Source organism: Ruminococcus flavefaciens MA2007, assembly GCF_000621845.1.
GTDB lineage: Bacteria > Bacillota > Clostridia > Oscillospirales > Ruminococcaceae > Ruminococcus > Ruminococcus flavefaciens_E.
Genome location: NZ_JHXF01000006.1, coordinates 173,015 through 230,685, shown reverse-complemented (window position 1 = coordinate 230,685; position 57,671 = coordinate 173,015). Strand labels below are relative to the sequence as shown.

Annotated in this window: 60 protein-coding genes, 3 tRNA genes and 1 pseudogene (2 of these 64 running past the window's edge); 10 read left to right on the top strand and 54 right to left on the bottom strand. The window is 46.6% G+C overall.

All coding sequences use genetic code 11. From position 1 onward, the window contains the following. The 37 genes from rpsM to T497_RS0102730 form a co-directional block, all read right to left on the bottom strand. Positions 1-198, bottom strand: partial view of a 30S ribosomal protein S13 gene (rpsM, locus tag T497_RS0102910; RefSeq protein ID WP_028514320.1) — the 5' portion only. 171 nt of this gene lie to the left of the window's left edge; 198 of the gene's 369 nt are visible here — the first part of the coding sequence; the start codon lies at positions 196-198; the stop codon falls past the left edge of the window. 32 nt (positions 199-230) lie between these two features. Continuing rightward, entirely contained in the window at positions 231-344 is a 114-nt protein-coding gene (gene rpmJ, locus T497_RS0102905) for a 50S ribosomal protein L36 (RefSeq protein ID WP_009984964.1), read from the bottom strand. A gap of 52 nt (positions 345-396) precedes the next feature. Beyond that, entirely contained in the window at positions 397-615 is a 219-nt protein-coding gene (gene infA / locus T497_RS0102900) for a translation initiation factor IF-1 (protein WP_009984966.1), read from the bottom strand. 15 nt (positions 616-630) lie between these two features. Beyond that, positions 631-873 carry a KOW domain-containing RNA-binding protein gene (locus T497_RS0102895; protein WP_028514319.1) on the bottom strand — a complete coding sequence of 81 codons (243 nt, stop codon included), beginning with the start codon at positions 871-873 and terminating at the stop codon, positions 631-633. 14 nt (positions 874-887) lie between these two features. Next, positions 888-1,640, bottom strand: coding sequence for a type I methionyl aminopeptidase (gene map / locus T497_RS0102890; RefSeq protein ID WP_028514318.1), 753 nt, complete (start codon positions 1,638-1,640; stop codon positions 888-890). After that, complete coding sequence (locus T497_RS0102885; RefSeq protein ID WP_024860935.1) at positions 1,640-2,278, bottom strand: adenylate kinase; 639 nt, start codon at positions 2,276-2,278, stop codon at positions 1,640-1,642. Before T497_RS0102885 ends, map begins: the two co-directional genes overlap by 1 nt. A gap of 15 nt (positions 2,279-2,293) precedes the next feature. Next, entirely contained in the window at positions 2,294-3,649 is a 1,356-nt protein-coding gene (gene secY / locus T497_RS0102880) for a preprotein translocase subunit SecY (protein WP_028514317.1), read from the bottom strand. Position 3,650: 1 nt separating this feature from the next. Further along, complete coding sequence (rplO, locus tag T497_RS0102875) at positions 3,651-4,091, bottom strand: 50S ribosomal protein L15 (protein WP_028514316.1); 441 nt, start codon at positions 4,089-4,091, stop codon at positions 3,651-3,653. 18 nt (positions 4,092-4,109) lie between these two features. Next, positions 4,110-4,286, bottom strand: a complete 177-nt coding sequence (rpmD, locus tag T497_RS0102870) for a 50S ribosomal protein L30 (protein WP_024860938.1) — start codon at positions 4,284-4,286, stop codon at positions 4,110-4,112. A 14-nt stretch (positions 4,287-4,300) separates the two neighbouring features. Then, complete coding sequence (gene rpsE, locus T497_RS0102865) at positions 4,301-4,801, bottom strand: 30S ribosomal protein S5 (protein WP_024860939.1); 501 nt, start codon at positions 4,799-4,801, stop codon at positions 4,301-4,303. Positions 4,802-4,816: 15 nt separating this feature from the next. Then, a complete protein-coding gene (gene rplR / locus T497_RS0102860) occupies positions 4,817-5,176 on the bottom strand; it encodes a 50S ribosomal protein L18 (RefSeq protein ID WP_024860940.1) in 360 nt (119 codons plus the stop codon). A 19-nt stretch (positions 5,177-5,195) separates the two neighbouring features. After that, a complete protein-coding gene (gene rplF, locus T497_RS0102855; protein ID WP_028514315.1) occupies positions 5,196-5,741 on the bottom strand; it encodes a 50S ribosomal protein L6 in 546 nt (181 codons plus the stop codon). Positions 5,742-5,755: 14 nt separating this feature from the next. Then, the gene (gene rpsH, locus T497_RS0102850) at positions 5,756-6,154 is read right to left on the bottom strand and encodes a 30S ribosomal protein S8 (protein WP_019680111.1); all 399 of its coding nucleotides are present in this window, start codon (positions 6,152-6,154) and stop codon (positions 5,756-5,758) included. Between the two features lie 24 nt (positions 6,155-6,178). Continuing rightward, the gene (locus T497_RS0102845) at positions 6,179-6,364 is read right to left on the bottom strand and encodes a type Z 30S ribosomal protein S14 (RefSeq protein ID WP_009984979.1); all 186 of its coding nucleotides are present in this window, start codon (positions 6,362-6,364) and stop codon (positions 6,179-6,181) included. A 16-nt stretch (positions 6,365-6,380) separates the two neighbouring features. Then, on the bottom strand, positions 6,381-6,920 hold the full coding sequence (gene rplE, locus T497_RS0102840; protein ID WP_024860942.1) for a 50S ribosomal protein L5: 540 nt from the start codon (positions 6,918-6,920) through the stop codon (positions 6,381-6,383). 18 nt (positions 6,921-6,938) lie between these two features. Then, positions 6,939-7,280, bottom strand: a complete 342-nt coding sequence (gene rplX, locus T497_RS0102835; protein WP_028514314.1) for a 50S ribosomal protein L24 — start codon at positions 7,278-7,280, stop codon at positions 6,939-6,941. Positions 7,281-7,298: 18 nt separating this feature from the next. Beyond that, positions 7,299-7,667: a 50S ribosomal protein L14 gene (rplN, locus tag T497_RS0102830; protein WP_009984984.1), complete on the bottom strand. Its 369-nt coding sequence runs from the start codon at positions 7,665-7,667 to the stop codon at positions 7,299-7,301. A gap of 39 nt (positions 7,668-7,706) precedes the next feature. Then, positions 7,707-7,967, bottom strand: a complete 261-nt coding sequence (gene rpsQ, locus T497_RS0102825) for a 30S ribosomal protein S17 (protein ID WP_019680108.1) — start codon at positions 7,965-7,967, stop codon at positions 7,707-7,709. Between the two features lie 19 nt (positions 7,968-7,986). Continuing rightward, the gene (rpmC, locus tag T497_RS0102820) at positions 7,987-8,187 is read right to left on the bottom strand and encodes a 50S ribosomal protein L29 (protein WP_019680107.1); all 201 of its coding nucleotides are present in this window, start codon (positions 8,185-8,187) and stop codon (positions 7,987-7,989) included. Then, complete coding sequence (rplP, locus tag T497_RS0102815) at positions 8,187-8,612, bottom strand: 50S ribosomal protein L16 (RefSeq protein WP_028514313.1); 426 nt, start codon at positions 8,610-8,612, stop codon at positions 8,187-8,189. The genes rpmC and rplP overlap by 1 nt, the downstream gene beginning before the upstream one ends. Beyond that, positions 8,612-9,400, bottom strand: a complete 789-nt coding sequence (gene rpsC, locus T497_RS0102810; protein ID WP_028514312.1) for a 30S ribosomal protein S3 — start codon at positions 9,398-9,400, stop codon at positions 8,612-8,614. The genes rplP and rpsC overlap by 1 nt, the downstream gene beginning before the upstream one ends. Positions 9,401-9,419: 19 nt before the next feature. After that, positions 9,420-9,755: a 50S ribosomal protein L22 gene (gene rplV / locus T497_RS0102805; protein WP_019680104.1), complete on the bottom strand. Its 336-nt coding sequence runs from the start codon at positions 9,753-9,755 to the stop codon at positions 9,420-9,422. A gap of 20 nt (positions 9,756-9,775) precedes the next feature. Beyond that, a complete protein-coding gene (rpsS, locus tag T497_RS0102800) occupies positions 9,776-10,060 on the bottom strand; it encodes a 30S ribosomal protein S19 (RefSeq protein ID WP_009984992.1) in 285 nt (94 codons plus the stop codon). A 22-nt stretch (positions 10,061-10,082) separates the two neighbouring features. Next, positions 10,083-10,916, bottom strand: a complete 834-nt coding sequence (gene rplB, locus T497_RS0102795) for a 50S ribosomal protein L2 (protein ID WP_028514311.1) — start codon at positions 10,914-10,916, stop codon at positions 10,083-10,085. A gap of 73 nt (positions 10,917-10,989) precedes the next feature. Then, positions 10,990-11,283, bottom strand: coding sequence for a 50S ribosomal protein L23 (gene rplW, locus T497_RS0102790; RefSeq protein WP_028514310.1), 294 nt, complete (start codon positions 11,281-11,283; stop codon positions 10,990-10,992). Then, positions 11,283-11,906 carry a 50S ribosomal protein L4 gene (rplD, locus tag T497_RS0102785; protein WP_028514309.1) on the bottom strand — a complete coding sequence of 208 codons (624 nt, stop codon included), beginning with the start codon at positions 11,904-11,906 and terminating at the stop codon, positions 11,283-11,285. The genes rplW and rplD overlap by 1 nt, the downstream gene beginning before the upstream one ends. Before the next feature lie 17 nt (positions 11,907-11,923). Beyond that, entirely contained in the window at positions 11,924-12,556 is a 633-nt protein-coding gene (gene rplC, locus T497_RS0102780; protein ID WP_024860949.1) for a 50S ribosomal protein L3, read from the bottom strand. Between the two features lie 110 nt (positions 12,557-12,666). After that, positions 12,667-12,981: a 30S ribosomal protein S10 gene (gene rpsJ / locus T497_RS0102775; protein ID WP_009985001.1), complete on the bottom strand. Its 315-nt coding sequence runs from the start codon at positions 12,979-12,981 to the stop codon at positions 12,667-12,669. Between the two features lie 463 nt (positions 12,982-13,444). Then, positions 13,445-15,259, bottom strand: coding sequence for a glycerophosphodiester phosphodiesterase family protein (locus T497_RS17270; protein ID WP_051530485.1), 1,815 nt, complete (start codon positions 15,257-15,259; stop codon positions 13,445-13,447). Between the two features lie 154 nt (positions 15,260-15,413). Next, positions 15,414-16,433, bottom strand: a complete 1,020-nt coding sequence (locus tag T497_RS0102765) for a carbohydrate ABC transporter permease (RefSeq protein ID WP_028514308.1) — start codon at positions 16,431-16,433, stop codon at positions 15,414-15,416. 13 nt (positions 16,434-16,446) lie between these two features. Then, complete coding sequence (locus T497_RS0102760; RefSeq protein WP_028514307.1) at positions 16,447-17,385, bottom strand: carbohydrate ABC transporter permease; 939 nt, start codon at positions 17,383-17,385, stop codon at positions 16,447-16,449. A 4-nt stretch (positions 17,386-17,389) separates the two neighbouring features. After that, positions 17,390-20,206, bottom strand: coding sequence for a DUF5696 domain-containing protein (locus T497_RS0102755; protein ID WP_028514306.1), 2,817 nt, complete (start codon positions 20,204-20,206; stop codon positions 17,390-17,392). 4 nt (positions 20,207-20,210) lie between these two features. Further along, on the bottom strand, positions 20,211-20,840 hold the full coding sequence (locus tag T497_RS0102750) for a Yip1 family protein (RefSeq protein ID WP_028514305.1): 630 nt from the start codon (positions 20,838-20,840) through the stop codon (positions 20,211-20,213). Beyond that, positions 20,837-22,339, bottom strand: a complete 1,503-nt coding sequence (locus T497_RS0102745) for a hypothetical protein (RefSeq protein ID WP_051530483.1) — start codon at positions 22,337-22,339, stop codon at positions 20,837-20,839. The genes T497_RS0102750 and T497_RS0102745 overlap by 4 nt, the downstream gene beginning before the upstream one ends. A 325-nt stretch (positions 22,340-22,664) precedes the next feature. Then, positions 22,665-23,543, bottom strand: a complete 879-nt coding sequence (locus T497_RS0102740) for a carbohydrate ABC transporter permease (protein ID WP_028514303.1) — start codon at positions 23,541-23,543, stop codon at positions 22,665-22,667. Positions 23,544-23,555: 12 nt separating this feature from the next. Beyond that, complete coding sequence (locus tag T497_RS0102735; RefSeq protein ID WP_028514302.1) at positions 23,556-24,482, bottom strand: carbohydrate ABC transporter permease; 927 nt, start codon at positions 24,480-24,482, stop codon at positions 23,556-23,558. Positions 24,483-24,630: 148 nt separating this feature from the next. Continuing rightward, a complete protein-coding gene (locus tag T497_RS0102730) occupies positions 24,631-27,567 on the bottom strand; it encodes an extracellular solute-binding protein (RefSeq protein ID WP_037324296.1) in 2,937 nt (978 codons plus the stop codon). A gap of 423 nt (positions 27,568-27,990) precedes the next feature. Between T497_RS0102730 and T497_RS0102725 the strand changes: the two genes are divergently transcribed. Both T497_RS0102725 and T497_RS0102720 read left to right on the top strand, forming a co-directional pair. Continuing rightward, positions 27,991-28,731, top strand: a complete 741-nt coding sequence (locus T497_RS0102725; protein WP_028514300.1) for an ABC transporter ATP-binding protein — start codon at positions 27,991-27,993, stop codon at positions 28,729-28,731. Then, positions 28,718-30,091: an ABC transporter permease gene (locus T497_RS0102720; RefSeq protein WP_028514299.1), complete on the top strand. Its 1,374-nt coding sequence runs from the start codon at positions 28,718-28,720 to the stop codon at positions 30,089-30,091. Before T497_RS0102725 ends, T497_RS0102720 begins: the two co-directional genes overlap by 14 nt. 149 nt (positions 30,092-30,240) lie before the next feature. Here the strand turns inward: T497_RS0102720 and T497_RS15605 are convergent, their stop codons facing one another. The 11 genes from T497_RS15605 to T497_RS0102660 all read right to left on the bottom strand — a co-directional run bounded on the left by T497_RS15605 (position 30,241) and on the right by T497_RS0102660 (position 42,561). Then, complete coding sequence (locus T497_RS15605) at positions 30,241-30,774, bottom strand: hypothetical protein (protein ID WP_051530481.1); 534 nt, start codon at positions 30,772-30,774, stop codon at positions 30,241-30,243. A gap of 298 nt (positions 30,775-31,072) precedes the next feature. Continuing rightward, the gene (gene deoD, locus T497_RS0102710) at positions 31,073-31,783 is read right to left on the bottom strand and encodes a purine-nucleoside phosphorylase (RefSeq protein ID WP_028514298.1); all 711 of its coding nucleotides are present in this window, start codon (positions 31,781-31,783) and stop codon (positions 31,073-31,075) included. Positions 31,784-31,978: 195 nt separating this feature from the next. After that, on the bottom strand, positions 31,979-33,406 hold the full coding sequence (locus T497_RS0102705; RefSeq protein ID WP_028514297.1) for a polysaccharide biosynthesis C-terminal domain-containing protein: 1,428 nt from the start codon (positions 33,404-33,406) through the stop codon (positions 31,979-31,981). A gap of 154 nt (positions 33,407-33,560) precedes the next feature. Next, positions 33,561-34,211, bottom strand: coding sequence for a DUF4190 domain-containing protein (locus T497_RS15600; protein ID WP_051530479.1), 651 nt, complete (start codon positions 34,209-34,211; stop codon positions 33,561-33,563). 109 nt (positions 34,212-34,320) lie between these two features. Beyond that, on the bottom strand, positions 34,321-34,716 hold the full coding sequence (locus tag T497_RS15595; RefSeq protein WP_051530477.1) for a DUF2752 domain-containing protein: 396 nt from the start codon (positions 34,714-34,716) through the stop codon (positions 34,321-34,323). Between the two features lie 3 nt (positions 34,717-34,719). After that, the gene (locus tag T497_RS15590) at positions 34,720-35,115 is read right to left on the bottom strand and encodes a DUF4190 domain-containing protein (RefSeq protein WP_051530475.1); all 396 of its coding nucleotides are present in this window, start codon (positions 35,113-35,115) and stop codon (positions 34,720-34,722) included. Between the two features lie 247 nt (positions 35,116-35,362). Then, entirely contained in the window at positions 35,363-37,777 is a 2,415-nt protein-coding gene (locus tag T497_RS0102680) for an ABC transporter substrate-binding protein (protein ID WP_028514295.1), read from the bottom strand. A 55-nt stretch (positions 37,778-37,832) separates the two neighbouring features. After that, positions 37,833-38,987 carry an ABC transporter permease gene (locus tag T497_RS0102675; RefSeq protein ID WP_028514294.1) on the bottom strand — a complete coding sequence of 385 codons (1,155 nt, stop codon included), beginning with the start codon at positions 38,985-38,987 and terminating at the stop codon, positions 37,833-37,835. 13 nt (positions 38,988-39,000) lie between these two features. Continuing rightward, positions 39,001-40,734 carry a biotin/lipoyl-binding protein gene (locus T497_RS0102670; protein ID WP_028514293.1) on the bottom strand — a complete coding sequence of 578 codons (1,734 nt, stop codon included), beginning with the start codon at positions 40,732-40,734 and terminating at the stop codon, positions 39,001-39,003. A gap of 34 nt (positions 40,735-40,768) precedes the next feature. Beyond that, entirely contained in the window at positions 40,769-41,674 is a 906-nt protein-coding gene (locus tag T497_RS0102665) for a carbohydrate ABC transporter permease (RefSeq protein WP_242839958.1), read from the bottom strand. After that, positions 41,674-42,561 carry a carbohydrate ABC transporter permease gene (locus T497_RS0102660; protein WP_051530473.1) on the bottom strand — a complete coding sequence of 296 codons (888 nt, stop codon included), beginning with the start codon at positions 42,559-42,561 and terminating at the stop codon, positions 41,674-41,676. Before T497_RS0102660 ends, T497_RS0102665 begins: the two co-directional genes overlap by 1 nt. Positions 42,562-43,315: 754 nt before the next feature. Between T497_RS0102660 and T497_RS0102655 the strand changes: the two genes are divergently transcribed. The 3 genes from T497_RS0102655 (at position 43,316) to T497_RS0102645 (ending at position 43,611) form a co-directional block, all read left to right on the top strand. Then, a tRNA-Gly gene (locus tag T497_RS0102655) sits at positions 43,316-43,389 on the top strand. Between the two features lie 5 nt (positions 43,390-43,394). Continuing rightward, a tRNA-Arg gene (locus tag T497_RS0102650) sits at positions 43,395-43,471 on the top strand. Between the two features lie 64 nt (positions 43,472-43,535). Further along, positions 43,536-43,611: transfer RNA gene (locus T497_RS0102645), tRNA-His, on the top strand. Positions 43,612-43,846: 235 nt separating this feature from the next. On the opposite strand, the gene T497_RS17265 is transcribed toward T497_RS0102645, so the two are convergent. The 4 genes and pseudogenes from T497_RS17265 to T497_RS0102620 form a co-directional block, all read right to left on the bottom strand. Beyond that, the gene (locus T497_RS17265) at positions 43,847-45,631 is read right to left on the bottom strand and encodes an immunoglobulin-like domain-containing protein (protein ID WP_051530471.1); all 1,785 of its coding nucleotides are present in this window, start codon (positions 45,629-45,631) and stop codon (positions 43,847-43,849) included. A gap of 12 nt (positions 45,632-45,643) precedes the next feature. Next, a complete protein-coding gene (locus T497_RS0102635; protein WP_242839957.1) occupies positions 45,644-46,147 on the bottom strand; it encodes an RNA polymerase sigma factor in 504 nt (167 codons plus the stop codon). Between the two features lie 485 nt (positions 46,148-46,632). After that, a pseudogene (locus T497_RS17910) lies at positions 46,633-46,929 on the bottom strand (tyrosine-type recombinase/integrase); the annotation flags it as partial. A gap of 412 nt (positions 46,930-47,341) precedes the next feature. After that, complete coding sequence (locus T497_RS0102620; RefSeq protein ID WP_028514289.1) at positions 47,342-48,124, bottom strand: ZIP family metal transporter; 783 nt, start codon at positions 48,122-48,124, stop codon at positions 47,342-47,344. Between the two features lie 295 nt (positions 48,125-48,419). Here T497_RS0102620 and T497_RS0102615 point away from each other — a divergent pair, with 295 nt between their 5' ends. Then, positions 48,420-49,229 (top strand): hypothetical protein, encoded by an 810-nt coding sequence (locus T497_RS0102615; protein ID WP_028514288.1) that lies wholly within the window; start codon positions 48,420-48,422, stop codon positions 49,227-49,229. A gap of 119 nt (positions 49,230-49,348) precedes the next feature. On the opposite strand, the gene T497_RS0102610 is transcribed toward T497_RS0102615, so the two are convergent. Both T497_RS0102610 and T497_RS0102605 read right to left on the bottom strand, forming a co-directional pair. After that, on the bottom strand, positions 49,349-49,915 hold the full coding sequence (locus tag T497_RS0102610; RefSeq protein ID WP_028514287.1) for a haloacid dehalogenase-like hydrolase: 567 nt from the start codon (positions 49,913-49,915) through the stop codon (positions 49,349-49,351). Positions 49,916-49,974: 59 nt separating this feature from the next. Then, the gene (locus T497_RS0102605) at positions 49,975-50,418 is read right to left on the bottom strand and encodes a C-GCAxxG-C-C family protein (RefSeq protein WP_028514286.1); all 444 of its coding nucleotides are present in this window, start codon (positions 50,416-50,418) and stop codon (positions 49,975-49,977) included. 623 nt (positions 50,419-51,041) lie between these two features. Here T497_RS0102605 and T497_RS0102600 point away from each other — a divergent pair. The 4 genes from T497_RS0102600 to T497_RS0102585 form a co-directional block, all read left to right on the top strand. Continuing rightward, on the top strand, positions 51,042-53,351 hold the full coding sequence (locus T497_RS0102600; protein ID WP_028514285.1) for an SGNH/GDSL hydrolase family protein: 2,310 nt from the start codon (positions 51,042-51,044) through the stop codon (positions 53,349-53,351). A gap of 270 nt (positions 53,352-53,621) precedes the next feature. Further along, a complete protein-coding gene (locus T497_RS0102595) occupies positions 53,622-54,692 on the top strand; it encodes a dockerin type I domain-containing protein (protein ID WP_028514284.1) in 1,071 nt (356 codons plus the stop codon). A gap of 96 nt (positions 54,693-54,788) precedes the next feature. Beyond that, a complete protein-coding gene (locus tag T497_RS0102590; protein WP_080693272.1) occupies positions 54,789-56,543 on the top strand; it encodes an FAD-dependent oxidoreductase in 1,755 nt (584 codons plus the stop codon). Positions 56,544-57,022: 479 nt separating this feature from the next. Beyond that, positions 57,023-57,671, top strand: the 5' portion of a protein-coding gene (locus T497_RS0102585; protein ID WP_028514282.1) for a LysR family transcriptional regulator. The gene runs 239 nt beyond the window's last position; only the first 649 of its 888 coding nucleotides appear in the window; it begins with the start codon at positions 57,023-57,025; the stop codon falls past the right edge of the window.

Genomic DNA, 57,671 nt, shown 5'->3' with positions numbered 1-57,671 from the left:
AACTGTGTAATGCTCATCGATATAGTCACGAAGCTTAGCTACGTCCTCCTCAGCGAGGTCCTTAACTCTGATATCAGGGTTTACGCCTGTAGCTGCGAGGATATTTGTTGCAGTCTGACGACCGATTCCGTAGATATAAGTGAGACCGATTTCGATTCTCTTATTCTTTGGAAGGTCAACACCGGCTATTCTTGCCATATTAAAATTGCACCTCCATTAATGCGTCGGGATTAGCCCTGGCGCTGCTTATGCTTTGGGTTTTCGCAGATAACCATGATTCTGCCTTTACGTTTAATAACCTTGCACTTTTCGCAAATAGGTTTTACTGAAGGTCTGACTTTCATTGAAAATACCTCCTTATAGCGGATAACGGATATACTTGATATCCTATATTCATTACTTAACGCGCCATGTTATACGGCCCTTTGACAGGTCGTATGGTGACATTTCAAGCTTTACCTTGTCACCTGGAACGATTCTGATATAATTCATTCTGAGCTTTCCCGAAACGTGAGATAATACCTCATGTCCGTTCTCAAGCTGAACCTTAAACATTGCATTTGGCAGAGCGTCAGTAACAACGCCCTCAACCTCGATTACATCTTCCTTTGACACCTTGCATAACCTCCTTTACTCAGCCTCGCTGAACTGTTTCAGCATATTCCTGAGTTTTTTATCAGTTATCTCGTTTACATCGATCATACTGTTTGTAGCGCGGATATGTTTGATATTCTTCCGCTTCGGGCTTGCGAGCTTTCTGCTCTTGCCGTCTGCGATCAAGCAATATTTTTCATCGGCTTCCACGATAACGAAGTATCCTCCGCCGTCGCGTCCTGCCTCCGCTCTTACAACAGAGCCTTTAAGCAGCTTCACAATTTTGTCCTCCGTCAGGGCTGTGTCAGTATAACGGGACCGTCAGGAGTTATTGCGATCATATGCTCAAAGTGAGCTGAAAGTGAACCACTTTTTGTAACGACTGTCCAATTGTCCTTCATGACCTTTACATCGTCGCCCTTGACATTTATCATTGGCTCGATACATATAGTCATACCCGCTACCAGTCTGGGACCGTGTCCGGCTTTACCCCAATTCGGTACCTCGGGGGATTCGTGAACCTCTCTGCCGATTCCGTGGCCGCAGTAATTTCTTACGATTCCGTAGCCTCGTGAAGCACAATACTCTTCTACAGCATGAGAAATATCTCCGACTCTTGCGCCAACCTGAGCCTGAGCAATACCCTCATAAAGGCTTTGCTCTGTAACCTCAAGCAATGCTTTAGCTTCATCAGAAATCTTACCAACAGGGAAGGTCCAGCAGCTGTCGCCATTGAAGCCCTTGTACGCAGCTCCCGTGTCGATGCTTACTATATCGCCTTCTTTTAACCTGCGGCTTGCCTTTGGGATACCGTGGATTATCTCCTCATTGACTGAGATACAAGCGTTTCCCGGAAATCCGTAAAGACCTTTAAAGCAGGACTTGCTGTTATGACGAGCGAAATACTCGCCGATAAGCTTGTCAACGTCGAGGGTTGTCATTCCTGCCTTTAATCTTTCGCCCGCATACCATATTGCGCCGCAGGTTATTTTACCTGCTTCACGCATTATGGCTAATTCGGACTTCGATTTGATAGTTATGCTCATTACTTCTCAACCCCTACTGCTGCCAGTGTGAGCTTTGAAGTTTCAGCCACCTCTTCCTGACCGATAACAGTAACGAGCTTGCCCTGCTTCTCGTAATAGTCCTTGAGAGGAGCTGTTTTTTCGTGGTATGTTGCGAGTCTGTCGAGAACGACTTCCGGCTGATCGTCCTTACGAACGATAGTCTTGTCGCCGCACTTATCGCAAACGCCGTCTACCTTAGTAGGCTTGTATTCGATGTGGTAAGAAGCTCCGCAGCCCTGGCAGACTCTTCTGCCTGAAACTCTCTGCTTGATAGTCTCATCGGGAACGTGGATCTCGATTACCTTATCGATCTTGATGTTCATCTTGTCAAGTGCCTCTGCCTGAGGAACCGTTCTTGGGAAACCGTCGAGGATGAAACCGTTTTTGCAGTCGTCCTCAGCGATCCTCTCCTTCAGGATACCGATAACGATATCGTCTGAAACGAGAGCACCTGCGTCCATAGCAGCCTTAGCTTTGAGACCGTACTCTGTGCCGTTCTTAGCAGCCTCGCGGAGAATATTGCCTGTTGAGATCTGGGGAATATTCAGAGCGTCGGAAACCACCTCAGCCTGAGTACCCTTGCCTGCGCCGGGAGCGCCTAAAAAGATAAGGTTCATATTGTCGGTCCTCCTTTACTGTAAGAAGCCCTTATGATGACGCATCATAAGATGTGATTCAAGTGTTCTTGTTGTTTCAAGCGCAACGCTTACTGCGATAAGGATAGTTGTACCGCCCATTGAAAGTGTTCTCAGCTGCTCATCTGCCATCGAGATGAAGATCGGGATAACAGCGATGATACCGAGGAAGATAGCACCCACGAGAGAGATCTTGTTGAGTACTCTCTGAATGTAGTCAGATGTGGGCTTACCGGGTCTGATACCTGGGATACCGCCGTTTGACTGACGAAGGTTATTAGCTATCTCAACAGGGTTGTACTGTATCGAAACGTAGAAGTAGTTGAACGCAATGATAAGCAGGAAGTAGATAACTGCATAGCCCCAGCTTCTTGTGCTGAAGAAATCGCAGAACTTAGCATAGAATGTTCCGTCATGCGGATTTGGCTTGAGTATCTGTACTGCTGAAGGAAGAGACATAAACGACATAGCGAAGATGATCGGCATAACACCGCTCATGATGACCTTTATCGGGATATGTGTCTTCTGACCGCCGTACTGCTTTCTGCCGACTACGCGCTTAGCGTACTGTATCGGGATACGTCTTTCAGCCTCGTTCATATAAACGATGAAAGCGATCTCAGCGATAATAAAGAGGTAGTAAGCAATTGTGATCCAGAGGTATTTACCGTTCTGACCGTTCTTGATACTATTCTTTGTAAGTGTTACGAGGAGTGCAGCATCGGTAGGGAATCTTGCAGCGATACCTGCAAAGAGGAGAATGGAGATACCATTTCCGATACCCTTGTCGCTGACTCTGTTACCCATCCAAACAACGATGAGTGCGCCTGCAACGAAGCAAGCGATGATAACGAAGGCAGCAAATACGCCCTCGCCGCCGCTCATATATTTAAGAGCGTTTCCGATAACATTTCCGTCCTTATCCTGAACGTTTGTCATACGCTTGAGTGTAAGATAATAAGCGAATGACATGAATACCGCAAGGAACATAGCCACAACGGCTGTGATCTTGTCGATCTTCTTTCTTCCCTCTTCACCCTCATCGCGCATACGCTCGAGAGGAGGCAGTGCATATGTCAGCAGCTGCATGATGATGGAAGCGTTGATGAATGGTGTTATCGAAAGTGAGAAAACTGTTGCCTGCGACATAGCGCCGCCGGTGATAGTATTCAGATAGTCGAGGAAACCGCCGTCTGTAGCGTTTGTATCCATCCATGCCTTTACGACATCATTATTAAGGAAAGGAACTGCTACTGCGCAACCGAATCTGAACAGGATTATCATGAGTAATGTGTATAAGATCTTTTTGCGTATCTCGGGTACACCCCACGCCTTTCTCAGCGTCTGAAACACATTACATCACCTCAGTCTTTCCGCCTGCCTTTTCTATCTTCTCAACAGCGCTCTGTGAGAATTTTGCAGCTTTAACTGTCAGCTTAGCGGTAAGCTCTCCATTTCCGAGGATCTTTACTCCGTCATAAACCTTCTTAACGAGACCTGAAGCTACGAGGAGCTCTGTGTCTACTACTGTACCGTCCTTGAACTTGTTAAGATCGGAAACGTTAACGATAGCATACTTTGTAGCGAAGATATTGTTGAAGCCTCTCTTAGGGATTCTTCTTGCGAGTGGCATCTGTCCGCCTTCAAAGCCGATTCTAACGCCGCCGCCGCTACGAGCCTTCTGGCCCTTATGGCCCTTACCAGCTGTCTTGCCGTTACCCGAACCGTGGCCTCTGCCTATACGCTTTACAGCCTTGTTGGAATCGAGTGCAGGTGTTAATTCATGAATTTTCATATCGTTGCACCTCCTTGTTTACGCTTCTGTAACCTCAACGAGGTGTGAGATCTTCTTGATTTTTCCGTTTGTCTGCTCGTTGTCAGGCTGTGTTGTTACATCGCCGACTTTTCTGAGGCCAAGTGACTGAGCAGTAGCGATCTGGTCCTGCTTTCTGCCGATGAGGCTCTTTACAAGCTTGATATTCTTTGCCATTTCTTACTGCCTCCTTAACCTAAAATTTCCTTAACAGACTTGCCTCTCTTAGCTGCTACGTCCTTAGCAGATGTGCAGTTTACGAGACCGTCGATAGTAGCTCTTACTACGTTGCATGGATTATTTGAACGAAGTGACTTTGTTCTGATATCCTTGATGCCTGCAACTTCGATAACGGCACGGACAGGACCGCCTGCGATAACACCGGTACCGGGAGCAGCGGGCTTCATAAGAACTCTGCCTGCGCCGAAAGCGCCTACGATTTCGTGAGGGATTGTTGTTCCCTTGAGAGCAACCTTTACAAGGTTCTTCTTTGCGTCCTCGATGCCCTTACGGATAGCGTCGGGAACTTCTCCTGACTTTCCGAGTCCGAAGCCGACAGTACCGTTTCCGTCACCAACAACTACCAGTGCGGAGAACTTCATGATACGTCCGCCCTTAACAGTCTTTGATACACGGTTGATAGCTACGACCTTCTCAACGAACTCAGGAGCCTGTGTTTCAATATTAGCCATTGTTTTACCTCCCTCTTAGAACTTTAATCCGTTTTCACGTGCGCCCTCTGCGAGTTCCTTGACTCTGCCGTGGTAGAGGTAGCCGCCTCTGTCGAAAACTACTTCGCTGATACCCTTATCAGCTGCGTTCTTAGCGATCATCTCGCCGACCTTGCGAGCACCCTCAACGTTGCCGCCGTTGCCCTCAAAGCCCTTATCCATGCTTGATGCAGAAGCAAGAGTAACGCCGTTTACATCATCGATGAGCTGAGCATAGATGTGCTTTGTTGAACGGAACACATTGAGACGGGGACGCTCGGGAGTTCCTGAGATCTTTGCACGAACTCTGCGGTGTCTCTTTAATCTTGCCTTATTGCTGTCAAATTTCTTTATCATAGCAATTTGCTCCTTCTAATTACTTCTTACCCTTACCAGCTTTACCTTCCTTGCGGATGATATGCTCGCCTTCGTATCTGATACCCTTGCCCTTGTATGGCTCAGGTGGACGCTTTTCGCGTATTTCAGCTGCAAACTGACCTACAGCCTGCTTGTCGATACCGTTTACGACGATCTTGTTTGGCTGAGGAACTTCAAGCTTGATAGCGTCTGTATCCTCAAATACAACAGGATGTGAAAAACCAAGGCTAAGTGTTACCTTGTTGCCGCTCTTTGCTGCACGGTAGCCGACACCCTCGATCTCGAGAGTCTTTGAATATCCGTTTGTTACACCCTCAACCATGTTGTGGATGAGTGTTCTTGTAAGACCGTGGAGTGAACGAAGACGCTTGTCATCGTTTGGTCTTGTTACTGTTACAGTGCCGTTCTCGACCTCAATGCCGAGCTCCTGGCTGAACTGTCTTGAAAGCTGACCCTTAGGTCCCTTTACAGTGATAAGATTGTTTTCGTTCTTTATCTCTACACCTGCAGGAACGCTGATGGGCATTTTACCGATTCTTGACATGATCAGTTTCCTCCTTACCAGATGTATGCGAGGACTTCGCCGCCGACATTGAGCTCTCTTGCCTTCTTGTCAGTTACGATTCCCTTTGATGTTGAAACGATTGCGATACCAAGGCCTTTTCTTACCTTTGGCATATCTGCGCAGCTTGAATAGATACGCAGACCTGGCTTAGAAACTCTTCTAAGGCCTGTTATAACGGGAGACTTGTTGTCGCCGTATTTAAGCGTGATCCTGATAACACCCTGCTTTCCGTCTTCGATGAGCTGGAAGCCCTTTACATAGCCCTCATCTACGAGGATCTGTGTGATGTCCTTCTTTACTCTTGAAGCGGGAACGTCAACAGTGGCGTGCTTTGCAGTATTCGCATTGCGAATTCTTGTTAAAAGATCAGCGATTGTATCAGTTATCTGCATGCCGAATGACCTCCTTCTTGTATTTTACCAGCTTGCCTTTTTAACACCAGGAATCTGACCGTCGTGTGCAAGCTCTCTGAAACAGATACGGCAGATGCCGAACTTTCTGAGATATGCGTGCGGTCTGCCACAGATCTTACATCTGTTGTAAGCTCTTGTGGAATACTTGGGAGTTCTCTGCTGCTTATTGATCATTGCCTTCTTAGCCATTTCTATTCCTCCCTGATTACTTGATGAACGGAGCGCCCATAAGTGAAAGGAGCTCTCTTGCCTCTTCATCAGTCTGTGCTGTTGTGATGAAGTTTATATCCATACCTCTTACCTTGTCGATCTTATCGTACTCGATCTCAGGGAAGATAAGCTGTTCCTTGATACCTGTGGAATAGTTGCCCTTGCCGTCGAATGAGTTTGCGCTGATTCCTCTGAAGTCACGTACACGTGGGAACGCAACGTTGAAGAGCTTGTTTACGAACTCATACATTCTCTCGCCTCTGAGAGTTACTTTAACGCCGATTGGCATACCCTCACGAAGCTTGAAGTTAGCAATTGACTTCTTTGCGCGGCAGATTACAGGCTTCTGACCTGTGATTGCTGCGAGATCGGTCATGATAGCATCGATGACCTTTGCGTTGTCCTTTGCTTCACCTGCGCCGACATTGATGATTACCTTGTCGAGCTTTGGGATCTGCATAACACTCTTATAGCCGAACTTCTTCATAAGTGCAGGAGCAACGTCGCTAACATAAAAATCCTTTAAACTTGCCATGTCGTTTCTCCTTTACTATTATTCAAAAGACTTTCCGCACTTCTTGCAAACGCGGAGCTTCTTGCCGTCCTCTTCTACGTGGCCAACTCTTGTGGGCTTGCCGCACTTAGGGCAAACGAGCTGTACCTTGCAAGCGTAAACGGGAGCCTCAGTCTTGATGATGCCGCCCTTTTCGCCCATTCTTGTAGGCTTTACGTGCTTTGTGATCATGTTGATTCCCTCAACGATGACCTTGTTCTCCTTAGGGCTTACTTCTACGACCTTACCTGTCTTTCTGTCGCCCTTGCTGTCGAACTTATCCTCGTACTTGCCGGTGAGAAGGATTACAGTGTCACCGGTTTTAACGTGTAAATTATTCATAATCGAATGACACCTCCATTAAAGAACTTCAGGGGCAAGGCTGAGGATCTTTGTGTACTCCTTTTCACGGAGCTCCTTAGCAACAGGTCCGAAAATACGGGTACCCTTTGGGTTCTTGTCTTCCTTAATAATTACAGCAGCGTTCTCATCGAAGCGGATGTAAGTACCGTCCTCTCTTCTGAGACCCTTTGCTGAACGAACGATAACTGCCTTTACAACATCGCCCTTCTTTACAACGCCTCCGGGTGTTGCTTTCTTAACTGAAGCAACTACTACATCGCCGATATTTGCATATCTTCTGCGTGTACCTCCCAGAACTCTGATACACATAAGCTCCTTAGCGCCTGTGTTATCAGCGACTTTAAGATAAGTCTGCATCTGTATCACAGCGAGTTCCTCCTTTCAAGCTTTAAGCTTCTATCAAAATTACTTAGCCTTTTCAATGATATTTGTTACACGCCATCTCTTATCCTTGGAAAGCGGACGTGTTTCCATAACCTCAACGCGGTCACCGATTCTGCACTCATTGTTTTCATCGTGAGCCTTAAGCTTAACGGTACGCTTGATGATCTTCTTATAAAGCGGGTGTTTAACGTTATCAACGATAGCAACTACGACGGTTTTATCCATCTTATCGCTTACAACCTTACCTACTCTTGTTTTTCTAAGGTTTCTCTCAGTAGACATTAGCTAAATCCTCCCTTTCTTACTGCTGTGCAGCAAGCTCTGCCTCACGCAGAGATGTCTTGATGCGTGCAATATCCTTCTTTACAGCCTTGAGTCTTGCTGTATTATCAAGCTGATTGATTGCCAGCTGGAAACGGAGAGCGAAGAGCTCTTCCTTGAGGCTGGCGAGCTTCTCGTTGAGCTCGTCAACTGACATTTCTCTGATTTCTGATGCCTTCATTACTGCTCAACCTCCTGCTCTGCTTTACTTACGAACTTACACTTGATAGGAAGCTTGTGCATAGCGAGACGCATAGCTTCTCTTGCAGTTTCCTCAGCAACGCCCTTGATCTCGAAAAGAACACGGCCCGGCTTAACTACTGCTACCCAGTACTCAGGAGCACCCTTACCGGAACCCATTCGTACTTCTGCTGGTTTCTTGGTTACTGGCTTGTCAGGGAATATCTTGATCCAAACCTGACCGCCTCTCTTGATATAACGTGTCATAGCGATACGGGCAGACTCGATCTGGTTGGATGTGATCCAAGCAGGCTCAAGTGCCTGAATACCGTAATCACCGTATGCAACAAAGTTGCCTCTTGATGCCTTACCCTTCATGCGTCCTCTGTGGACTCTGCGGTATTTAACTCTCTTTGGAAGCAGCATTACTGGTTACCTCCTTCTCTTTTAGCGTCACGATTGAAATTTCTGTTTCCGCCTCTTCTGTTTCCGTCACGCTTGTCGTCACGGCGGCGTCTGTCATTATTTCTTGTATCGTTCTTTCTCTCGAGCTTCTCTCTCTGAGCAGCAGCCTTAGCAGCATCGCCCTTGAGAACCTCGCCCTTATAGATCCAAACCTTTACGCCAAGCTTTCCGTATGTTGTATCAGCCTCAGCGAAACCGTAGTCGATATCAGCACGGATAGTCTGGAGCGGGATTGTACCCTCGTGGTAGCTCTCGCTTCTTGCGATCTCGGCACCGGCAAGTCTGCCTGAAACCTTGACCTTGATACCCTTTGCGCCAAGACGCATTGTTCTGCCGATTGACTGCTTCATAGCTCTTCTGAAAGATACTCTGTTCTCGAGGTCGAGAGCGATCTTTTCAGCAACGAGCTGGCTGTCCATATCAGGCTGCTTAACTTCAATGATGTTGATGAAAACCTGCTTGTTCATCATCTTCTCGAGCTGTGCTCTGAGCTTCTCGATCTCTGCGCCGCCTCTGCCGATTACGATACCTGGCTTAGCGCAGTGGATGTGGATTCTGACCTTATCAGCAAAACGCTCGATCTCGATTCTTGGAACACCTGCTGCATACAGGCTCTTCTTGATGTAGTTACGAACGTTGTAATCCTCTACGAGGGCATTGCCGAAATCAGACTTGTTTGCATACCAACGAGAATCCCAATCCTTTATAACGCCGACACGAAGACCGTGTGGATTAACTTTCTGGCCCATTATTCAAACCTCCTTGGGATTATTCTTTTTCCTTAAGAACTACTGTGATGTGTGAAGTTCTCTTTAAAATTCTATATGCTCTGCCCTGTGCTCTCGGCATGATTCTCTTCATGATAGGTCCTGGAGTAACGAAGCACTCTGAAACCACGAGATTATCCTTGTCCATGCTGAAGTTGTTTTCAGCGTTTGCCTGAGCGGACTTAACAAGCTTTGCAACGATAGGACTTGCAGCCTTAGGAGTAAGATCTAAAGTAGCTAAAGCGAGATCAACAGGCTTGTTTCTGATAAGATCCAGTACGATCTGCACCTTTCTGGGTGATATACGAGCATTTCTTAAATAAGCTCTTGCTTCCATCTCTGAGCTCCTCCTTCCGCTTATTTCTTACCGTTGTTAGATGTCTTTGAGCCTGCGTGGCCCTTGTAAGTTCTTGTAGGAGCAAACTCGCCGAGCTTGTGACCTACCATATCCTCTGTTACATATACAGGAACGTGCTTACGACCGTCATGTACAGCGAATGTGTGACCAACGAAGTCAGGGAAGATTGTAGATGAACGGCTCCATGTCTTGAGAACCTTCTTCTCGCCTGCTTCATTCATTGCAACGACCCTCTTCAGGAGAACTTCCTGGACATAAGGTCCCTTTTTGATGCTTCTGCTCATTTAATCAGTTCCTCCTTTCAGATTACTTGCCGTTGCGGCGCTTTACGATGAACTTGTCAGTTCTGTGATGCTTCTTACGTGTCTTGTATCCGAGTGCTGGCTTGCCCCAAGGAGTAACAGGTCCTGGACGTCCTACAGGTGACTTACCTTCACCACCACCGTGTGGGTGATCGCATGGGTTCATGACAGAACCACGTACAGTAGGTCTCCAGCCCATGTTTCTTACACGACCAGCCTTACCGTAGTTAACGTTCTCGTGATCGATATTTGAAACCTGACCGATAGCAGCCTTACAATTGATTGGAACCTTTCTCATCTCGCCGGAAGGAAGTCTTACGAGAGCGTATGTGTCTTCCTTGCCCATGAGCTGAGCCTGGTTGCCTGCGCTTCTTACGAGCTGAGCGCCCTTGCCTGGGTAAAGCTCGATAGCGTGGATAAATGTACCAACTGGGATATCAGCGAGCTTGAGTGCGTTGCCTGGCTTGATATCAGCCTCAGAGCCTGACTCGACCTTATCGCCGACCTTTAAGCCGTTTGGTGCGAGGATATATCTCTTCTCACCGTCCTCGTACTCAACGAGTGCGATGAATGCGCTTCTGTTCGGATCGTACTCAAGAGTCTTAACGACAGCGATCATGTTGTCCTTGTCTCTCTTGAAGTCGATTACACGGTACTTTCTTCTGTTACCGCCGCCTCTGTGGCGAACTGTGATTCTGCCGTAGCTGTTTCTTCCCGACTTCTTCTTCATTGGTTCGAGAAGGCTCTTCTCCGGCTCAACCTTTGACAGAACCGAGTAGTCAGTTACAGTCATCTGACGTCTCGAAGGTGTCGTAGGCTTATAAGTCTTTATAGCCATTTCAATTTCTCCTTTAATGCATTTTTTGCGGGAGCATTACTCCCATAACTCTCTTACTTATTTAATAAGGGGATCAAACCATACCCTCGAAGAACTCGATAGCCTTTGAATCCTCTGTAAGAGTGATGATAGCCTTCTTCCAGTCAGATGTCTTGCCGACATATCTTCCGACTCTCTTTGTGCGTCCGAGGCAGTTCATTGTGTTTACCTTAGCTACCTCAACGCCGAAGAGCTGCTCAACAGCCTTCTTTATTTCGGACTTGTTAGCGTCCTTAGCTACCTTAAAGGTGTACTTTCCTGTCTGAAGATCGTCCATAGACTTTTCAGTGATAACGGGCTTCAGAATGATATCCTGAGCTGCTTTCATTATGCGTACACCTCCTCGATCTTGCCTACTGCATTCTTAACAACGATGAACTTGTCATAGTTGAGAATGTCGTATACATTAAGTGTATTTACAGCAGCAGTCTTAACACCTGGGATGTTAGCTGCGCTCTTGATTACCTTTGAATCTGCCTCAGCTGTAACGATGAGAGCCTTACCCTCAACGCCGAGAGCCTTGAGCATATCAACAACAGTCTTTGTCTTGTAGTCCTCAAGTGTGAGAGCGTCAAGAACGATCATGTTGTTATCGATCACCTTTGTAGAAAGAGCAGACTTCATTGCGAGTCTCTTTACCTTCTTGTTAAGTGAGTAGCTGTAATCTCTGGGCTTAGGACCAAGAGCGATTCCTCCGTGTACCCACTGAGGAGCACGGATAGAGCCCTGTCTTGCATGGCCTGTACCCTTCTGTCTCCAAGGCTTTCTGCCGCCGCCGCTTACTTCAGTTCTTGTAAGTGTGGACTGTGTGCCCTGTCTCTGGTTTGCGAGGTAATTAACAACTGCAGCGTGCATAACGCCTTCGTTGGGAGTGATTCCGAAGATCTCGTCGTTAAGCTCTGTCTCGGAAACCTGCTTACCTGTCATATCAAATACTGAAATTGTAGACATATACGCTTCCTCCTTCCTTAAGCCTTAACGCTGTCAACGATATAAACGATGCCGCCCTTAGGACCTGGGATAGCACCCTTGATAGCGATGAGATTGTTTTCAACGTCTATTTTAACGATCTCGAGATTCTGTACAGTTACCTGCTCAGCACCCATGTGACCAGCCATGCCCTTGCCCTTGTAGATTCTTGAAGGAGAAGAACAAGCGCCCATTGAACCAGCCTGTCTGTGTACAGGGCCGGTACCGTGAGTTTCCTTGAGTCTGTGCTGATTGTGGCGCTTGATAGCACCAGCGAATCCCTTACCTTTGCTTGTGCCGACAACGTCGATAGCGTCGCCAACAGCAAATGTATCAGCCTTGATGATGTCGCCTACGTTAAGAGCGTCGCAGTCTGCAAGTCTGAACTCCTTGAGCTCCTTCTTGCAAGCAACGTCAGCCTTGTCGAAGTGACCCTTCATAGGCTTGTTTACTCTCTGTACCTTAACGTCGCCGTAGCCCAGCTGAAGTGCTGCATAACCGTCGTTCTCTACAGTTTTCTTCTGTACAACGACACATGGGCCGGCTTCAACAACTGTTACAGGAACAACTTTTCCTGCTTCGTCGAAGATCTGAGTCATACCGATCTTCTTACCGATAATGCCTTTCTGCATTTTCATTTCCTCCTGTTAGGTTATTGGTTGATGATTTACACATCAACGTGACCGACGGTTCACCGTCATTCCGCTTCCCGAGCGGTAGTTTCAAGCGTAATATCTGTTAATTACTTAACCTCCATAACAACGTCTACGCCTGCGGGGATCTCAAGCTTGTCAAGAGCAGCTGTAGTCTTGTCTGTAGGACGGATAACGTCTACGAGTCTCTTGTGAGTTCTCATCTCGAACTGCTCACGGCTGTCCTTGTACTTGTGTACAGCTCTAAGGATAGTAACAACTTCCTTATCTGTAGGGAGCGGGATAGGTCCTGAAACTCTTGCACCGCTTCTCTTAGCCGCCTCTACGATCTTAGCTGCTGCAATATCAACAGTAGCGTGATCGTAACCCTTGATCTTGAATCTGATCTTTTCGTTGACTGCCATTTATTTCGCCTCCTTGGAATTAATTACGGGGACGCAGATTGGAATATCACACGTTTCCGTGTGTTTCATGCTTCATCTGATAAAAAAACTCGAAAAACTGGTGTTTTCCGAGCGGTCTTAGCATAATATGAGCACAAAAAGAGCATAACTCACGCATACGCAAGCTGCGTGAATCATAACCACAAACTGTGTTCGATATCCCATTCGCCCGGTTTAAAATCGGACATACTCCACGGAAATTACCTGCCATACCGACAGCAACCTTCCGCTTCAACGCATATCTTCGTGCAGTCAGTGCGCATTTCAGCGCACTCAACGTAATCAATTATATCACATATATAGGGATAAATCAACAGTTTGAAGAAATTGTATTTGTAAATTTTTAATGAACGATAATTTTCTTTTAACAATATATCATAAACAGCTCCCGCGGAGAACTCTTATCCGCAGGAGCTGCTCATATTTAGCTTCCGAATATGGATTTCAGCACCGTGAGCACGGTATCGCCCACCTTCTGTGAGTCGACCACTTCCATAGCCTTATCGGGGCAGTCGGTGATGATATTGTCCACGCCCAAAGCCATCATTTTCTGCATTTCGCCCTGCCTGTCTACTGTCCAGACGAAAACGCGCTTTCCGTGATGATGAGCGGTATTCACAACGCTCTGATTCACGAACAGGTAATTCATGCTCACCGCGTCAATGTAGGGCAGCTGCGCATATGAAGTCGCCGTAGCAAGATTTGCGATAAACGCCGTTTTTATCTTGGGGTTGAGCTGCTTCACCTTTTTCAGCGCAGGATACGAGAACGAGGTGATATAGCAGGAATCGACCACGCCGTATTCCTCTATGAGCGCCACCGTCTTTTCGGCAGTAGCCTTTGGATTGCCTGACTTCTTTATCTCGATGTTCAGCATTATGTCGTCCCCTGTGAGCTCCAGCACCTCCGAAAGGAGCGGTATCTGCACATCGTCGAATGTATCGTCCTTGCCGAACCATTTTCCTGCGGACAGCCTTGTGAGCTCAGCATAGGTGTGGTCCTTCACGTAGCCCTTTCCGTCGGTAGTTCTGTCCAGCTTGTCATCGTGTATGACTACCAGTTCCCCGTCCTTTGTGAGCTGAACGTCCAGCTCTATGAAGTCCGCGCCGCAGTCCAGAGCCGCCTGAAATGCAGGCATGGTATTCTCGGGAGCCTTTCTCGAAAAGCCTCTGTGCGCCGTCACATGAGTACGGGTGATTATGCCCACGTTAAGATTGATATTTCCGCGGTACAGCGCCTTGAAGTAGGACAGATTCATAACGACGGACGCCGCAAGGAGCACAGCCGCAACAGCAGCCTTTCCGCCCCTGTGGAGCTTCTGCTCGTTTGAGTCGGGGAAGTTGAGCTTCTCCTCTTTTTCGTCCACAAGGAAGCGCTCGGTCAGCCACCACATAACCGCAGGAGCCGAGAAAAACGCAGATACTGCTGTGAACACGCTGAATGCATAGCGAAGCACCTTTAATGCCGATTTGAATGCCGCATTAGGAGCCGAAAAGCCCTTTATGATAAAAATAACGATAAAGCTAAGGCCGAATGTGATGAGTCCTATGAGAAGCACAACTGAGATGCTCCACAGGAACAGCGAGAATATCATTTTGAAACGCTGTCCGCTCATTTTCTCCTTGCTCTTCTTCACGCATTCGCTGAATGATTTTGGGGTAAGTATCAGATAATGTATGCTGTAGCAGGAGCTTATCATCAGTATGATGAACAGAAGCTGCACCAGTATATAAGCCGCCACAGCCGCCTTGCCGCTGACGGAATAGAATATCCTCCGCATAAGGGGCATGAGAGGCGCCATGAACATACCAGAGGACAGCGAGAACTGTGCCAGAGGCATTACCGCCATATAAGCCAGAAAGGCAAGCATACCCGAGCCCTTGAACACCCTTGCAAAGGACTTCAGTCCCGTCCTGAACATACCGCCTGCCCAGATACGCTTTTTTCTGCTGTAGCAAGAAAAGCAGGCGGCAAGAGCCGAAAGCTCCACAAAGGAGAAAAAGGCAAAGGCAAAGAGCATCATTATTATAACGATGATAGTTGAAGGGTGCTTTAAATAGGTAAGCAGGTTCTCATCGTTGAGATAGGTAACACCTGCCAGCTTCATGGTCATTTTAAGGAGCATAGCCAGTATCGGCGTACCTATCGCCAGAAGCAGGAGCTTAAAGAGCAGTTCGAATATCAGGAAGTGGGGCATCGCTCTCAGAAATACTCCTGTAGATCGTATTATCTTTTTCATTGCAGACTCCGAATTACAGCGGCAGTCTCCTGCCGCATGGATATACTTAAATTATACGCGTCAAACAGCCGCTTGTCAATAAAATATCCGCCTTTCAGCCGAAAGACGGATATATTTTTTACATGGAAGATATATAAATTACCAAATGCCCGATTCAGCCCACGATTCCCGAGCGTTCTATGCCCTCTGTGAAGTGCTTTTGCAGGAAAACATACATCAGCAGCACGGGAGCTATACTCAGCAGACAGCCTGCCTCTTTCCATACTATCTGCTCTCTGTCGCTTATCTGTACCGTAGGATCGTCGAAAAGGGTGGCTTTCAGCTCGTTGTCCAGATTTGACAGCATGATAGCTATGGTCTTGGTGTTGGTGAAGAATGTACTGCTCACATAATAGTCGTTCCAGTACCACACCACCGAAAACAGGAACACCGTCAGGAACGCCGAAGCCGCATTGGGCACCATTACCCTCACGAATGTCATGAAAGGTCCGCAGCCGTCGATATACGCCGCGTCCTCCAGCTCTCTGGGCATACCCTTGAAGAACTGGCGGAATATGAGTATCATAAGTCCTGCACGAATACCGTTGGCGGTCATCGCAGGGAGATACATGGTCAGCTTGGTGTCGATGAGATTCAGTGAGAACAAGCCCTTTATACCAAAGTATCGGAACTGTGTATACAGCGGCAGGGATATTACCTGATGAGGTACAAGTATCATCATTATAACGATACCGAAAAGGAGCTTCTTTCCCCTGAACTTGAATCTTGCAAAGCCGTAGCCCGTTACTGCGCAGGATATGACCTGAAACAGCGAGCAGCCGATATTCAGCAGCAGAGTAGTTCCCAGAGTCTCCCAGTAGTCCATAGCGTCGAGAGTCTCTGTGATGACGTCAAAGGTATAATGACGTGGTATCCACATTACCGTGGGATCGCTCATATCCGCTTTTTCACGGAATGCACAGCTTATCATATATATAAGGGGATACATGATGACGAAGCCCAGTCCGAAGAGTATCACGAAACGAAATACCTTCCATATCCTTTTTTGCAGGGCGAGTCTCAGGAGATATCTTCTCTCCCCTGTGGACAGATCCTTCATTCTCTCCTGCTTCAAAGCCCTTTTGCTGAGCTTACGAGGCTCTGCGGTATCAGTCTTTACTGCTTCTTCTGCCATAATTACCGCCTCCTCAGTCGTTCTCATAGTAGATATATTTTCTGACCATGCCTGTTACGACGCCTATAGCCGCAAGCACGATAACGAAATATATCCACGCCATTGAAGCCGCCTCGCCGAAGTCGAACTGACTTCTCATGGCTGAGATGCGTCCCATTACATCATTCATGGGATTTGTGAATGAATCAATTACCGTGAATATGAGATTCGCCAGTATATAAGGTCCCACATAGGGGAACGTTATCTTCCAGAAGTACTCCCAAGCCGTAGCTCCCTCCATAGTCGCCGCCTCCTTTGCCGAGGGCGGTATGGTCTGCAAAGCCGCAAGAAACAGGAGTATCTGAATGCCCGAACTCCATACTATGCCGAAAACGTTGTCCGCCACAGCAGTGATGAACGTGCTCATGCTGTCGCTTAGACCGTAAATGCCGAGAAACTGCATAAGCTCACCCACCAGATTCGTGGAGAACATGGTAGAGAACTGCGCCGCGCCCGAGTTGCCCGTAGAGTCCATATCGCCGCTGATTATCCTGTACACAGGACCTGTAGCGATTATGACGGGCAGGAAGAATACCGCTCTTGCAAGAGCTCTGCCACGGAATTTCTGATTCAGTATGACCGCGATAAACAGCGAGAATATCAGTATCAGCGGCGTTTTCCAGAGAGTCTCAAGAAGCACCTTGCCCAGATATTCCGTATAGTAGGGATCCTCGCCGATGACCTTGAAGTAGTTATCCACGCCTATGAATCGGGTATTGACAGCTCCAGGCTCTATAGACACCTTTGAAAAGGAGTACCACAGTGACTTCCCCAGAGGTATCAGAAAGAACAGTACCGTTCCCACCAGCCAAAGACTTATAAATCCGTAGCCGTACAGGGCTTTTCGCCGCTCATAGGACAGACCGCGGCGCTTTTTTGCGGTCTTAGCCGAAGCCTGCGTTTTATCGCTCATAATGTCAGCGCTCTCCTTTCTCCTTGTTTCTGCCAAGCTCTATTACAGAGCCGTTATATCTCACGGTCATGGCTCCAAGGTCGGCAGTTACCACCGTGCCGTTTGAAAACTCGGTGGTGATGATGTCGTCTTTCTGCTCATACCCCGTGATGAAGCTGTCCGAGACTGCACTGAGGAGAGGCGCAAGAAGCCTGTAATCCTCTGCGGCAGTATCCGTCCAGCCCTTATAGTTTGCGTAGTACAGCCCGTCAAGGTCGGTATCCTTGAGCCGGCTGGTCTCCTCGTATATCATGTCGTAGCTTATATTGCTGCCCGTAGCCGCCGACATGAGCAGTGCCCTTTCGGGATCGGGACTTCCGTTGACAGCCGCCGCAGAATAGGGTATGACTCCGTGGAGGACTATCTGATAGAATGGTATATCCTCGTCAAAAAGGTCAAACCTGCTTGAAGTCTCGGGAACTCCCGTGATATGGCTTACATATGGCAGAGCATAGGCATTCGCACCGTCTGCAAGTATGCCGCCGCTGAGCTTCTCGTCAAGCTTTGCATAGCCCTCGGTAAGGAGCTTCTCAGCCTTTGCACGTGAAATGCTCTTTTTGCCGTAGTCGCCGTACAGTGAAGCCGTCAGATTTACGGGAGCAGCGCCGCTGAGGCCTGCCTTGGAGTAGTTTTCAGCGATATCGCTGAATATCTCGGGATAATAGCTTGGAGACAGCAGGGACAGATTCTTTCTGAATCCGTCGGGGACTCCGTAAGCCTTGTCATAGCTGACGATACGGGAATATGAGCCCGAAACCCTCACAGACGTATCCGAGAATGAGTAATAGCCGTTGCCCGAGCGGAAATCCCTGTTGTCGGACACGGGATAGAGGCTGTAGCCGCTGTCGTTTATAAGGTCGGTGAGCGCCCTGAAATCGCTTTTGCCGCCCAGCTTGCCCGAGGGCTTGCCGTCGGTGTCCACCTTGTTCTTCATGCCGTCGTTGGTCCAGTTATTGTAGGATACCACCATATCCCCAACGCCGCCGTCCCTGAGACTGCCGATTATCTCAGCCGCCTGTCCGTAGTCGGTAACGGAGGTCTTCAGAGAAACAGGTATGCCAAGCACGGGCTTTTTCTTCATAACGCCGCCGTAAAGGTCAAGATACAGGGGCGCACTGTCAGCCTTGCTGCGAATCTTCACGCCCTGCTCGTCAAGGAGATACTGCCTGTAGCGCTCTGCTATGTCAACGTAGTCCGCACCCTTTTTGGAGATAGGATAGTACAGCATCTCGATATCGTCGGACTTGATGGCTCCGCTCTCGAAAACCGTGTATTTATCGCGGTTGTTGCCCGACATATAGAAGCTGTCGGTGCCGCGGAGAATGAACGTGAAATTGCAGATGTTGTAGCTGCTGTTGGACTGCTTTGACACATTCGCCGTAAGATAGGCGTTGGAGTCCCCCTTTGCCGCAACTGCAAGGAGAGCGTTGTCCTCCTTGACTATGCCGTAAACGGGAATATATATCTGCTCGGAGACTGCTCCCCTGTTCTGGGGCACAGCCGTAACGTCAGCGCCGTAAACACGCTGCTGATAGATATTGTTCTGCAAGGTGCGCTGATTATTGAAGCGCACAAGAGCTCCGCTGCCGTCGGGTATGACGAAATAGCCCTCCTCCTTGTCGGAAGCTGCACCGAAGCTGCCGAGTACCGTCATTTCCGTGGCGATATTGGCGGGATTGGTCTCCTGTATCTCCGAGACCTTGACGCTTGCGCGGAGGTGGTCGTCCTCCAAGGTGTACTCAACGGGAACTTTGAAGCCTGCCCCCGTGTAGCTGTACATCACGCGGATACCGTTGGGGATATCGCTGACCGTAAATGTGCAGTCAGTCTCGCTGCCCGAGCGGAGCATATTATTGCCCGAGCGGCTCAGCGGTACGCCGTATCTCAGCATATTTGAAGAGCGCAGCTCGTCTGCAAGAAGCCCCGTAGCAAGCCTGTCCTGTGAAGCCTCCAGCGGTGATGACCACCAGATATAGCCTGTTTCCTTGTTTTCAATGCCGAAAATGGCTGTCCTGTCGTCAATTAGCATACGGAAGCTGTCGTTTTCAGCTCCGCGGCGGAAAGCGCCGAGAAAGTGCTTTTTGTCGGCTGTGAGCCACGCAAAGCTGCCGCTTTCGGACTTATAGACGGCTTTGCCGTCCTCTTTGCCGTCGTATTCAAATATCTCGTCGGGACGCTTCATGTCCTTTCGCAGGAGCTCCAGCGTCTTGCCGTCAGCAGATATGAATGCATATCTGCTGTCAAGAGTGGAAACAGCCTGACGAAGCCTTATAACCTTGGTCTCGTCCTTATCGGTGATGACAAAGAACCTGCCTGCGTCGCTTACCCAGAGCTTGCCCTCGTCGCAGCCGTTTCCGTTTTTGAAAGAAGCCGCAGCCTGCCCTGTTTTCGTATCTATCGCCACAAGCCTGCCCAGCTTTTTCAGCTCGGCTATCTTGTCCGCAAGGAGCTTCTGCTCCTCGGTGTAGTCCTTTTTGCTCTTGGGCTTGCCGCCTGCGGCGTCCCAGAGCTTATCCTCTAACTTTTCTTCCCTGATGTACACGTCGAAGCCGTCGGCGGAGCCTATCTTCCTGAGATACTTTTCCGCATCCTCGGCGGAAAGCTCCGCCTTTTCAACGGCTTCATAGCGCTTCGCCTTTTCAGGCTCCGCGCCCTTATCGGCGGCTAAAGCCGCCTGTGGGGCAGCTTCGCTGCCCTCGCTGTCCGCATAAACGCTGCCCGATACCGTCAGTGACGATACTGCCAGAAGGCATAAAAGCAGCTTTTTCGATATTCTTCCCATAGCCTTATACCTTTGCCCTGTAGGAAAGCTCCGTGTAAACGGTGGATATGAAGATGAATATCTGCTGTATCAGTGACATAAAGAGAACCAGCAGGAACAGCATTATGAACATCGCCGCCAGAGTAAAAGCTATAGCAAGCACGGTCTTTTTGAAGCTGTACTGATGCACAGACTTTATGGCTGAAAACAGAAGTATCGCCGTCCAGCCAACGCCGATGAGCTCTATTATCTGCATGAACACGTACTCGTCCCGTATAAGGAAATGTGAGAGTATGACGTTCAGGTACATCTGCACCACATAGGGTATCAGCGCATAGGCGCTGTAAACGCAGATATTCCGCAGAGTTCCCTCGCCGTCAAGGAGAGTGCACACCGACCAGTTGCCTATCACCCATGCCCCGAAGAGCACGAAGCTCCGCACGATATACGGTACGATATTGAAGGTCTTGTCGTAGCTTATATAAAACTGAAAGCCGTAGAGCCTGCCGTGGGCTATCTCGCCGAAAAACAGGAGAACGATGATGAGCAGGGCTATTTTCAGCGAGCCTGCCTTTTTCCAGCGCATATCCTCGAAGCCCTCAACAGGGTGAGTCACCGCGTGTCTTACCCACTGCTTCTGAGTAAGCTCCATCATAGCTGCTCCGCCTCCTTTTTCTCAGTCTTTATCGCAGTTCTGCGCTTTTTTCTGTATTTTCCGACAGCTGTAAGTCCGCCTATGCCAAGCACCAGCACAGCCGCTATAGCTGTGAAGTTCTCTTTAAGGAACTCCCTGCGCCTGCCCTCGAAAGCCTTGTTGTATATGTCCCCTGCGTCCGCAAGCTTAGCGTACTTCATAGCGCCCTTGTAGTCGCCCTTTCGCAGAAGCGCCGAAGCTACGCCCACATAGGCTCTGCGGTAGTTTCCGTCACGTTTTAGGACCTCCTGCCACGGTCCGAGAGCTTCTTCGTAGTAGCCGCCGTTATAAAGCGAAGCCGCTTCGTGGACAACGCTTCCGAATGAGGTCTCCCTGAATACGGTTATGGTATCCTTTGAGGAGTCAAGGACGTACAGCTTATCGCCGCAGGACTCCACAGCCGCCGCATGGTCGAAGCCGCCTGTCTGCTTTGCGACAGCTCCCGTAATGAAAAGAAGATTGCACTCCTCATCGTACTGGAAAACCCTGCCGGTTGTAAAATCAAGGCAGTTTATACAGCCGTCCTCGGAAATATCTATATCCACCATGGACGGCGAGAACATCTTGTTCTGCGTTGCGTCGTAAACGGGCTTATAGTCGCCGAAATAGAGCTCCTTATCGGCAAAAATGTTCTTTCCTGCCGCATTGAGCTTCTTGACGGTGTCAGTTTTCTGAGTTGTGGACGAGGTACAGGTAAATATGAAATCCCCGTCCATATCGAAGCTTGTGATTCCCGAGGGAACTGTTCTTTTTCGGTTGGCTTTCTTCTCGTCGGACATGAAAAGTCCGCGGAAATGGTCGCTGACTATCTTAGCGGTGGGCTCAACACGGTTTGCTCCGTAAAAGCCCATAAATTCGCCCTCTGGGGAGAACATAGCGGCTCCCGTGGTGATATTGCCGAGGACTGTATAAACGTTGCCTGCCTTGTCCGCAACCACGCGCTGAGGCAGAAAAGTACGCTTCTGGTCATAGACATCGTTCTGAGGCTTTGTCATCTCCTGCTGAACATTGCCCTCCATGTCCGAAACAAGGATACGGGAGTTTTCAGTGTCCGCAATATAGATAAGCCCCTTTTCTGCCGAAACATAGACTCCCATAGGCTGTTTGAGGACAGTCTCGGAACCGTCGGGCATGGTAAACCTGTCATAAATACGCTCAGCGCCGCCGAAGTCCTTATCGGTGACAACTATGCGGTTATTGCCTGTATCCGCGATATACAGCAGTCCATCGCTGTCAAAGAAGATATCGCACGGACTGTCGAAAGCTCCAACGCCGAGGTCAATGCCCGAGACAGTCCCATCGGGAAGATAGCCTGCCTGTGAGGGGATAGCGTCTCCCCAGCGGTCATAGTTGTAGCTTTCATAGGGAGCGCCCTCGGCGGCTGCCGAGGATACGCCGAGAGAAGCAAGTGCAGCAAATGCAGCCATAGCCATGATACATCTTTTCAGTTTTGACTTCATTTGCTTCACTTCCTTTCTGTTCAACCGTTATAACTTGCCGAACCAATGAACGGGATTCCAAAGGGACTGTGTTCCTTTGGCAGAGTCCAGAGGCGGCGCCTCTGGTGGGGAGTGGGGCAAAGCCCCGCAGTTACGAAGGCGCTCCGCAAGGGTGAATCCCGAAAACAATCCGGTGAATTGTTTTCGGGAGAGGGACGCCCTGCAAGAGAGGGCGTCCCTTAACGGGCGGATAATATCCGCCCCTACATACGGTCATTTATAATTATTTCACAAGACACGGGCGGCGGAACGCCGCCCCTACTAATCACTGATCACTATGCACTAATCACTCTTTAATACCCGAATGTGCCATAGTTTCGATGACCTGACGCTGTGCCAGCATGAATATGAGTATCGGCGGTATCAGCAGGAACACCGCTGCCGCCATGGCAACGCCTGCTCGCGCAAGTCCCGAGGCAGCTGCCTGCGAAACTACCGTAGGCAGAGTCTTATACTGCTCCTTGAGAACTACCGAGCCAGTCTGGATATTCCATGCGCCCTGAAATGCGAATATTATCAATGTCATGAGGGCAGGCTTCTGGTTTGGCATTACTATCTGCCAGCATATGCGGAAAAGTCCTGCTCCGTCCACCTTTGCAGCTTCTATCATGGCGTCGGGCACCTGACTTATGGACTGCCGCATGAGGAAAAGTCCCATAGGCGACGCCACCGCAGGGAATATCAGCGCCATATAGGTGTCTATCATGTGGAGCTTCGCCATTACGATGTACTGCATTATGTAGATGACGCTGCTCTGATAAAGGAGCGCCACTACAATTATTCCGTTTATGAGCTTGCTGCCGGGGAATTTGCACTTTGCCAGCACAAATGCCGCCATTGACGAGAAAAAGCACTGTAATACCGTTACCGCCGCCGTTACGAACACGCTGTTGAACACATAGCGCGAGAACGGCACTCGGTTCTGTCGGAGCACTCTGAACATATCGCTGAAATTGTCAAGAGTAGGTCTTACGGCGTAAAGCTTGGGCGGGAACACAAAAAGCTCCTCCACAGGCTTTATTGACATTACCACCGTGAGATATATGGGCAGAGCCATGAAAAGTCCGAGGACGGTCAGTATTATAAATATGAACACACTGCCGCCTATTTTTCTGCCTGCCTGTCTGTTTGAAGCACGAAGCTTCGCTGTATCTACATTCGCCAAAGCTTCGCCCCCTTAGTCCATATATTTACCCAGCACCTTGGCTATGAGCTTGTTGCAGAGGAACATTGCAATGAAAAGTATCATGCATATTGCCGAAGCATAGCCCATTTCAAAGCGCTGCCAGCCGTAGTCGAAGGCGTGAGTCATTATAGTATGAGCCTTGTAGTCCGTACTCGGGAAGCCCACAAGATTCTGTGCAACTGTGCCTGCGGTAAAGGAGCTGACTATCTGCATTACCGCCGCAAACATTAGCTGAGGTCCCATTGAGGGGATAACGATGTAAATGAGCTCCTGCCATTTTGTGCGAATGCCCTCGATAGCCGCCGCCTCGTACATGGAGCGGTCTATGTTCTGGAATCCTGCACGAAGCGCAAGGAATCCTGCTCCGAGAGATATCCACAGCTGTACCACTATGGTGACTCCGAGGACGTAGCGTCCGTCAGTGAGCCACTGTATGGGCTTTGTGATGAAGCCCAGATTTATAAGGAAAGAGTTTGCATAGCCGTTCATATCGCCGCTGAAGATGAGCTGCCAGACGGTATACACATTCGCCATTGAGGGCGCGTAGAATATAAGCGTGAATATGGCTTTCAGCTTGGGGTTCATCTCGTTGATGAGCCATGCCAGCAGGAAACACAGCACATAGCTGACAGGTCCTGTGAGCAGGGCGAAAACGATAGTTACCCTTATGGAGCGTATGAAAATCTTGTCTGAAAGGAAAAGCGTGGTGAAGTTGGAAAGTCCCACGAACTTAGGCGGTCTTACCATGTCGAAGTCCGTAAATCCCATAGGCAGGGACATAAGCACGGGCACTACCGTGAACACGATGAAAAATATCATAAAGGGAGCTATCATGCCGTAACAGGCTTTATTGCGCTTGATATCGCGCCAAAGCTCACCTTTTCTGCCCTTTGGGGACTCCTTTGCATTGACTGCCATTTTCTCACACTCCTTTCGCAAATCATAATTTTGCTATGCAGAATTATGATTTAGTTTAGAGTTGAGAGTTTAGAGTTGACAGTTGAGGTGCCGCCTGCGGCGACAATAGAACACATTAACTCTCAACTCTCCACTTTCAACTCTCAACTTATTCAAGTCCGAGGTTTTTACGTTTTCTCGTGATCTCGTCGTTTATGTCCCTGTTGTACCAGATAAGGGTATCACGGGGATTTTTCTGCTCGTTTATGGTTTCTCTGAACGCATTCATTATATTGCGCGTAACTGCGTATGAAGCAGGAGTTACAGGTATCTCCGCAAGCTCATTCTGCTGTGCACGGAGCCTTGACAGCTCGTCCTTTGACCACGAGAGCTGTCCCAGCGCTTCAACATTGGCAGTATCGAAACGTCCCATAGTTCCGAGAAGTCCCTCTATTTGCGCCGCATACTGCACCTGAGTATCCGTATCCGTGAACCATTTCACGTACTTCCACGCGTTGTCCTTGTTTTTCACCTTATTGAATATGATAGCTCCTGCGCCGTTTGAATTTGCCGCATGGGACAGAGTTCCGTCCGCCCTTGCAGTTGCAGGCACGGGACAGAAGTCCCACAAGCCGTTTATCTCGGGCGAAGCCGCCGTAAGCTGATTGAAAAACGTATAATTTGCAATAACTATGGGATATTCGCCTGTTCGGAATCGGCTGAACGCGTCGTAGGTCTGCTCGAAGCTGTACTTTGTATAGAAGTCCGTCCACTCCTCAAAAGACTGCACTGCTTCTACCGAATCAAAGGCGGACGCTGTCTGTCCCTCGTTGTAGTAGTTCAGCCCCTTTTGCAGCATGAGCAGGGCAAAGGTATGACCTGTCTCCGTTGCAGGAGAGATATTATTGGGCGGCAGCACAAGTCCCACGGACATATAATTTCTCTGCAATGCAGGCAGCATATCCCTGAGCTCGTCCCATGTCTCGGGAGGCGAGGTATAGCCAAGCTCCGTGAGGACATCGGTGCGGTAGAACATCATGGGGAATGACTGACTTATGGGCAGTCCGTAACAGCCGCCGTTATATGTGTACTGCGTAGTGGCATTGGGCTGGAAACGCCCCTTTACCTCGTCAAAGTCCTCGAACTGCGACATATCAACAAGCATATCCCTTACGGCAAGGTTCACGGGGAACTCGCCGCCAAGAAACAGCGCTACATCAGGACCTTTCCCTGCAAGTGAAGCCTCGACCACACCGCCTGTGACAAGGTTCACGGAAACAGGTATGCCTGTTTCCTGCATGAACTGGTTCTCGGTCATCTCCTTGACCACCTGCGCCTGATCGCGTCCCAGCGATACCCAGACGTTTATAGCCTCCTCGCCCGTGACGTCGGAAAGTGTAGTGTAGTCCTCGAAAAACGAGCCGATAAAGGCGTCAACGCCGAATTTCAGGGACTTGCCAAGCTTCTCGTCGCAGCTTGTGAAGCTCCTGTCCGCAGTTGCGAACTCGATATAGTCTATTTCAAGAGGCTGGTCACGGTTATCTCTCAGCCAAGCTGACAAAGCGGCGCTGCCGTCCTTTATCTGGGAGAGATAATCGGGTATCCTCAGAGGCTTTTTCACGCATTTTTCAAGGATTACCGCCATATTTTCAAGGGCAGCCGCCTCAGAGCCCTTTGAACCGCCGAGAGCTTCTATTCCCTGCTGAACGTTTCTCAGGTCTATGGACAGGATATCGAACACATCGACAAGCTCTGGTATCTTCTCGTGCACATAATAATCGGTGTATTTATCGGGATTGGGACCTGTTATCATCAGCACCTTGCGGTAATAGATATTCAGCTGTTTTACCACGTTTTCAAGGCTTCGGAGGTACTCTCCGATATCTCCCGTAACAGCCTCCATTGATATGGTATGGGCTCTTCCGCCCTCAAGCCATACATAAATGTCGTCACTGCCGCTTCTGGGGCTGACCACTGACCAGTCCGTATCATAGCTGAACTTCACGCGGTCAAGCTCCTGACATGGCACATTCCCGTCGATATATATGCGCCTGTTGGAGTCAAAGCCGCGTATCTGGTCCTGACGGGCTTTTATTCCTATTCTGTACCAGCCCCCTGCCCCGACCTTGTCCTCGGGTATCTCCCATGTTACGGTCTGGAGCGCCTTTTTCCAGCTGCCGCTGCCAAGAGTATTGTACACCATTTTCCGCGGATCGGAGGGCGATACAAGGTAGCTGCTGTTATCGTATGTAGGGTAAAGGGTGGCGTCGGATTTGTAAGCCGCGCTCTCGCCCTCTATTTTAAAGCTTGCAGAAGGAGTCCCCTCAACTGTCATGTCAGCTCCAACAGAAGCCGCATATTCGCTGTATGTGGGCAGCTTTTCGGGAGCTCTCAATGTAAAGCTCTCAATGGCGAGCTGCGCTCTCTCTGAAGTGAAGCTCAGCTCATGTCTGCCCTCTTCAAGATAAACGAACAGGGGCTCGCTGAAAAGTCCGTCCACGTCCCCGAAAAAGCAGTCCTGCCACATGGTACGCTGTACCTGTGTGGGGCGAACCTGATTTCCGCGTATATCCGTGTAGATATCGCGCTCGTTTACCCATACACGGCTCAGCTTCAGCCTTGAAGCCGTATCATAGGGCTGTATGCCGTCTATCGTCATTTTCAGCTCTATATCCGAGCTTGTGGATATCATGGGGCAGTAGCTTGTCTCTATGCAGTATTTTCCTGCCTCTCTGACCTCAAATTCGTAGGTCACTTCGCCCTCGGCACTGTTCCAGAGAAGCACATCGCTTCGGCTCTCTCCGCTGTCGTCGGTGAAGCTTCCTGTGGTGATATCGCCGTTTTCGGCAGTTTTGAAGTCCGCGGCGCTGATGAATATCTCCCTTTGAGAGCTCGGCTTGTCGGAATGCATATCGTAATACTCGCTGTAGGACAGCACTTTCTCGTCGGGAGCTTCTATATTATAATAGTCCCTTGCCATAGCCGCCACAGTCTCTGCGGACACTGTTTTTTCGGCAGCAATAGCCGAAGCTGAGCCCATAGACGCCTGTGCTCCCACAAAAAGCGCAAAAGCTCCTGCGGCAAACCTGCGCAATGACCTGTTCATCTCCGACCTCACCACCTTTTATACAAATAAAAATGCGCAGATAATGCGCACCGACAGTTCTGCCGCTGACTTGGCGGACTGTACATATTCTTCAAAAATCAGTATAGCAAATTTATAGTACAATGTCAAGAAAATGGCTGTTTTTGAAATATAAATAATATTTTTTACCACTCATAATTTAGCTTAATCACCCATTTTTATGATAATACTGTACAATGGGAAGAAAAATAAACTGTAAGTTGCTCCAGTTTTTTGCTCCTGATTTTAGAAATTGGACGTGCCAATTTCTAAATTATTAATAGAGTGTAAAATTTGCTCCCGTTTCTACATTTTGTATTGACATATGCCCTGTTATATGATATGATATTAGTAGAGAAAAGCATAAGATATACTACTATATTTTGTTTACAGGGAGAGATATTTTTGGCAAACGTACTCGAAGTAAAGGAGCTCTCCAAGCAGTACTCAAAGGTGCTGGCGGCAGATAAGGTCTCCTTTGAAATTGCCGAGGGCGAGATATTTGCTCTTATCGGTCCCAACGGCGCAGGAAAGACCACTACTATCAGAATGATCTCAACTCTGCTGTCTCCGACCGCAGGCGACGCTGTTGTCGCAGGTCACAGCATTTTAAAGGCTCCCGCAAAGGTAAGGGAATGTATCACCTACCTCCCCGACGAAGCAGGCGCTTACAAGCAGATGACAGGTATCAAGTACCTGCGCTTTATGGCAGGACTTTTCACAACGGATATAGATAAGCTCAATTCATACGTTGACCGCGCAAAGCAGATATGCGGTCTCGGCGACAGGCTTAACGATAAGATAGGCAGCTACAGCCGCGGTATGATACGCAAGCTTCTCCTTGCAAGAGCTGTTATGACAAAGCCAAAGCTGGCTATTCTTGATGAACCGACCAGCGGTCTCGACGTTCTCAACGCTATCGAGATACGCAAAATGATAAAAAGACTTGCAGCAGAAGAGGGTATGTCCTTCCTTCTCTCATCACACAATATGCTCGAGATAGAGTTTGTTTCCGACAGAGTCGGCATCATCTCAAAAGGTCACTTAATGGTGACAGGCCGCCCCGAGGAGCTCAAGGCTCGCTACGAAGCGCCTAATCTCGAGAACGTTTTTGAAAGGGTGGTGAAAGAGAATGAAGTTCATTAACCTGCTCAAAAAAGAGCTCTCGGAGCTCATAAACAAGCAGATGATATTCTCGCTTATCTTTACAGTGGCTATATTCTTCATAATGGGAAACGTTATGGAGTCCGCTACCAGCGAGATAGTCGAGGAAGCCAAGAGCAACAAGCTCAGCATCTGCAGCATGGACGATTCCGCTGTCACCGAGGAAATGATAGAATCCTTCAAGGAAAGCGGCAGCAAGGTAGATCTTGTTACCGTTGAGGGAGATGATTACGCCTCAGCCTTTAAAAAACAGAAGAAGCTGAAGGGCTTCGTGGTAATCCCAAAGGGCTTCGGAGAAGCTGTTGAAAAGGGCGAAAAGCCCGAGGTATACTCCGTAAGCAAGGTACAGGGCGCGGCAGCATTCAGCAATATGACGTCAGGTCCCGAAAATACGCTGTCTGCGGTAACGCTTTTCGTTTCACAGAAGCTCGCCGACCAGAAAGGCGTCAGCAAGGAACAGCTCAAAACTATCGAGGATCCTCTGACAGTTACAGAGCATACGGTAGTTGCCGATAAATCCGCTCAGGTATCTATAGGCTCTATCGTTACAAAGCTCATGATGCAGAATATGATACTTCCTATAATAGTTGTTCTGCTCATAATGATGACTTCACAGTCCCTTATCTCCTCCATATCCAACGAGAAGATAGACAAGACGCTGGAAACTCTGTTATCCACACCTGTTTCAAGGGGCTCTGTAATAACAGCAAAAATGCTGGCAGCCGCTATCGTGGCTCTCCTCAATGCAGGCGTTATGATGGCAGGATTCACCTCATACACAGCAGGTATGATGGGTTCAATGGCTTCGGATATAGCTACCACTATACCGCAGGACGCCGCTGAATCCGCAAAGGGCGCTCTTTCGAGCATAATGTCCTCGGGCGACGCATTAAAGCAGCTGGGATTACAGCTCGGAGCCGCTGATTATCTGCTCATAGGCATTCAGCTCTTTGTTACCATAATGATATGCCTTGCATTATCCATTATCCTCGGAGCTCTGGTAAACGACTCCAAGTCAGCACAGACCATGCTGCTCCCTATCGTAATGATGGTAATAATACCGTGGATGATAACAATGTTCACAGATGTGAGCTCGCTCCCGACAGTGGCTAAATACGTTATCTACGCTATCCCCTTTACTCACACATTCACCGCCATGCCAAACCTTATGTTCGGAAACAACACCGAATTCTGGTTAGGTCTGGGTTATCAGATAATAGTTTTCGCAGTAGTGATGTTCTTCGCACTGAAGCTTTTCAAGTCAGACAAGATACTCACTATCTCGCTCAATCTTGGTCAGAAGTCCAAGTTCAAAAAATCACGCAAAACCACCGAGGATTAATCCTCTTCCCTTTCCCCATGAAAAGGCGCAGCAGTTCCCACGCGGAGCTGCTGCGCCTTTTTATTTCAGTATACGCAAAAAACACAGCAGGACAGCCCTGACCGAGCTGCCCTGCTGCATGATTTATATAAACCAATTTATGCCGTTTATTAAAGGTCTCCGAGATAATCCCACAGACCGCCTGTGATAAGGTCCCAGATGATATATCCGCCCACAAGGGTGAATACGCTCAGGATAAGTCCTGCAATAGCAAAGCCCTTGCCGCCCTTGACTATGAGCCCGACGATACCGAATATGATTCCGAGGACCGCAAAGGGGATTCCGCAGACATAGAAGCAGAAGCCGCCCAGAATAGACAGTATGCCCATTACCAGCGCCGTTATGCCGAAGCCCGCTGTACCCTCTTTCTTTGGCTCCTGCGGATAATAGGGATTGAACATTGGCGGAGGCGGATAATTGCCCTGCGGATAGTTTGGATAGCCGCCCTGCTGAGGGTAGCCGTTATATGGATTCTGACTGCCGTAGTAATTATTCTGAGGGTAGCCGCCGTTCTGGGGATAACCCTGCTGGGGATAACCGCCCTGAGGATAGCCGTTATTGGGCTGCTGATACGGTTCATTCTGTGGATATGCGCCGTTATTCTGTACGTTCTCGTTGTTTTCGCCGTAGTTATTGTTATTCATGCTGTGCCCCCTAAAACAAAGAATTCAAATAATATTGCAGAATTTATAATGATTATAACACAAAATTACAAGAAATGCAAGTATTTTCATTCTGGCTGATAATATCCGCCTCCTGCGATATACGAAGCAGCCCTCCGCACAGTAAAAAAGCTATGCAAAGAATGCATAGCCTAAACAAATGAAATGAATAAATATAGAAGGGGAATTGGGGGATTACTTAATCCACTTATAATATACCGTCCCAACCTTAAAATAATCTTAAAGTTATCTTAATTTTCTTTGTTTTTTCATTTTTTTCTTATTTTATTGAATATGCAGCCTCTAATGCTATCTCCATCATGTCACGGAAGGTGAGCTGACGCTCCTCTGCGGTGGTTTTCTCACCTCTGAACGGGCAGTCCGACACAGTAAGTATACACAGAGCGTTCTTCCCTGCCCTTGCAGCGTTCATATACAGAGCCGCCGCCTCCATTTCCACAGCGAGAACTCCCATTTTCTTCCATTCAGCAAGGCTGTCTGCGTCATCGTAAAACACATCACTGGAAAAGATATTGCCTACGTGGAACCTGCTGCCCTTTGCCTCTGCTGCCTTTACTGCCGCCGAGAGAAGCTTCCATGAAGCTGTGGGCGCATATGTTCCGGGAAGTTTGTACTGGTTGGCATATGCGGAATCTGTACTTGCGCTCATACCTATAATTACGTCGCGGAGCTGTACATTATCTGCGATACTGCCTGCTGTGCCTACTCTGATGATGTTTTCAACGCCGTATTCGTTGAAAAGCTCCCATGAGTAGATACCGATAGAGGGCATACCCATGCCGCTGCCCTGCACAGATACGGGAACGCCCTTATATGTGCCAGTGAAGCCGTACATTCCTCTGACCTCGTTGTAGCAGACGGGGTTCTCGAGGTAATTCTCGGCAATGAATTTTGCTCTCAGGGGATCTCCAGGCATGAGAACGGTCTTGGCGACATCGCCCTTCTTTGCGTTATTGTGTGGTGTCGGCATATTTAGCCCTCCTTTTTATAGTTTAGAGTTGAGAGTTTAGAGTTGAAAGTTATACTGTGAACGAAGTAAACACATTAACTCTCAAATCTAAACTTTTTCCTTTTTTAGTAGTGTAGGGGGCGATGCTCACATCGCCACATCAGATCACGAAACAAATCGGGCTAATGTGGACATCAGCCCCTACAGATAAACAAATTATCTCTTGATGAGCTTCTTGGCTGTGTCGATTATAGCCTTATAATTGATGAACATCACCAGTGCGAACAGCAGGAATACCCACAGCATATAGAGCTTCGGAGCTCCTATGATGAGAACGCTCATAAGCAGCAAAGCTACCGTATTGATTACAGTCTTAATTATATCAAATCTGAACGGCACATAGTATCTTGCGTCTATCATTCTTGCGCCGTAGCAGATGATATAGCTGAGGAATGTGGCGAATGCTGCACCCTGTATGCCCCATTCGGGTATGAGGAAGTAGTTCATCACAAGGTTTACCGAGCAGGCAGCAAGAGCCGTCCATGAGGAGTTCTTGGGGTGCTTTGTTGCTGAATAGATACCGCCGAGGAACTGGTTAAGGGACATGAATATTACGGCGATAACAAGTATAGGCGTATACATATAAACGTCTGCGTAGACTGCGAACTTATCCGACGGTACGATAAACGACGTTATCGGCTTGATAATAAGGAGAAGTCCTGCCGAAGCCATGAAAAGCACAGCTTCATATGCGGAATAGACCTTTTCGTAGAACTTGTTCCTGTCGGCGGAGTTGTTTTCCGTTATGGCAGACATACTCCAAGCCTGATAGAATATAGTTGATACCATTGATATAAGGCTGGGTATCTTGTTGGCGTAGTCATAGATACCTGCCGTGCCTGTTCCCAGCACTACCCTGTCGCTTTTCATATTGTTGATGAAAAGTCTGTCGGAAAGGCTGGTGACAGTCCACATTACTATGGTAGGTATCAGCGGAGCGGCAAAGCCCAGCATTTCCTTTCCAAGCTCCTTATTGAAATAGCGCAGACCTGTATATTTATGAAGTCTTGCTGCAATAAAGAGGAACACTGCCGAGCAGGCGTCGGACAGGATAGCTGCCAGCAGGAAGCCCTTTACGCCCCAGTGATTGTGGGATATGAAGATAAGGTTGAATATCAGAAGTGTAAGTGTGGCGAGTATGCCGTCTATGGAGAAAAGCTTTACAAGGTCTCTTGAACGGACAAAATTCTGACAAAGCATTCTCAGTGAGGACATTATTACGTAGATTATGAGCATTACCGTAAAGCCCTTCATGTAACTGAGGGAATGCATCTTGCTCAAAAACGGCACTATCAGCGTCATAAGCATCATGCCGACTGACGTAATGACCGCCGAGGTCGAGAATACCTCTCTCTTGTCGTATTCCTTGTCCAGACCAAAGCGGATAAGGTACTCCTGCAATGCAAAGGTGAAGATAGGCTGCAAAAACAGCAGTGAAAGCTCAAGAAGTCCCTTGATACCCGATTCCGTGTCGCTGAGATTAAGGGCATAAAGTCTTGTCAGCAGAAGATTCAGTATCTTTGCACCGAAGCTGCCGATAGCAAAAATGCCCGTATTAAGCGCAAGCTTTTTATATTTATTCATTTTCCACACTCCGAAAAAAATAATACGCTAATATTATATCACATTATTATTGATTTGTCATCTTTTTTCTTAAAAAACAACGTAGACAGAAGCTTTTTCTGAATTGAGAATTTCAGTAAAAAAATAAACTCCCGTTGTCGGGAGTTCATCATTATCAGAATATGTCGCTGATCCCCGAGCTTATGCCCAGTGAAGCTGCAAATATAAGTATCAATGCGGCTATGGCAACAGAGATTATAGAGAGTATAAGACCTGTTATAGCCATGCCCTTTCCTGCGGGACCTTTCTTTATAGCTACTGCACCCAGGATAAGTCCTACAAGTGCAAGCAGGAATGCAACAGGATAGAAGCAGCATGAGCAGAGTATCGCGCAGATACCCAGTACCATTGAAGCTACCGAGAGTCCTATGCTGCCCTCCAGAGGAGGCTGCTGCTGATAGGGATCCTGCAAATACGGAGCGCCGTAGGGATTTCCGTTCTGGTAGAAATTCTGAGGTCCGTACTGCGGATTATTCGGCTGTCCGTATGGATTGTTCTGGGGACCGTAGGGAGCGCCCTGCTGTCCATAGGGGTTGTTCTGAGGACCGTAATTCGAGCCTGTTGGCTGTCCATAGGGGTTATTCTGTGCGCCGTAGCCGTTATTGGGCTGATTGTAATTATTCTGAGCGTCATATCCGCCGCTGTAATTCTGTCCGTAAGTATTGTCCTGAGTATCGTTCTGAGCTGTATAGCCGCCGTTACCCTGTCCCTGTGCAGGATCGTCGCCGTAGCCGCTGCTCTGATCGTTGTTGTAATTGTTATCCATATTGATACCCTCCTAAAGGCAACTATAATATGTAAATTATAGCATTTTTCGGCAGTTTTGTCAACAAAAAACAAGCTCCCGCCGAAACGAGAGCTTATCTGTTCATCTTTTAAGATATCGGAGCAAGTGCAGGTACGAAGTTCCTTACTATATAATAGACAACGAACAGACCTATCACTATCAGCCATATCCACAGCTTTCTCGGAAGGAGCTTTATATCCCTGCCGAATATCGCTGCCAGGTTCTCTATGTAGAGCAGACACAGCAGCAGGCTCAGAAAAGGTATCGCGGCGTTATTTCTGACAGCTGTCCAGATGTGACCTTGCAGCAGAGCAATGGTGCTTCTGGTATTTCCACAGCCTGTACACCAGTAACCTGTGAGCTTATGAAAGCCGCATGGCGGCATGAGCCTTGCAAGCCCGACTATTTGATCTCTGAGGACAAAGGCGACCAGTGCCAGAAAAGGCGCCGCAGCCGCGATTGCTATTCTCAGACGTTTAGACATATCTTACTTGATGATGAAAAGTGCGCCGTTGATCTCTTTGAGCATATCCTTGATAGCTGCGCCAAAGATAAGAGTGATGATAACACCTGCAATACCGAGAACTGCGCCTACGATACCGCAAACGAGACCTGCGATAGCCATTCCTCTGCCTGCTTCGTTGTTCTTCATTACGAGAGCACCGAGAGCGATAGCGACAACGCCGAGGATAAGACCGAGCCAAGCTGAAAGGCAGCATCCGAGAACAACTGCGCAGATACCGCATACCATTGAAGCAATTGCCTTGCCCTTAGGACCGTCTGGTGTAGGCATACTTCCGTTGTATGGATCAACGGGTGCCTGTGGTGCCTGATTGTAATCAGGAGTTGCATTCTGCTGATCATTGTTGTAATTGTTATCCATGATAAAATTCCTCCCTAAAGGTAATATAACAAGTAAAGTATACCACTTTAGTCGTTTTTTGTCAATAGAAAAGCATAAATTTATTGAAAAAAGTTATGAAGTCATATGTTTATTTTATTATAAAATTTTTACTTATAATCAGCTGAAAATGCCCATGAAAAGGAAGCGGCACTGCCGCTGTTCAGACGGCAGTGCCTAAATTAAGGAGGTTGTATTATATCTAATATATGTAGATTTTCAGTTTTTATCAGCCCTGCTCGCTGAGAAGCAAGGAAATACGGCTCTGGAGACTGCTGATTATCTCTTCTGAGCTCTTTTCGCCCTCAAAGAAAGCATCAGCCTCTTCCATTATGATATTCTGTATTTCAGGATCGAAATTATCAACGATAGTTGTAGTATTCATGATATAGTCAACTATCTCTTTCTTTTCGTCTTCTGTGAGAGGATCAACGTCAACAGACTTATTCTTTGACTGATCGTAGTAGCTGTAGTTGTATTCTACCTTCTTGCCGTTCTCGTCGATGTAGTAAGGCTTCTTTGTAGCAGTGTCTGCCATTTTGTCGAACTTTGACTTGATAGCCGGGAATCCGCTGATATAGTATCTGTTCATTCCTGACTCATCCTCATCTTCTTCGGGAGTCTTGAAGAATTCCTTGACGAGCTCCCAGCAGGTATCCTTGTCTGTTGAATTTGTGAGGATAGCAAGGCTCTCGGAAAGCATGAGAACGCCGCCGTTGCCGCCTACTGACGGACAGCCGATGAACTTGACATCTTCGTCGCCGAATCTGCCCTTGTACTGACTGATATATGATTCAAAATCATAAAGATAAACATTATCTATGAGCTGCTTATCCTTCATAAAGTTGTCGTTGTTGAACATCTCATTAACAGCCTTCTGGTCCTCCCAGTCAATGAGTTCATCTTCCTTTGGGAACTCATTAGCAAAGTCAAGGAATTTTTTGAACTCTGGTGAATCAAAGCTGCAGGTGCGCTTTTCATAATCTATGCAGCCGCACATAGAGCTGAGGAGCATCTCAGATATAGTTTCCTTGGAGTCGAGATATGTGAGAGATGTTCCCTCGGGCTGCTTCTTGTATGTGTCTATCATCTCATCGATAGTCCATGTATCCTTATCGAAGTTCTTAGCCTTGATAGCATAGGTCTGTATCTGGAATGCAGTAGGAAGTGAAAGCAGCTTGCCGCCTATCTTGCAGGCTTCGAGGATATTGGGCATGATATCGTCTGTTTTGATATCGCTGTCCTTGGAGAGGTATTCGCCGAGGTCAACGAAAAGTCCCTTATTTGCAAGGTTCTTGATAAGAGCCTGATTCTGGCAAACTATCATATCGGGAGCATTGCCTGATACGATGTCGTTTTTAAGCTGACCTTCGCCTGAGCTGGTGTATCTCTCGTTCTCCTCATCGTAATCGTCATACTTGCTGTAGTCAACCATTTTGAAGCGTACACCGTCATGGGACTTGTTGAATTCCTGTACCTTGCTCTTGATATCGGGGTTATCGTACATTACGCCGATAGTGATGACCTTGGTGTTCTCCATTTCGGAAACGTCACGCTTTGTAAGTCTGTACAGAGTGCTGCCGTTTGTTCCGCTTGTATAATCCTGATATGCGATGACATAATCGCCGTTTTCCATAGAAACGATAGAGTTCACGCCGCCGTTGCCCAGGTCGGAATCCAGCCAGTTGATTATCTCCTCGCCTGAGCCGTCCTCCTTGATGCCGCAAAGAGCAGTAGATGTGCTCATAAGGAACTTATAGTCGCCGCTGCCTGCGAAAATTGTGCCGATATTATCGGAAAGACCTGCCTTTTTAAGGTCAACTGTGTCGTCCTTTGCCTTTAATGTATTGGCATCAACGTACTTTACAGCAGCATCATAGTTCTTGAAATAGCCTGCTGCTGCGATAGTTTCGTCGTCGATAAGCGCAACGCTTTCGATGTAGCTGGCGTCAAGACCGTCAAGCTCGCCGCTTATCTTTCCATCAGTACCTAAGATGACATACTTGTTGTCCATTGAGTATACCTCGCAGATCACCTTATCGCCGCCGCATGGATACATACGTCCGATATGCACGTCGCCGTCCTCGTCGGCATACTCATCAAGACCTGTGATATCGTTCTCTGACTTGATATTGCCGTCAAGGTCAACGGTGTACAGCTTGTAATTATACTTTACATGGCTGTAGAATTCTTCAAAGTCAAAGCTTTCATAATCGAAGCTCGGATCATCGAAATCAGGCTTTTTCTGATCGCCGAAATCTACGAATGTTGCAAATGCCATGATATTGCCGTCGGGAGATACTGCTGTATTGAAGTTTACCTCATCGTCTTCCTTTACTCCGAAGTCTATTTCAATGGGCTTGATATCCTTGAACTCGTTATCGGAGATATATAATGTAGGTGCGTTCTGGCGCTCGCTAAAAGTACTGATAAGTATTCTGTTTTCGTCGATCCTGTCAATAGTGTTGATGTTGTCTACATCAGTATCGATCTCAACTGCCTTATAGGAGGCTGCCATAAGCTCCTTTGCGGTCTTTACCTTGCCGTTGTTGGAATCTTCTTTTTTTCCGCAAGAAGCTGCTGTACCTGCGATAAGGGCAAGTGCTGCGGTAAGTGCTGTGATTCGGGTAAATGTTTTCTTCATAATGATACCTCTTTTTTCTTGTTTTTATTTTACTTTCTTTTGTCTGCTCCTGTTTTTATTTTTCGGAGCTCTCTTTTTTCTCTTCCGTGCTGTCTGTGCGCTTTTTTCTCAGCTCTGTAGTCTTTTCTGATACAAAACCGCCCACAGCTCTTCTGAGGCCTTCTTTCTTTCGCATAAACGCTCTGTAAGCCACTATAATAAGCCATATCAGCGTTATCAGCGGTATAGCAAGGAGGAGCCTTCGCCCTCCGTAGATGAATGAAAGCTTGAATTCAACCATTCTCGAAGCATTCTCCCAGAACGGATAGACTATGCTGTCCTTGCGGACAACGCTGTCATCAAGCCGTTTCAGAGCCTTTATCCTCGGCTTAGGATCAAAGCGCTCCGTGTTGTTTACTATGCTTATCTTGTCCTTGTATCTCTCCGAGAGTTCTTTTTTTACAGCATTATAGGTGAACCTCTCAACAGGCTCGGGACTGATGCATTCATAGCAGGTGACCTTACGGAAATCAGAAACAGTTCTCATGCCGTCGTCAAACTCGTCATAGCCGCCTCCGCTGCCTGAGATAAGTCCTGCCGCATAGTAGGATATATATGCCCTCGGTGTGCTGCCTACGCAGCGTTCCTCGGGATCAGTTCGGGGAGTTTCAATAACTCCCGAAATGTAGAGTTTTACGTTGTTTATGTAAATGGCTTTGCCTGCGATATTATCGGTGCCGTAGATATTCCATGCAAGCTGACGGTCAATGACCGCTCCGTCCTGCATGAGGTCGTCATCGGAGAAGAACGCTCCGCTGACAAGGTCGAAGCTTCGGAACAGGAAGAAATCTCCGCCCACGGCTGTGACCTCGGTCTCGGAATGCTTTCCCGTTTCTCCCATAATAGTGGCTTTTCCGAGAGAAGCGCTGTAGGCTTCGGGAACAAGCTTCTGCCGTCCGTTGGGATTTACCGCAGCCTCGCTGAGCTTTCCTATGAGCTTTGCATTCACGCCGCGTATCTCGTTTTTGTCAAAGCCTGCGTCGTCGCTGAAAAAGCAGCTTATCTGGGAGTATTCGTCCTTGCTGCCGTTTTTCCAGTTCTCATAAGCGTAATTGTAACGCTGAGACCTTGCGGCGCTGTTTCCCACTGCCGTCAGTATCAGTACCCCCGCAACAGCGGCGGCGTTCACCGCGGCAATGACTATATGAACAGGTCTGAATCTTTTTTTCACCAGATCCACCGCCTTATTTATCCTTCATGCGGACCTGATCACCCGGGCGGATAGGCTTGCTGGACGCGGTTATTACATAGTCACCTCTGCCAATATCGCCTGAAACTGCTGATGAGACCTCGTCCTTTGCAAGCTCGGTCACGGTAACTCTTTCAGCATAATAGCGGTTGCCGAGAGGAGTATTCTTTGAACGCACTACAAGTACGTAGTTGTCGCTGTTATCGGGTATTACTGCGCTCCTTGGAACTATGGCGTCATATGTGCCGCTGCCGAGTGGGATAGAGATGTCAAGCGTCTCTCCCGACTCAACACTTCCCGTTACTGAGAAAACAAGGTCTTTTTTCTTTGCTCCTGCCTTGGGATTGCTCTTTATCTCGGTGAGAACAGCCTCGACATCGCCGCTGTAATCGTTCATTACCTCGGCTGTAATGCCCTTCTTTACCTTTTTGAGCTTGTCGGCGTCAACGGTGAGCTTTACTGTATAGCCCTGATCCACAAGGTCGATAGTCGCAAGAGGCATTTCCTCAACGGTCTTGTCGTCAGTCTTTACATTTATGGAGCTTACAACGCCGTCGTACTTGGACTTTATCTCGGTAGCCTTGGAATCCTTCTTGAGCTTTTCATATTTTTCCTTTTTCTTTTCCATGTCCTTTTTAAGGGACTCGATATTGAGATTTGTCTGCTGTTCCTTTATGGAATCGCTCTTCTTGGTCTTGTTGAGCTCTATTATCTTCTTTTCAAGGGCGTTCTGCTTCTCGACAACGCTTGCTGCAAGGGATTCATAGCTTTCTGAGCCTGAGCCCTCGGTAAGAGACTCGGTATAAGCCTCTATCTCGCCGTTAAGCCTTGAAGCCTCTGCGGAGACCTCGCTGAGACGTGAAGCGATCTCGCTGCGCTTGCTGCTCTTTGCCTCGCTGTAAGCGTTCTTGGCAGAATCTCTAACTGCCTGCTTTGCGTCAGCGTCTGCCTTTGTTATCTCAACATTATTGTTTGAATCAAGAGCCTTTTCGTAAAGGGCATATGCTGCCTTGTATTCCTCCTCAGCAGCAGAATATGTATTGTAAAGTGAGGGCAGCTCGCCGATGAACTCGGGATCAGCCTCCTCGTACGTATCCGAGTTGATAGCCTTTCCGGCTGTTTCAAGCTTGGTCTGGAGAGCGGTAAGTCTTGTATACTCAGCCTTGTTTGCCTTGTATCTTTCCTTTTCCGCAGCCAGTGCGCCTGCGTTGTTCCTTGCGGCGTCGCGCTTTGCGATGAGAGCGTTTATCTCGTCTCTTGCCGCCTTTATCTCCTGATTGTCCTCGGAGTAGTCAAGAGGCTCTTTCAGCAGTGCTGTTTCGTAGTCAAGCTTTGCCTTGTCATAATCAGTCTCGGCAAGCTCGAGAGCTTCGCTTCCAACAGCGTTTACAGTAAAGAGGACATCGTCCTTGTGTACCTCCTGTCCCTGCTTTACGTGTATCTTCTCGATAACTCTGTTGGCGTCGGTCTTTACCTCGTAGGACTGGTTGGACTCCACAGTGCCCGTATCCCTGATACGCTCAGTGAGCTTTCCTGCGGCTACCTGCTCTGAGGAAATTTCGGCGAGAGACTTGTTCATTATGGTGTTTGAGAAAAATGTGAGCACCAGCATTAATGCTAAAAATACTATTATAAGCGTCTTTATGAGCTCACGTCTTTTGGCAGGGGACTTTTCTTCTTTTTCGCCGCGCTCTGCCAGTATATCCTTAACTTCTTTTGTTTCGTTCATATTATTACTCCTTCTGAGCTGTGACTTTTCTGCGTCAGCCCTTGATTCCGCCCGAATAGGTTATTCCCTCTACGAGGTAATCCTCGCCGTAGAGGAACATCAGCACCGTGGGTATCATGTAAACCACGCCTATTGCAAAGGCAAGACCGATATCCTTTTCGTTTATCTGTGAAAGGAATACGGAAAGGGGGTGAAGCGTCGATTCTTTCATAAGTACAATGGGCTGTTCCACCATGTTCCAGTAATCTATGAACACAAGCATGGCAATGGAAACTATAGCGCCCTTGCACAGCGGGATATATATCTTGGTAAGTATCTTGAATTCTCCTGCGCCGTCAAGCTTTGCCGCTTCAACATAGGAAACGGGGATACGCCGCATTACCTTTGTCAGCAGGAATATGCTGAAAGGTGAGAATATTGCAGGAAGTATTATTGAAAGTCTGGTATCCAGCAGTCCGAACTTATCCGCAACAAGGTAATTCGGAACGAGAGTTACCTGATAGGGCATTATCATTAATATAATGTATGTAAAGAATATTATGCCCTTGAACTTATTTGGATACCTTGAAAAGCCGTAGGAGGTAAGTATCGCCACAGCCATCTGGAATACGGTGATAGGAACTGTCAGCCATACCGAGTTCCAGAACTTCATGAGATAATCGGAATTCTGAATGAGAACTGCCTTGTACTGGTCAAAGGTGACCTTGTCGGGAATGAATTTAAGGTTTACATTCGTGGATATGAATGTCTTTTTGTTCTCTGTCATATTCGAGAGCATCGCGCCGTAATTGGCGTTTATCTCATTTGAAGTCATAAAGGAGTTTGCCAAGGTCAGCACCGTCGGCAAAAGGAAAAGCAGAGCCGCTAACAGTACGAACCCGAATACTAAGATATCGAATATTTTTCTTCGGCGCTTTATCGCCATTCTTTTCAGCTTCATCAGTTCTCCACATCCTTTCCGAAGATATCCTCGGCAATGAGGAGGACTGCCATTATCACTATCATGAGAAGCGCAAACAGTACAGCCGCCGCAGAGAGCTTCTGGTAGTCAAGGCTGTTAAAGGTATTGTTCATAAAGTGCTGGAGCATATAAAGCGAATCGTTGGGGTAATTTCCCGTCAGGAGATATACCTCGCGGAATATCTTGAATGAGTTTATCATTGAGAGTATCAGTACGAACAAGATAGTCGGCGAAAGATATCTCAGCTTTATATGCAGGAATTTATACAGACTGCCTGCACCCTCGAGGTCTGCCACCTCAATGATGTCCTTTGGTATGGCACACAGCGCCGACATGAAGAGTATCATGTTGTAGCCCAGATTTTTCCACAGGAACATACATATTATAACAAGCTGTCCGTGGGAGGACTTTATCCAGTCTACGCCGTGCCCTCCCATAGCCTCAATTATCTGGTTCACAGTTCCGTGATTGTGGAAAAGCACCTGCCATACAAGAACTACAGAAGCCGTGGGTACCATAAGGGGGCTCAGGAAGAATGTCCTGAATATGCTCTTGCCCGGGATATTGCGCTCGAGAAGCATTGCAAGCCCCAGTGAAAGTATCACCGAAAGGGGTACCGATACCAGCGAGAAGAATGCTGTGTTCTTTGCCGCCTTTGTGAAAGCTGAATTGCTGAACAGCTTAGTATAGTTTTCAAGTCCTACAAATTCTTTCAGAACAGGGTTGTTTATCAGTGAATAGTATATTACGATACAGAACGGAACAAGGAAGAATATCATTACTCCCAGCAGGCTCGGGATAACGCATACATTGCTGAATATCCTCTCGCCCTTTCTTCCGCACTGATCTTTTGCCTTGTTTTTCATTTTTAACACAACCTTACAAAAAATCTTATGTCGATGCAAACTGTTTCTCGCTCTCGTTTTTTTGGCAGTTATATATAAGTGATTTTTTCAGCCGAAAAAGACGAAGCCGGGAAATATTTTTTTATTTTAACTTTTCTTTTGTTCATCACCTGCTCATTATTCTTAACATTCCACATCAATAACACAGTTGAGTCTCTGTAATTCGTGCATTGATAAAAAATATTTTTCGTAATTTTTTACTCATTTAAAATAATACAACATTGATAAAGACTTGTCAATATAATGAGCGGCAATTTTTCTCTTTATTGTAAAAATCCTCATTATGTAATATAAATGGCTGTAATTCGGGAGATTTTTTGTAAAAAGCAATGGCTGTTCACTGTTGTTTCCACCTCTCTTCCCTTATTACAATCATATCATACTACAGAAACGTGACATTAACGTGACTTTTAAATTACAAATCCGTCACTTTATTTTGTATTATAATTGGTCATTCTTATTATTTGCCTGCCAAAAGCCTTAATTTTTTCTTAATTTTGCTTCGGACTGAAAGCTTTTTCAAACGCTCCCTATTATATTAGACGTGCTGAGGAACTGTTTTGTGACAATATTTTTTCATTTTATTTTGTCAATCGGCATTTTGTCATTCGTGGAGAATAGCAGCGCGATATTTTTAGTAATTGTGACTTTTTTTCAAAAGTGGTATTGACAATTTGCTCCGATTATGATAGAATATTTCATGTTGAAACGCCGTGCGGGTGTAGTTCAATGGTAGAATGTCAGCCTTCCAAGCTGAACACGTGGGTTCGATTCCCATCACCCGCTCCATTTTTGCGCCTTTAACTCAGCTGGATAGAGTAACTGCCTTCTAAGCAGTAAGCCGCTGGTTCGAATCCAGCAAGGCGCGCCATTCCGAAACTCTCCGTTACTTGACTCCATCTAATGGAGAGCTTCGTTTTTATTTATTTGAATATGGTGGGTATAGCTTAGCTGGTTAAAGCGTCGGATTGTGGTCCCGAAGACCGTGGGTTCGAATCCCACTACCCACCCTCCATGAAACAGGCACTTTCGAGAGATCGGAAGTGCTTTTTTCGTTGTTTTCCTACAGCTTTCCTACACTTATCTTTCCAGACTACCTAATCAAGCCTAAAATTATATAAAAAGAAAAATTCAAAACAGGGAGTTCTGCCATCAGGCTAAAGTAACCTTTTGCATATTTCCCCTTTCAGTCACCTATATACGAATACGTCCCCGCAATCGCGGGGACTTGTTTCTATGTCAGCGTTCAATTATACATATCCATATATACCGTTGAATGCTTTATCCAATCACTTGACTGTGAACTGAACATTGACCTTTGCAGCTGTTCCCATGTCACTGAGGGATCGTTTACCAGAACATACTGGTCTGTGTATCTGTATAACGCCGTATCCGGGTTTTCTGCGGACAAATGCAGCAGATATTTATATGTTTCATCGGTATCGAGCTTTGTTTCATCGCTTTTTCTCATTTTTACATTGAATACTTCTCCGTCATAACGCAGCAAGCAGAAGAACAGCTGAGGATACAGGTCTTTTTCTTCCTCATACAATTCAGGAGCCATGCTTTCCTCATCCAGCACATAGTTATATACGCACATAACAGAAGCTGGCTTTTTCGCATTTACGGAATCAAAAAAGCTGTCCCATACATCCCTGCCGGAAGTGATCTGACCGTCGTCCTGAACAACGACCGGATTATCATAAGCCCATTCCAGTGCTTCTTCCGCTGTAAGGATCTTATTGTTTTCAAAAATTTCCTCAGGCAAGGGTCCACCTTCACATACCGCAGCGGCAGAGCCGTTGTCTTCCTGTACCGTGAATTCAGCAAAAGCATAGCTTTCAATAAAGGCTCCGGTTTCCCTCAGGTTCATAATCTTTTTACCGATACGGTATTCTCCTGCCGGCAATTCACCGTAAATCATATCCCATTCCACGCCCCATGCTGCCGTGGCTTCTTTCTGTATGATCCATGCTTCAGATGTCCAGCCGATCTCGTATTCCTGCGGGAGATACTCAACGTCCTCCCATACGCCGCCGCTGAGCTTCTGTATCACAAAATAGCTTCCTGTAGATAATTCATGCACTTTTTTTCCGCCTGACTGACTGCACTCAAGCGTCAGACCTGTAGGCGTAACGTAAAGAGCTTTAAGCGTAACGCCCCATTCCTTTGACATAGGACCGTAAACGATATCCGACGAGGAGTCGGCGGTCAGGAGATTATAACCCTGATCAACCTGTTCAAAGGTAATGCTGCCGATGTAGGCGACGTCCGCAGCAAGCGCTACAACTGTATTATCTTCGTAAATGCCGTAGGTTCCGTCGATCGTTGTGAAAATCGCTATACTGCCTTTTTCAAGAGCTTCGTTGAGCTTCGGCGCATACATCTGACCTCCCCAGAAACCGAGCTCCTGATTCATCAAGAAGCGCATATCGCAGTTTACAAAGCCTACATACTCTCCGCCGCTGACTACTGGAAACTCCCATTCATTCAGGGGAGCGACCACCTTATCATCTCCGACGAGAACGGATTTGAAGGGCTTTGCGACAACTGCGTCACGGTAAGGTGCGCCGCTTATCTGCAGGGGATTTGAATCACAGGTGAAATTATCGTAGGACATCGCGAATTTTCCGTTTTCAAGAACGGTCTCGTAGGGAATCTCCTCGATGGATCCGATATAATCCTCTATTGAGCGCGGAGAAGATTCGCCGCCGTCTTTGCCGAACCTGTAATCGGAATTGTTTTTACAGAATATTGCTGCCCCGGCGACCGCAGAGCAAATAAGAACCATTGAAGCAGCAGCTGTGAGTATCTTCTGCCATAAAGGTCTGTGGTATATCTCAACGTCGGAAACTGACGTTGAATACTCGCCTCTGCCTTCCGTCATCCTGCTTCTGAAGAGCTCCTCGCTCCTTGCAAAAAGCCTTGAAACGTCGCTGTCCGACAGAGCGCTGTAGCTTTCGGAAAGCGTTTCTATAGTCCTGCTGTCCGCATTTTCAAGTATATCGAGACCAAGTTCATCTTTCTGCATAGATAAGCCTCCTTACAAAGAGATATCTTCTTTTTCGAGCATTTCTTTCAGCTTTTTTACAGCCCGTCCGCTGCGTACCCGGATATTCTCCGGTGTGAGCTTCACCATGCCAGCTATCTCCGCTGCGCTGCGTCCGTAATAATATTTCTGAATGATAATGGTGGAATCAGGCTCGCTGAGCCCGGCTATTTTCCCGAGTATTATCCTGCACTGCTCGTTGGCAGCCGTCTCCCTTTCCACGTCCTGCTCCGAGCTGAGCTGCTGTGCTGATTCATCGTCTATGGAAACGGTTTCCGCACCGGATATAATACTTTTATACAGCGCGGCTGCCTTCCGCCTTGCAATGGTCCCGATAAACCCTGACATACCACCGCTGACATTCTTACCGGGATCATAATAACAGTATACATCTGCGAATACATCGCATACGCATTCCTCTATATCCTCACGGGCGGCTACGCTCCTGAGCCTGTTGAAAACTATGGTGTACACATAGCCGCAATAGGCTTCAAACAATTCCTTATGCGCCTGTTCGAATGATATTTTCTTTTTATCACGAAATTCCTCATGCGTCATTCGCCTCACCGCCTTCAAGCTTATATAAATGCATTTACTCTGGCTTTCACTATATCTATTGTAAATTATACATCAAAACATAACACTCATCAAAATATTATTATATTTTAACTATTATACCTCTATAAAATAGGCAGCGGACTTACCCACGACCAGACAAGATATATCTACGAGACTCGAACTATCGACGGTACAGTCCCTGTTAACGACGTATTTGAAGCTGCAAACCACTTCAAATGCTTTGACTATATCCTTGATACTGTTAATGAGCCTACTGTTGGATGTATGTCTTACCATACAGGACGATATGAAGGCTATACTTAACTATTTCAGAATAGAGTACGACAGAACAGAAATGACAGCAAGAGATTTGATAAACAAGCACATATAAAGCTAAGTCCCCGCACTCGCGGGGACTCTCTGTTTTACTCTTCGTTGCTGCTGTCAAAAAGGTCGGTGAAGCAGCTGGTGATATAGTCCATTTCATTCTTCTTGGCAGACTCATCACTGTGACTATACACATTAAAAGTTGTAAGGAAGTCACTATGTCCTGCGTAATCCTGTATCTGCTTCATTGAAAAAGCCGTATTATTAGCCAGAAGACTTATACAGGAATGTCTAAGGGCATGAAACTTTATATGCGGAAGTCCATTTTCATCAAGGAACTTAGCAAAATGCCTCGTTATGCAGTCCGGAGTTATAAGATTTCCGACGGCGTTAACGCATAGAAACTCCTTATATCATGGTTGTCCTTCGGGGCGTCCGCTGTTGATGATGCTGCAAATGCTGCGAAAGAAGATATAGTAAAAGGAATATGTTGATGAGAATTGAATATAGCGCTCCAGTTGAACACCCACGGCCGGCGAAGTTGAACAGTACCGTCGCTGAAAATGAACAGCATCGTCGCAGTAATTGTACATTGACATCATAAAACTTGTATGATACAATAATTATGCTTTACTCACAGGGAGGATAAGGACGAACTGCACATTGCAGACCTAAACTCTGTTCAGAACTATGCCGCCTGAAATGAAGTCAATGTGCAGACAACTAATAGATGACGGCTTGCTCGAACCCGACCTTGCTGCAAAGCTCAACCGCGCTTTCAATATAAAGTGAGCTTATTCACGTTTTTCATCCCAGAGCAACGTCAAGTGCCATCATTATCGTGAATCCAACTGAAAACATAACTACTCCCATGTTTGAACGCTCGCCCTCATGCATTTCGGGTATAAGCTCCTCAACTACTACATATATCATCGCACCAGCCGCAAAGCTCAGAATATACGGCATTGCAGGTATTATAACTCCTGCAAGGAATACCGTAATGACTGCGGATATGGGTTCAACAACACCTGAAAGCACGCCATAAGCAAAGGCTCTGCACTTGCTCTTGTTCTCTGCGTGAAGAGGCATGGAAATAATTGCACCCTCAGGAAAATTCTGTATTGCTATACCCATTGCAAGTGCAAAGGCAGTTCCTGCGGTTATGTCTGCCGAGCCAGAAAGATAGCCTGCATATATAGCTCCCACAGCCATTCCCTCAGGAATATTGTGAAGCGTTACTGCAAGTACAAGCATCGCTGTTTTTGAAAGCTTGCCTGAGCTTATGTCGGCTTTGGCAGCATTGTTGTTTAATCGCGGAATGATATGGTCAAGCAGCATAAGGAACAATATTCCGCCCCAGAATCCTGCCACAACAGGAATGAACGACAATCTCCCCATTTGCTCTGATTGTTCTATGGCCGGAATAATGAGGCTCCATACTGATGCCGCCACCATTACACCGCCTGCAAAGCCAAGAAGGGCTCGCTGTACTCCCCTTCCCAGCTCATGCTTCGTAAAAAACACACAGGCAGCACCTAATGCTGTACCAATAAACGGGACAAGTATCCCTATAACTGCATTTCTTATCATGTATATGTTTCCTTTCCCACCAATTGCAGTAAAACCGGCTGTAAAACAACCGCCTGTTTCATAGTATTGCATTGATATGAAAAAGGTTCATGGACATAATATCGCAGCTGCGCTGTTGTCTGCTCTGCTCTGACTTTTTTGCACACTAAGCCGTCGTAAACGGCGGCTCATGAGATTTTCAGAAATTATTTTTTTAATTCAGAAATTTATGTCACATTTCATTTTTTCGCTCCGATTAGTATTTATGAACGTTCAATTTAGTTTTGAAACCTATACATATAAAGGAGTAACAATTATGAAAAAGTCAATTATTATCACACTTGCAGTCACACTTTGCGCACTCACATCATGCGGAAAGGACAATGTCTCTTTCCCCGAAGCTGCTACTTCACCAGCCGATAAACCAAACGCAGTAGCTATTTCTGCAGAAATAACAACAGAACTCACCTCTGCTAAACCGTCAGAAACTACTGTCACAAGTGTAACAAATGATACCACTATTGTCTCTGCTGAGACAAATAACAAAGAAGCTCAGGTAACAGACACAAATACTGCTCAGCTTGAAAACGAAACTGCTGAGAATAATGCATTTTCCGCAGGAATATCCAACGGAAACGTCTATACCTCAGAATTTGCAGGCATAAAGATTACTATACCCGAAAATGTTCATTTCCTGAACAGTGACGATCTTAATACTCACTATATCATGCCCACAAGATTCATGAGCGAAGCAGAAAAAGAGACCTACTTCACAGGCACACTGGACGCTTCTGCCTGCTATGGCGAGGATATGGAAAATGTAAAATATGTCGATGTATGGTTCTTTAACACAAAACTCAGATACCCAGATGCCACCGATATTACCGCAGCAGAATTCATGCAGCGCAATGAGCTGAGCTTCTCGCCTGATATTGAGGCAACTGATATAAGTGCTCCCAAAACTGTTGAACTCTGCGGCAAGAGCTACATCAAAGCAAGCTACACCGTTTTTGATCAGAATCACATAAACTATGTCAGAAGAATTAATGATGATTACATAATGTCGATCAGAGTATCAGGCTTTACCCCTGAAGATTTTGAAAGCAGACTTGAAGCTGCAAACTGATAACTTCAGTTTTTTACAACACTCCAAATAACTGCAATAAATACTGTAAAAGCAAATAAAACAAGCTCACATAAAATATGAAGGCGGCTCTAAAGCCGCCTTCATTCTATTTCACTAAATTATTTTATTCTGGTGAGCCTGCCTTTTTTTACTATAAATACCCTGTCGGAAATTTCCATAAGTGCCTTGTCATTATAGGAATCGGTGTAGAAGCATTCTATTCGTTTATCCCCATATAATGCCTTATACCCTTTGACCTTGTTTTCACCGAAATTGAGATATCTGACCTTCATTTTTTCAGAGTCTATCCTGCTGCTGATAATATGGTCAGTGTTGATAATACCGCGTATCCCGTTTATCAGAAAATCAGGTCCGGCAGTAATAATAACATCGTCATGACTGATTTTTGCAAGCATTTTTCTGTCCAGCTTGTGACCGTTTTTCCCCCAAAATCCCTCTACTGGCTCATATATCTCATTTTTATCACGAAGGGCATTTCTCATAAAGTCGTTGATAGCGCGAACCATTTTCTCTTTCCTGACAATGCAAAGCTTGTACTTTATGAGATTTATGAATATCTTAGGCAGATACAATATGATCCTCCTGTTATTTTTTATCATAAACAGAGCAAGGTCTACCGCACTCTCTCCGTGATATAGTGTGTTATCAAAATCAAATACCTTCATTTTTACCTCCGTGAACGGATAGCCGCGGTAAGCTTTCAAAGCCGGACATACCGCAAGAATCACTTATCTTCTTCCAGCATTTCAGCTGTTATCTTTGCTGCAGTGCGTACCATTTCGGTGCAGTATTTTACGTACAGTCCATTTGCCCTCGCAAAATTTCTGCCTTCATCGGTAGAAATATCACAGCCGAGTATCTCACGGCAGATATATGAACCATTACGTTTCTTGAACCTCTCAAGTAACTGCAACGCCTTTTCGCTCTCGGCAGCACGGCTTTCAAGGTCATCAATATCGTACTGCCCATACTTCATACCGAGAACCATAAGTGCCCCCGTGCAGGCACCGCAGACCTCCGCCTTGCTCATTCCGCCGCCAAAACAGGCGCCGATCTGCAAAGCCTGTTTTTCGCTGATGCCGAACTCCTCCGAAAAAGCGGCAAATACTGCCTGTGAACACTTAAATCCTTTACCGAACAGCTCCACTGCTTTTGAAACGTTATCCATAATGTTATCCTCCCGAATTACGAGTAAATTTCCTATTTCATAAATATTGATGTACCAATAAAATCTTGGATATGATACTTGACAAAATTGAGTTTACGTTTATTATAGCACACATATTCAGATTTGCCAATATGTTTTTTAATTCAGCCTGTCAGATTATGTTGATCAAATACATTATCTTCTTAATTGATATTATCCACCCAATGTGTATTAATTAAATTAAGTGCACTGATAGCCTGTCTTTTTTCAGAAGTTACGAGCAGTTAAGAAATAAATATAACTATACCCAATCCGACCCAAAAATGATATTGTTAGCACGATTTGAATATGGATTTTTTGTTACGAATCCAGCTCATGCAGTAACAATTTTGATATATTTTTGCATACAACATCAATATATTACCTTTTTATCACCAATTATTGCTGCTTGCTGACCAAAAATTGCTCTTTTGTTCACAAACTCTTTACAATTCGCGGTTGATTAGTGTATATTGTTGACAAAGGCAATTCACAATTATGTTATATTTTGTATAATAAAATTATGCATTCTGCCTTGATAAAAACAAAAGGCGGGGAAACAAAAAGCACACATTAATTTAATTAATTTTATTTGGGAGGTACTTATGAAAAAGCACTTTATTGTCGGGGAAACAATAAAACGTTTTCTCAGAATCGGCACATCTCTTGCACTTTCGATTTCTACACTAAGCCTGCTTCCCTCTGCACCGAGGCAGAGTTCAGCAGCCGACACCATCAAGATCATGCCTCTGGGCGATTCTATCACATACGGTATGGCTGACGAGGGCGGCTACAGAAAGTATCTCAGCTGCTTTTTGCAGCAAAAGGGCTACACAAACGTTGATCTCGTAGGACCTGAGGGAAAGGACAGCGCTTCCTTCAATTACAACGGTCAGAGTGTCAAGTACGACGACAATCACGCAGGATACAGCGGCTATACCATAACCAACCTGCCGGGCGGCTGGTTCGGTCAGCTCAACGGTATCCTTGAGACAATGCAGGGCGGAGATTATATAAAAAAGTACTCTCCCGATATAATACTTCTTCAGATAGGTACAAACGATGTTTCAAACGGTCATCTTGACGGCTCAGAGGAACGTCTGCACAAGCTTCTTGACTATCTGAGAGAAAATATGCCGTCAAACGGAAAGGTTTTCCTGACTACTATTCCCGACCTTGGCAATTCCGGCTGGGGCGGCAATTCAAACGGTGATATTGCAAAATACAATGAGCTCATAAAAAAGGTTGCCAATGATTACAGCAGCAAAAACGTTATCTACGCCGATATCCACAGCGTAATAGACGCTTCAAAGGACCTTGCGGACGGAGTTCACCCCAACGCAGGCGGCTATGAGAAGATGGGAAAATACTGGCTCGAACAGATCGAGGGCTATTTAAAAGCCTCTGATGATCAGCAGCAGACACAGCCAAATCAGCCTGCAACACAGGGTAACAGCAGTCCAGAGTTTATTTACGGAGACCTCGACGGCGATAAGATGATATCTTCCTTTGATGAAGTTATCATGCGAAAGGGACTCATAAACGGCTTCCAGGATAATAACATAAAGAAAGCCGCTGACATAGATCAGAATGGCAAGGCAGAGGTAGCAGACCTTGTTCAGCTCCGGAGCTTTATAATCGGTAAGATAAAAGAGTTCACCGTGGCCGAAAAAACTGTCACAGAAAAGCCTGTTTTTGAAAAGAGCTACAACTTCCCTGCTGTAAATCAGCTGAAAAGCTCAAAGGATATTCCCGATCCTTTCATATTTATGGACGGTTCAAAGGTAGAATCCACCGACGACTGGTGGAAGCGTCAGAGCGAGATCAGCTGTATGTATGAGTATTATATGTATGGCAAATGGATAGACGGCTCCGATGATGAAACTACCTACAGCATTAGCGGCAACAGCATGACTGTCAACGTTAAGCGCAAGAGCACAGGCAAGACAGCTTCATTCAAGGCAGTTATAAATCTTCCTAAGAATGTCCGCCATGAGGGCGGAGCTCCTGTTATCCTTGGTATGCACAAGGGTATTTCTGAAAGCACCGCTACTTCAAACGGCTATGCAGTTATAACCTACGACAGTGACGGAATGTTCAGCGCTCCGGGAACTGCACAGGATAACAACCAGCACAAGGGTGCTTTCTATGATCTCTATCCTTACGGTAACAGCTGGGATCAGCAGACAGGCGATCTTATGGCATGGTCATGGGGAATCAGCAGAATACTCGACGCTCTTTACAATGGAGCAGCAAAGGAGCTGAACATCAATCCCGACAGCTCTATCGTTACAGGAGTTTCAAGATACGGCAAGGCAGCTTCTGTATGCGGAGCATTCGATACACGTATCAAGATGTGTGCTCCCTCATGCTCGGGTGCAGGCGGTCTGGCACTGTATCGCTACAGCTCAGTGGGAAAGACCTATGACTTCTCCAGCAAGGGCGGTTCTTCATCTTATACATATAAGGAAAACGAGCCTCTCGGAAGCCTACAGGCTTCGGGCGAGCAGGGCTGGTTCAACGGAAGATTCATGGAGTTCAAAAACGCCGAGCAGTTCCCGATGGATCAGCATATGCTGGGCTCTCTCTGCTGTGATCCTGACAGGTATCTGTTTATAATCGGCTCATGCGAAAGCGAGGACTGGGTAAATGCTCCGTCAGTATGGATGGCTTACCTCGGTATGAAGCACGTGTGGGATTATGTTGGGCTCAGCGATCATCTTGCTATAAATATCCATAAATCAGGTCACGCAGTCATAGCAGAAGACGTCGAGAAAATGGTACAGTATTTCGACTATCATGTATACGGAATACAGCCGAAAATGAACCTTGAAGAGCTTCAGACCTCTGTATTTGCTCTTCCAAAGAATAAAGACTCATTTGCAGATACATTCGCTTCAAAGTGGCTTTACTGATCCATACACATCAATAGCTGATGTTATAATTCTTTTCCGATGTTGATCTGTGCAGTGCATCTGCACATAGCACTGCACAGATTGATATAATTTCTAAAATAAATTGTAAGGGACAAATCAGAACAGAAAAATCGTATTTTAGCATTACAACAAGGCAGTCCGTTGGATTGCCTTATTCTATGCATATATTCTTCCAAGAAAGGTATTGACACATTGCAGAAATTATGATAATCTGTTATTACTGAATTGCTGTGTAACAGGAGGTCAATTATGAAAAATAGACTTTTAACTCGCTTTATATCATTAATAACAAGTCTTGCACTGGTCTTATCGCTTTATTATTGCTTTCCCGACAGCATCATAAAAGCAAATTCAACAGATCTCACCGAAGCAGAAAGTGTCGCTGATACGTCTGATACGATATCAGATAATCCCTTTGACAAACAGGACGACATGGAAGTCCCCTACGACAGAACTCGCTGGGTACAGCCGAAGGATTGGAATACTCCGAAGATAGATCCCAGGGATTATGATGGCGGCATTATGCTCTATTTCGATAAGATAGGACTTGACCCCGAATATGCAAAGGGCAAGGTCCAGCGAGTTTATTTCAGTATTACAGGCGCAACGGAACCGGTCAGCTACATCAAGTTCCACGTTTTTTATGACACTCGTCTGACTGTCAAAGAAAACTCAGCAGGTAAATTCATAACACCAGGCAAAGGATTAAACGGCTTCACTACAGGCTCGGCAAAGATCGAAGACGGACAGCTGGCATTCTATGCATATGCCGAGGATACTCTGCTGGATCACAGCTGTTTATTCACCATTGATTTTATAGTTCCCGAAAATGCTGAGCAGGGTGAACTCTATCCCATAGGCTTGGCGTATACAGACGACGGCATAGTAGCTGATACCTTTATAAACAGTCATAAGGACGAGGCAGGAAAACTTCAGATGACCTATGTATTCACTAAGGGTATATACAACGGCTACATCAGGATACTCGGCGAGAAAAAAACTACGACAACAACGACAACCACTACAACTACTGTCACAACAACGGCTAACCCTGATGAAACTACTGAGTATAAGCTTGGCGACGTAAATAATGACAGGCTGATAAATGCGGTTGACGCTTCTGAGGTCCTGACATACTACGCCATGACCTCCACCAATAAGAACGGCGACCTCGATGCGAATCAGAAGCTTGCCGCAGACGTTGACCGCAACGGCAGTATCAATGCTGTGGACGCTTCCAATATTCTTTCGTACTACGCATATGTATCGACTACAAAAGAAACTCCGATGTCAATGGAAGAATTCATTAAAAAGAAATAAGAAAAAACTAATTTGACGACCGCCCTTCATGATATAATCCCCTTAGAGTAGACACACGAAAAAACAAAAGTGTTAAAACTCTAAGGGGGTAATTTTATGTCACGAAGGAAATTAACAGATGAAGAACGAATTGCAGCTGTGCAGGATGTTCTTAATGGAAATGGAGGCTGTAAGCAAATAGCTCCAAAATATGGAATAAACCATGAAACATTAAGAGCGTATGTAAGGATTGCACTAGATGAAAAAAAGCTTTATGATGTTGTAATCATCGGTGGCGGACCTGCCGGTCTGACAGCAGCCTTATATCTTGCACGAGCAAGGTACAGGGCTGTGGTCGTTGAAAAAGAAAAATTCGGCGGTCAGATTACAATCACGTCCGAGGTGGTCAACTATCCTAGTATCTTGCACACCGACGGCAATACCATTACTAACACAATGCGCAAACAGGCTGAACGATTCGGAGCAGAATTCCTGCTTACAGAGGTAAGTTCACTGGATGTGACTGACGATATTAAGACGGTAAAAACCTCAAAGGGAAATCTGAAATGCTTTGGCATCCTGCTGGCAACGGGAGCGCATCCACGAATGATTGGCTTTAAGGGTGAGGCAGAATTTAGAGGACACGGTGTTGCATATTGTGCGACCTGCGATGGTGAGTTTTTCACTGGGAAGCCGGTATTCGTAATTGGTGGCGGCTATGCTGCTGCGGAAGAAAGTGTATTCCTCACAAAATATGCAAGTCATGTGACTGTTCTTGTCCGTGGAGATGATTTTACCTGTGCCGAGGCAGTTGCTCGTGAGACAAAGGAACACAAGGATATTACCATCCTCTACAATACCGAAGTGCTTGAAGTGACTGGAGAGGATTCATTAAAAACTATCACGTATAGAAACAACAAAACCGACGAGATCACGACCTATACGGCGGATACGAATGATACCTTCGGTATCTTTGTCTTTGCAGGATACGAACCCTCTACGGCACTTGTCAAGGACATTGCAGAGCTTGATTCACAAGGGTATATTATTACCGACAGGTCACAGAAAACAAATATCCCCGGTTTGTATGCTGCCGGTAATGTATGTGTAAAGCCGTTACGTCAGGTCGTTACTGCTGTTGGCGATGCGGCATTGGCTGCAACAGAACTTGAAAAGTACGCACAATCTATGCAGCGTAAAACCGGTCACATTCCGCAAAAGCCTGAAGCGGCAAAAAGCGTATCTTCACAATCGAAAGTAGATACGAATACAGACAGTACGTTGTTTTCATCAGATATGATTCAGCAAATGCAGACTGTCTTTGCAAGAATGGAAAGACAGCTCTTGTTGAAGCTGTATCTAGATGATTCGGCATTGTCTGTTGAGTTGAAGACTTATATGTACGAAATGGCAAAGCTGACGGACAAACTCATTATACAGGAGAATCCAGAACCAGTTGATGATAGACCGTTGGTTCGTATATGTGATACAAACGGAAACTATTTGGGCTTGGCATTTCATGGAGTCCCAGGCGGTCATGAGTTTACTTCTTTTATGCTTGGATTATACAATGCGGCAGGTCCTGGTCAGCCACTTGATGATGTGCTGAAAGCAAAGGCACAGAGCATCAACAAACAAACGGATATTCGCATTCTGGTGTCGCTGTCCTGCACGATGTGCCCAGAGCTTGTCATGAGCGCACAGCGCATTGCTGCATTGAACCCGAATGTGAGTGCAGAAGTGTATGACCTCAACCATTTTCCAGCGTGGAGAGAAACATATAATGTGATGAGTGTGCCCTGCATGATCATCAATGACGGAAAGCCTATGTTCGGAAAGAAGAATATCGATCAACTTTTAGAGCTAATATGATAAGAGCCTTGCCCCGTTTGGGGCAGGGCTTACTTTTATGCTTCAACTATCATAAGAAAAAAGTCCACACATTTCGACTGTGAGAGCCTTATTGTATTTATTCAGATAAACACATTAACGTGAATATCACGCCAACTTAGTATCCTACGCTTCGTAGACTTTGCGTAAAGGTATTCTTTAGCATCGTCCAGATTCAGCGTAAAATAGCCAATCTGAGTATATTTTGGAATTACTTTCCTTCGTTGATTGCAGGCCGTACTGTGGATAGGGCGCATTAACATTCAAATCAAAAAATAGCTATTTTCGCCACAAACTCGATATAGAAAAAGCCCTCTACTTGCCGCGGTCATAATTGCTTACAGCGAAAAGCCTTTCGATGCGGATTCAATATTAATAAGCAATTGAAGGATGATTCGATTGACCTTTTGCTTGTTGTATGGTATAATTAGCCTATATACCGCTTACAAGGGGGCGAACCAATGGAACTGCGATTACTGGAATATTTCCTGACGGTAGTCCGTGAGGAGAACATATCAAGAGCCGCCGAGGTACTTCATGTGACACAACCAACACTCAGCCGTCAGATGAAGGAGCTTGAGGACGAGCTTCACACAACGTTATTCATCAGAGGCAAGCGACTCACGTTGACCGATTCTGGCGTTATGCTCCGCAGACGTGCAGAGGAAGTTGTGTCGCTGATGAACAAGATAGACAGTGAGTTCCGTGAACAGGAGGAAATCAGCGGAGTTATCTCCGTAGGTAGCGGCGGACTAAAGGCAGCAAGCGTTCTTCCTGAACTGATAGAGCATTTCCGTGAACGCTATCCGCTTGTGAGTTTTGAGATAATTACAGGAACAGCCGACCTTATTAAGGAAAGGCTTGAACACGGTCTGCTTGACTTCGGGTTCCTGTTGGAGCCGATAGATATAGAGAAGTTCGATTATTTGCGTCTTCCGACTAAGGAAGTATGGGGCGTTCTTCTTCCTGCGAATCATCGACTTTCGTCCGAGAAGGCCATCACACGGCAACAACTCAGAGAACTTCCTCTTGTGGTGACGAGCCGTAATGCTCTGCGCGGAGAGATAGAAGAATGGCTTAAATATCCGGTTTCTGAGCTTGATATTGTAG

Bases quoted from the DNA above. Each gene is read 5' to 3' on its own strand.
- rpmJ (WP_009984964.1), bottom strand. From the start codon at position 344: ATGAAAGTCAGACCTTCAGTAAAACCTATTTGCGAAAAGTGCAAGGTT.
- T497_RS15605 (WP_051530481.1), bottom strand. From the start codon at position 30,774: ATGAATAACAATAACTACGGCGAAAACAACGAGAACGTACAGAATAAC.
- map (WP_028514318.1), bottom strand. From the start codon at position 1,640: ATGAGCATAACTATCAAATCGAAGTCCGAATTAGCCATAATGCGTGAA.
- rpsH (WP_019680111.1), bottom strand. From the start codon at position 6,154: ATGCAGATAACTGATACAATCGCTGATCTTTTAACAAGAATTCGCAAT.
- rplO (WP_028514316.1), bottom strand. From the start codon at position 4,091: ATGAAAATTCATGAATTAACACCTGCACTCGATTCCAACAAGGCTGTA.
- rplR (WP_024860940.1), bottom strand. From the start codon at position 5,176: ATGATAAAGAAATTTGACAGCAATAAGGCAAGATTAAAGAGACACCGC.
- rpmC (WP_019680107.1), bottom strand. From the start codon at position 8,187: ATGAAGGCATCAGAAATCAGAGAAATGTCAGTTGACGAGCTCAACGAG.
- rplV (WP_019680104.1), bottom strand. From the start codon at position 9,755: ATGGAAGCAAGAGCTTATTTAAGAAATGCTCGTATATCACCCAGAAAG.
- T497_RS17265 (WP_051530471.1), bottom strand. From the start codon at position 45,631: ATGCAGAAAGATGAACTTGGTCTCGATATACTTGAAAATGCGGACAGC.
- rpsS (WP_009984992.1), bottom strand. From the start codon at position 10,060: ATGAGCAGAAGCATCAAAAAGGGACCTTATGTCCAGGAAGTTCTCCTG.
- rplX (WP_028514314.1), bottom strand. From the start codon at position 7,280: ATGAATAATTTACACGTTAAAACCGGTGACACTGTAATCCTTCTCACC.
- rpsQ (WP_019680108.1), bottom strand. From the start codon at position 7,967: ATGTCTACTGAGAGAAACCTTAGAAAAACAAGAGTAGGTAAGGTTGTA.
- T497_RS0102720 (WP_028514299.1), top strand. From the start codon at position 28,718: ATGAAGTTCATTAACCTGCTCAAAAAAGAGCTCTCGGAGCTCATAAAC.
- T497_RS0102590 (WP_080693272.1), top strand. From the start codon at position 54,789: ATGTCACGAAGGAAATTAACAGATGAAGAACGAATTGCAGCTGTGCAG.
- T497_RS15590 (WP_051530475.1), bottom strand. From the start codon at position 35,115: ATGGATAACAATTACAACAATGATCAGCAGAATGCAACTCCTGATTAC.
- T497_RS15595 (WP_051530477.1), bottom strand. From the start codon at position 34,716: ATGTCTAAACGTCTGAGAATAGCAATCGCGGCTGCGGCGCCTTTTCTG.
- T497_RS0102670 (WP_028514293.1), bottom strand. From the start codon at position 40,734: ATGAACGAAACAAAAGAAGTTAAGGATATACTGGCAGAGCGCGGCGAA.
- T497_RS0102765 (WP_028514308.1), bottom strand. From the start codon at position 16,433: ATGGCAGAAGAAGCAGTAAAGACTGATACCGCAGAGCCTCGTAAGCTC.
- T497_RS0102665 (WP_242839958.1), bottom strand. From the start codon at position 41,674: ATGAAGCTGAAAAGAATGGCGATAAAGCGCCGAAGAAAAATATTCGAT.
- rplP (WP_028514313.1), bottom strand. From the start codon at position 8,612: ATGCTGCTTCCAAAGAGAGTTAAATACCGCAGAGTCCACAGAGGACGC.
- T497_RS0102615 (WP_028514288.1), top strand. From the start codon at position 48,420: ATGAAAAAGTCAATTATTATCACACTTGCAGTCACACTTTGCGCACTC.
- rplW (WP_028514310.1), bottom strand. From the start codon at position 11,283: ATGAAAGCAGCTCAGGATATCATTCTGAAGCCCGTTATCACTGAAAAG.
- T497_RS0102705 (WP_028514297.1), bottom strand. From the start codon at position 33,406: ATGAATAAATATAAAAAGCTTGCGCTTAATACGGGCATTTTTGCTATC.
- T497_RS0102595 (WP_028514284.1), top strand. From the start codon at position 53,622: ATGAAAAATAGACTTTTAACTCGCTTTATATCATTAATAACAAGTCTT.
- T497_RS15600 (WP_051530479.1), bottom strand. From the start codon at position 34,211: ATGGATAACAATTACAACAACGATCAGAGCAGCGGCTACGGCGACGAT.
- rpsJ (WP_009985001.1), bottom strand. From the start codon at position 12,981: ATGGCAGTCAACGAAAAGATCAGATTCAAGATCAAGGGTTACGATCAC.
- rpsE (WP_024860939.1), bottom strand. From the start codon at position 4,801: ATGGCTAATATTGAAACACAGGCTCCTGAGTTCGTTGAGAAGGTCGTA.
- T497_RS0102660 (WP_051530473.1), bottom strand. From the start codon at position 42,561: ATGAAAAACAAGGCAAAAGATCAGTGCGGAAGAAAGGGCGAGAGGATA.
- rplB (WP_028514311.1), bottom strand. From the start codon at position 10,916: ATGGCTATAAAGACTTATAAGCCTACGACACCTTCGAGACGTCAGATG.
- T497_RS0102610 (WP_028514287.1), bottom strand. From the start codon at position 49,915: ATGAAGGTATTTGATTTTGATAACACACTATATCACGGAGAGAGTGCG.
- rplE (WP_024860942.1), bottom strand. From the start codon at position 6,920: ATGGCAAGTTTAAAGGATTTTTATGTTAGCGACGTTGCTCCTGCACTT.
- T497_RS0102730 (WP_037324296.1), bottom strand. From the start codon at position 27,567: ATGAACAGGTCATTGCGCAGGTTTGCCGCAGGAGCTTTTGCGCTTTTT.
- T497_RS0102745 (WP_051530483.1), bottom strand. From the start codon at position 22,339: ATGAAGTCAAAACTGAAAAGATGTATCATGGCTATGGCTGCATTTGCT.
- T497_RS17270 (WP_051530485.1), bottom strand. From the start codon at position 15,259: ATGAAAAAGATAATACGATCTACAGGAGTATTTCTGAGAGCGATGCCC.
- T497_RS0102755 (WP_028514306.1), bottom strand. From the start codon at position 20,206: ATGGGAAGAATATCGAAAAAGCTGCTTTTATGCCTTCTGGCAGTATCG.
- rplD (WP_028514309.1), bottom strand. From the start codon at position 11,906: ATGTCTACAATTTCAGTATTTGATATGACAGGTAAGCAGGTTTCCGAG.
- T497_RS0102600 (WP_028514285.1), top strand. From the start codon at position 51,042: ATGAAAAAGCACTTTATTGTCGGGGAAACAATAAAACGTTTTCTCAGA.
- T497_RS0102760 (WP_028514307.1), bottom strand. From the start codon at position 17,385: ATGAGCGATAAAACGCAGGCTTCGGCTAAGACCGCAAAAAAGCGCCGC.
- T497_RS0102735 (WP_028514302.1), bottom strand. From the start codon at position 24,482: ATGGCAGTCAATGCAAAGGAGTCCCCAAAGGGCAGAAAAGGTGAGCTT.
- T497_RS0102680 (WP_028514295.1), bottom strand. From the start codon at position 37,777: ATGAAGAAAACATTTACCCGAATCACAGCACTTACCGCAGCACTTGCC.
- rplF (WP_028514315.1), bottom strand. From the start codon at position 5,741: ATGTCAAGAATCGGTAAAATGCCCATCAGCGTTCCTGCAGGTGTAGAG.
- T497_RS0102845 (WP_009984979.1), bottom strand. From the start codon at position 6,364: ATGGCTAAGAAGGCAATGATCAATAAGCAGCAGAGAACTCCCAAGTAT.
- rpsC (WP_028514312.1), bottom strand. From the start codon at position 9,400: ATGGGCCAGAAAGTTAATCCACACGGTCTTCGTGTCGGCGTTATAAAG.
- T497_RS0102605 (WP_028514286.1), bottom strand. From the start codon at position 50,418: ATGGATAACGTTTCAAAAGCAGTGGAGCTGTTCGGTAAAGGATTTAAG.
- rplC (WP_024860949.1), bottom strand. From the start codon at position 12,556: ATGCAGAAAGGCATTATCGGTAAGAAGATCGGTATGACTCAGATCTTC.
- rpmD (WP_024860938.1), bottom strand. From the start codon at position 4,286: ATGGCAAAGAATATCAAGCTTGTAAAGAGCCTCATCGGCAGAAAGCAG.
- T497_RS0102750 (WP_028514305.1), bottom strand. From the start codon at position 20,840: ATGATGGAGCTTACTCAGAAGCAGTGGGTAAGACACGCGGTGACTCAC.
- T497_RS0102620 (WP_028514289.1), bottom strand. From the start codon at position 48,124: ATGATAAGAAATGCAGTTATAGGGATACTTGTCCCGTTTATTGGTACA.
- deoD (WP_028514298.1), bottom strand. From the start codon at position 31,783: ATGCCGACACCACACAATAACGCAAAGAAGGGCGATGTCGCCAAGACC.
- T497_RS0102885 (WP_024860935.1), bottom strand. From the start codon at position 2,278: ATGAACCTTATCTTTTTAGGCGCTCCCGGCGCAGGCAAGGGTACTCAG.